Here is a 57,671-nt window from a genome sequence, read left to right on the forward strand (position 1 = left end):
TAATATACAAGAAAAATCAACTCAACTCAATCAAATCCAATCTAAATTATCTTTCCAAACTAAATATGGCACAGCTAAAACAAGAATTCAAAACCAACTCTCTTATAAACTAGGTCAAGCTATGATAGTTAATTCTAAATCTTTCCTAGGTTACTTAATAATGCCTATGGCATTATTAAGTATAATGATTTCACATAAACAAGAACAAAAAGTCTATCAAGAAAAAATAAAAAAAGATCCTTCTTTAAAACTACCTATATTAGAAGATTATCCTGATTACAAAGAAGCTTTAAAATTAAAAAATCATCTTTCTTATAAACTAGGACAAGCTCTTATACAAGCTAATAAAACTTGGTATGGGGGGGGTATGTCAAACTGCTATTTGAAATTAGGAAGTTGAAAAGAAAATTTAAAGAAAAGGTTAATCATGTTTAGTCAGATTAACTTAAAAGATATAACCTCCATAGCTATAAAAGCAGGTGCAAATGTCTTAGAAATTTATAATCAAGATTTTAAAATTTTTTATAAAGATGATAATTCACCTTTAAGTGAAGCAGATATCATCTCAAATGAGATTATTTGCAAAGAGCTTGCTAAATTTAACATTCCTATACTTTCAGAAGAAAATAAAACTATACCTTATGAACAAAGAAAAAATTGGGAATATTTTTGGTGTATAGATCCAATTGATGGTACTAAAGAGTTTATTAACAAAAATGGAGAATTTACTATAAATATAGCTTTGATTTATAAAGATACTCCAGTTTTGGGTGTAGTTTATGCTCCAGCATTGGATTTGCTATATAGTGCTAAAAAGGGTGAAGGCGCTTTTAAAAATGGCATAAAGTTACCTTTACAAAGAAATGACGATTTTTTAAAAATTGTAGCTAGTAAATCACACTTAAATGAGCAAACAAAAAATTTTGTAGATAGTATTCAAACAACCAAGCAAAAAGAGTTTATCTCTATGGGAAGTTCTTTAAAGCTATGCTTGGTAGCTAGTAATGAGGCAGATATTTACCCAAGATTAGCTCCTACTATGGAGTGGGATGTAGCTGCTGCTGATGCTATAGTCAGAGAGGTTGGGAAAATGACCTATGATTTTTATACCAAAAAACCTTTAGTGTATAATAAAGAAAATTTATTAAATCCATATTTTATAGTGGAGTAAAAATGACCCATTTAGAGTATTTAGAATCAGAGTCTATTCATATTATCCGTGAGGTGATAGCCGAGTTTGAAAAACCAGCTATGCTTTATAGTATAGGTAAAGACAGCTCGGTTATGCTTCATCTTTTACAAAAAGCATTTTACCCAAGCTTACCTCCACTTCCTTTGGTGCATGTAGATACCACATGGAAATTTAAAGAGATGATAGAATTTAGAGACAAACGCGCCAAAGAGCTTGGTATGGAGCTTATAGTCTATCAAAATCCTAAAATCAAAGAATTAAATCTTTCTCCATTTACACATGGCTCTTCTATGCATACAGATATTGCTAAAACACAAGGTTTAAAACAAATGCTTGATTTGTATCAATTTGATGCGGTATTTGGTGGTGCAAGAAGAGATGAAGAAAAATCGCGCGCAAAGGAAAGAATTTATTCTTTTCGTGATGAAAATCACTCATGGGATCCAAAAAATCAACGCCCAGAATTATGGGATATTTACAACGGTCGTCATAAAAAAGGTGAATCCATAAGAGTTTTTCCGCTTAGTAATTGGACTGAACTTGATATATGGCAGTATATTTACAAAGAAAATATTCCTTTACCAAGTCTTTATTTTGCTAAAAAACGACCAGTAGTAGAGTACATGGGGGCTAAAATTTTAGTTGATGATGAGCGTATGCCAAAAGAACTTGCTAAAAATGCCAAAGAAGAATTAGTTCGTTTTAGAACTCTAGGTTGCTACCCACTAACTGGAGCTATAAATTCAAATGCCAGCAATGTTTTAGAAATCATCGAAGAGCTTTTACTTTCTAAAACAAGTGAAAGACAAGGTAGGCTTATAGATACCGATGAAGAAGCAAGTATGGAAAAAAAGAAAAAAGAAGGGTATTTTTGATGAAAACAAATGTAGAAAGATACCTAAAAGAACATGAAAATAAAGAGCTTTGTAGATTTATTACTTGTGGTAGTGTAGATGATGGTAAATCAACCCTTATAGGTAGAATGCTTTATGATGCAAAAATGCTTTTTGAAGATCAAATTTTATCTTTAGAAAAAGATAGTAAAAAGCTTGGTAATGCAGGGGAAAAGCTTGATTTTGCACTTTTAGTAGATGGTCTTGCAAGTGAGAGAGAGCAAGGTATAACTATAGATGTAGCATATAGATTTTTCACAAGTGAAAAAAGAAAATTCATCATAGCAGATACCCCAGGCCATGAGCAATACACTAGAAATATGGCAACAGGTGCTAGTACAGCTGATATTGCCATCATACTTGTAGATGCAAGAAAAGGGGTTTTAGCTCAAACTAAAAGACATTCTTATATAGCGAGTTTGCTTGGTATAAAACAATTTATTATTGCTGTGAATAAAATGGATTTGATTGATTATAATCAAGAAATTTTTAATATAATCTGTAAAAATTATCAAGAAATTCTACCATACTTAAAAAATCATGAGTGTATTAAAACCCACTTTGTTCCTATATGTGCATTAGATGGAGACAACATAGCTTCTAAAAGTATTAATATGCCTTGGTATAATGGAAAAACCTTATCTGAGCTTTTAGATACTTTGCCTATTGCTACTAGTTTAAGTGATGAGTTTATCATGAGTGTGCAATATGTCAATCGCCCTCATTTAAATTTTAGAGGTTTTTGTGGAAATATTGCTAGTGGTAGTATAAATATCAAAGATGAAGTTGTGATTTTACCTTCTTTAAAAACAAGTAAAATAAAACAAATCATCACACCTAGTATTAAAAGCCTAAATATACCTGATAAAAATGAAAAGGTTCAAAGTGCTAAAAATGCTAGCTTTCCAAGTGCTATAACTTTAACTTTAGAAGATGAGATAGACATTTCAAGAGGCGATGTAATAGCTTCTAAAAATCATAGCATAGAAATTTCAAATTCTTTTAAAGCTATGGTAATATGGATGAGTGAGGTTAAATTTAATTTAAATGAAAACTATCTTATCAAAATAGCAAATTTAACTGCCAATGTAGTATTTGAAAAAATTGATTTTAAAAAAGACATTAATACTTTCAAAGAATTTCAAAGCGATGAATTAAAACTCAATGATATTGCTAAATGCACCTTAAAGCTTAATAAAAAAACAGCTCTTAAAGCTTATAAGGACAATAAAACTTTAGGAAGTTTTATCATCATAGATAAATACTCTAATGAAACCTTAGCAGCGGGTATGGTAGAAGAAATTTTAGTAAGCGAAGAAAAGAGTAGATTTTACACTCAAGCAGAAATAGAACTTAATGCTTACATTAGAAAAAACTATCCTGAATGGGAATGTAAAAAAATATGAAAATTATTGTCGCATTAAGCATTTTAATCTTGCTTATTTTGCTAATTAGCAATAAAATTAAACCTTTTATTTTATTTGGTAGTGTAGCTGTGCTTTATTATCTTTTAGGGTATTTAAATTTAAACACCTGGCTTAGCTCTTATACGAGCGAATCTTTGATAGTGCTTATTTTGCTTTTGTTAGTTTCGCTAGCTATAGAAAAAAGCGTTGTGATAAGTTGGTGTTCTAAATTCATCATAGGTAAAAATTATCATCTATCACTTTTAAAACTTGGAGTTGTTACAGCTAGTATTTCAGCTTTTTTAAATAATACTGCAGTAGTGGCAAGTTTTATGAGTATTATAAAAAATAACAAATTTCAAGCTCCTTCTAAACTACTCATTCCACTTTCATATTTTTCCATAGTTGGTGGAACGATGACTTTGATAGGCACTTCAACTAACTTGATAGTCAATTCTTTTGTAGTGCAAAATGGCTTGGAAAGTTTAAAGATTTTTGATTTTTTTGCGGTGGGTTTTTGTATAAGTGTTGGTGTGCTTATAGTACTTTTGATTTTTAGTTTTTTATTGCCTGAGTATAAAGAAAAAGAAAATACCATTAATGAGTATTTGATCAATGCTAAAGTGTTGAAAAATAGCTCATTAGTGGGAAAAACTATACAAGAAAATGGCTTAAGAAATTTAGAGTTTTTGTTTTTACTTGAAATTCAAAGAAAAGATGAGCTTATCACCCCTGTTAGTCACAATGAGTTTATTAAAGAAGGAGATGAGTTAATTTTTAGTGGAGATGTTACACATTTAGAAGTTTTGAAAAAATTTAATGGCTTGCAAATTGGCTCACAAGATTTAAAACTAGAAACATTAAATTTAGTAGATGTCGTGATAAATTCTGGGTCAAATTTGATAGGAAAAAGCGTTAAAGAAGCAAACTTTAGAGCTAAATTTGATGCTGGGATTGTAGCCCTAAAAAGGGGCTCAAAAAATATTTCAAAAATTGGTCAAAGTTTATTACAAGCTGGAGATAGGCTTATTTTAAGTGTGGGTAAGGACTTTTACTCAAGAGATAATATCAATAAAAACTTTTACGTTATCTCAAATATCATGCAAAATCAAAAGTTAAGTAATATCCAAAGTTTTATAGTGATTTTTGTGTTTTTAGCTATTATCACTTTATCGGCTTTAGAATTAGTATCTTTGCTTAAAGCGCTGTTAGTGTTTTTAGTTTGCTTGTTTGTATTTAAAATCATAAGTTTTGATGAGGTAAAAAGACGCTTTCCTTTGGAAATTTTTATCATAGTAGGATCTTCTTTAGCCATTACTAAAGTTTTAGTTGATAGTGGTTTGGCTAAAGATTTGGCTGAGTTTATTATAGGAACTTTTGGAGTGTATGGATTATATGGTAGTTTTGTGGGAATTTATCTTCTAACTTTGCTTTTAACTGAAATCATTACCAATAACGCTGCCGCAGCTTTGGCTTTTCCTATTGCTTATAGTACTGCTTTAGCGCTTGAAGTTAATCCAACTCCGTTTATATTAGCGGTTGCTTATGGGGCAAGTTGTGCTTTTTTAATGCCACATGGTTATCAAACTCACTTGATGGTAGGTTCAATTTGTGGGTATAAAACTACTGATTTTATAAAAATAGGATGGATAGTTTCTTTGACTTATTCAGCTATTGTTTTAACTATAACTCCGGTATTTTTTAGTTTTTAAGGAAAAAAATGAGTAAAAATTTAACTTGGTATGTAAGTAGCATTACAAAAACTCAAAGAGCTAAACTTAAAAATCAAAAACCATGTGTTTTGTGGTTTAGTGGGCTTAGTGGCAGTGGTAAATCTACTTTGGCAAATGCGGTTGAAAAAAAACTTTTTGAGCAAGGTTTTCATACTTATCTTTTAGATGGGGATAATGTACGTCATGGACTTAATAAAGATTTGGGTTTTGATGAGGTTTCAAGAGTAGAAAACATAAGACGCATAGGAGAGGTATGTAAGCTTTTTGTAGATGCTGGTATGATAGTACTTTGCGCTTTTATATCACCTTTTGAAAAAGATAGAAAACTTATAAAAGATCTTTTAGATGAGGATGAATATATAGAAATATTTGTTGATACACCTTTGGAAATTTGTGAAAAAAGAGATCCAAAAGGACTTTATAAAAAAGCAAGAAACGGTGAGATTAAAAATTTCACAGGTATAGATAGTCCTTATGAAAAACCTAAAAACCCACATATACGCATAACAAAAGAAGATCTTAATGAGAATGTAGGTATAATTTTAAATAAAATAAAAAGCGATATTATGTAATGATAAATAAAATTAATCTACAAGATATAACCTCCATAGCTATAAAAGCAGGTGCAAATGTCTTAGAAATTTATAATCAAGATTTTAAAATTTTTTATAAAGATGATAATTCACCTTTAAGTGAAGCAGATATCATCTCAAATGAGATTATTTGCAAAGAGCTTGCTAAATTTAACATTCCTATACTTTCAGAAGAAAATAAAACTATACCTTATGAACAAAGAAAAAATTGGGAATATTTTTGGTGTATAGATCCAATTGATGGTACTAAAGAGTTTATTAACAAAAATGGAGAATTTACTATAAATATAGCTTTGATTTATAAAGATACTCCAGTTTTGGGTGTAGTTTATGCTCCAGCATTGGATTTGCTATATAGTGCTAAAAAGGGTGAAGGCGCTTTTAAAAATGGCATAAAGTTACCTTTACAAAGAAATGACGATTTTTTAAAAATTGTAGCTAGTAAATCACACTTAAATGAGCAAACAAAAAATTTTGTAGATAGTATTCAAACAACCAAGCAAAAAGAGTTTATCTCTATGGGAAGTTCTTTAAAGCTATGCTTGGTAGCTAGTAATGAGGCAGATATTTACCCAAGATTAGCTCCTACTATGGAGTGGGATGTAGCTGCTGCTGATGCTATAGTCAGAGAGGTTGGGAAAATGACCTATGATTTTTATACCAAAAAACCTTTAGTGTATAATAAAGAAAATTTATTAAATCCATATTTTATAGTGGAGTAAAAATGACAGTTTACATCCATATAGGCTTGGAAAAAACTGGAAGTACTAGTATACAAGAATTTTTATATATAAATAGAGATATAATTCTGAAAAAATATAATTATATTTTTTTGCAATCCATAGGCATAAAAAATCATTGGGATTTAGCTTTTTTAGGGTATTCTTTAACTAAAAAAGATAGTTATATTTTAAATAATTCTTTGTGGGATCTGCAAGCTATTAAGAAACATAAAAAAAGCATTTTTAATAAAATTAACCATGAAATAAATGTTAACTACATAACGGTTTTTTCTTCTGAGTTATTACAATCAAGATTAACCTGCAAGCGAGAAATTATCAAATTATATAAATTTTTAAAAAAAATAGGATTTACAAATATTCAAGTAGTATGCTATATTCGAGATGTAAACGAAATGCTAAAATCATTATTTTCTGAGGCTATTAAATGGGCAGAAATAGATGATTTTAAATTAGAAATGAAAAATGAAGAATATAGTTCAGGATACAAAAAAAATTTATTTCATTTTCATCACATTTGCAATCATAAACAAACATTACAGTGGTGGGGGGAAATTTTTGGTAAAGAAAATTTAATTGTAAGATTATTTGATAAAAATGAATTTTATCAAGGAGATTTATTAAAAGATTTTATACATAGTATAGGCTTAGAATGGGATGATGAGTTTATTATACCTCCAAAGCAAAATGAGAGTTTAGATTTATTGGGAATAGAGTTGCTTAGAAGAGTTAATAGTATATTACCTCTTTTTGTTAATAATATCAGAAATATATTTAGGGGAGATTTGCATCATTTTGTATTAAAACACTTCACCTCTAAAGACCCTCATCTTAAATTTCAACCTCCAAAAGAAATAATGCAGTCTTATATAGATTATTTCGAGGAATCAAATGAATGGGTAAGAAAGGAATTCTTTCCCCACAAAGAAAGATTGTTTCCTAAGAAAGATTTAAGTAATTATAAAGAAAATTACGAACTTAAGGAAATGAAACCAGAGTATTGGGATAGGATAGCTGAATTTATAGCTTATATTGTGAAAACCAAAAATCAAACTATTGCAGATAAAATCAATATCGTTCAGAATAAAGATAAAATTATTATTGATCAAACTACTCAAATAAAATCCTTACAAGCAACATTAAAAGATAATGAAGCAAAATTGATACAAATAAGCAATCTTAACAATACCATCAAAGAGAAAGATAATATTATAAATTCCAATATAAATCATATCAATCAATTGCAAAGTAATATACAAGAAAAATCAACTCAACTCAATCAAATCCAATCTAAATTATCTTTCCAAACTAAATATGGCACAGCTAAAACAAGAATTCAAAACCAACTCTCTTATAAACTAGGTCAAGCTATGATAGTTAATTCTAAATCTTTCCTAGGTTACTTAATAATGCCTATGGCATTATTAAGTATAATGATTTCACATAAACAAGAACAAAAAGTCTATCAAGAAAAAATAAAAAAAGATCCTTCTTTAAAACTACCTATATTAGAAGATTATCCTGATTACAAAGAAGCTTTAAAATTAAAAAATCATCTTTCTTATAAACTAGGACAAGCTCTTATACAAGCTAATAAAACTTGGTATGGGGGGGGGTATGTCAAACTGCTATTTGAAATTGGGAAGTTGAAGAGGGAATTTAAGAGTAAGAAAATTTGATATAATCTTTCTTTAATTTAAAGAGAGATTTATGAAATTATATACCACATCTAAAAGATTAAAAGAAAATATCGAAAATTTTTACAAAATAAATTTATATCATATTTGCAAAAATACCGGCAAAGAAGATATTTTTGTTGGTTGGGGTAGAAAAAAGTCAGGTTTAAAAGCCATAGCACTAGCTAAAAAGTATAATGTAAAATTTTTGCTTTTAGAAGATGGTTTTTTACGTTCATTAAATTTAGGTGTAGAGAAAAGCCCGAGTTTTTCTATCGTCAAAGATGAAGTGGGAATTTATTATGACGCCACAGCTCCATCTAAGCTTGAAAATATTTTAAATACTTATGAGTTTAGTACCAAAGAACTAGAGCAAGCAAAAAAAGCTATAGAGCTTATAAAAACAGAAAAACTTAGTAAGTATAACAATAATCTTTGCATACCAAAAGATCTTTTTAGCACTAATGAAGAACGTGTATTAATTATTACTCAAGTAGCAAATGATGCTTCATTAAAATTTGGCTTAGCTGATAGTTTTTCAACCCAAGAAATTATAAATGACACCATTAAAGAAAATCCAAATGCTAAAATATATATTAAAATTCATCCTGATGTATTAAGCGGTAAAAAACAAAGTGATTTTAATGCACAAGATTTGCCAAGTAAATGTGTAGTTATAAAGGAAAATTATAATCCCATAGAACTATTAAGTCATTTTAAGAAAGTCTATACTAAGACTTCTGGTATGGGTTTTGAAGCTTTGATGTTGGGATGTGAATGTGTGTGTTATGGTGTGCCATTTTATGCGGGTTGGGGTTTAACCCAAGATAAACAAGCGTGTAAAAGAAGGCTCAAAAAAAGAAGTCTAGAAGAAGTTTTTTATGCTACTTATATTTTATATAGTGAGTATTTTAATCCTTACTTAAATCAAAAAAGCGACATCTTTGATACCATTTATACTTTAGCAAAGTATAAAAAGATAGAACAAGTTAATTCTAATACTTTATATTTTTTGGGTTTTACTTTGTGGAAGCGTTGGTTTATGAAGCCATTTTTTAAAGCCAAGAATAATAAAATCATTTTTTTAAACTCACCGAGTGAACTTTATAAAGCTAAGTTAAATCCTGAAGATAAAATTTTTATCTGGGGTAAAAAATATGATAAAACTTTACTAGCTAAAGATTTTAATAATGAAATTTTCTTAGTAGAAGATGGCTTTTTACGCTCTGTTTTTTTAGGCTCAGATCTTACACGCCCTTTTTCTTTGATAGTAGATAGTAAGGGTTTATATGTTGATTCAAGCAAGCCAAGTGATTTAGAAGATATTTTACAAAATTATGTTTTTGATGAGAGTTTAAAACAAAGAGCTAAAAAGCTCATCTCTACTATCACACAAAATAAATTTTCAAAGTATAATGGTTTAAAACATGAAAAATTAAATTTTAATACCAATAAAAAAATTATTTTAATCCCTGCTCAAGTAGAAGATGATGCTTCTATGATCTTAGGTGGTGCAGGCTTTGATACCTTAAAACTTTTACAAAGTGTAAGAAAGGCTAATGAAAACGCCTTCTTAGTTTTTAAACCTCATCCTGATGTTTTAAGCGGTAACCGTAAAGGCTTAAAAGATAAAAGCATTATTTTAAAATATTGCGATGAGATTATAGAAGATGTCAGCATAGATAGCGCTATAAATGCATGTGATGAAGTGCATACTATAACCTCTACAAGTGGTTTTGACGCTCTTTTGCGTGGTAAAAAAGTAGTAGTTTATGGCAAGCCTTTTTATGCAGGTTGGGGTTTGACAAGCGATTTATATGAAATTCCAAGACGTACAAGAGTGCTTAGTTTAGAAGAGCTTGTTGCGGGGGTTTTGATCCTTTATCCAAGATACATCCATCCAAAAAGTAAAAATTTATGTGAAGTTGAGCTTGCATTGGATATAATGCTAAAAATGCAAAAAGATTATTTTTCTAAATTTTATTTACGTTGGTTTATAGATATAAGAATTTATATATTAAGAAAAATAAGAAGATTAATAGAATTTATTTTGATTAGATGAATTTAAGTAAGAAGTTAAAAAAATTTTCCGGTAAAAATGTTTTGTTACTCCAAGGGCCTGTGGGAGGATTTTTTCGCAAAATTGCTATAAAAATTCCAAAAGCTAATGTTTATAAAGTAAATTTTAATGGAGGAGATTTTTTCTTTTATCCTTTTAAAAGCATTAATTACACTAAAAGTTTAGCCGAGCTTGAAGACTTTTATAAAAAGCTTTTTGAAGAAAAACAAATTCAAGTTATCATTATGTATAATGATTGTAGAAAAGTTCATGAAATAGCCATTAATGTTGCTAAACAAATGGGTATTGAAGTATGGATTTTTGAAGAAGGTTATATAAGACCAAACTTCATTACTTTTGAAAAAGATGGAGTGAATGCAAACTCCACTTTACCAAGAGAAAAAGAATTTTATCTAAGTCAGAAAAAATTTGATAAAGATTTTAAATTTAAAACTTTCTCAAGCACTTTTAAAAATATGGCCTTTGCTTCATTTTTATACTGGCTTTTTGCTTTTTTATTTTCTTGGTATTTTAATAATTCTTTACATCATAGAAGTTTAAAACTATTTGACTTTTTACCTTGGCTTTGCTCAGTATATAGAAAAAACAAATACAAAATCACAGAAAAAAGTTTAAACGAAAAAATTCTTTCCCTAAAGCAAAAGTATTTTTTGGCTATTTTACAAGTGCATAATGATACTCAACTCTCCCATCATTATAAAAAAACTACAGAAAAATTTATAGAAGAGGTGATTATCTCTTTTGCTAATCATGCCAAAGCAAAGTCATACCTAGTTTTTAAACACCATCCTATGGACCGTGGTTATAGGGACTATACCAAACTTATAGAAGATTTGAGTTTAAGATACAATGTTGAGGGTAGAATTTTATATGTACATGACTTACACTTACCTACGCTCTTAATCAATGCAAGGGGTACTATAGTCATAAATAGCACAGTAGGGCTTTCTGCTTTATATCACAATAGCCCTTTAAAAGTTATGGGAAAAGCCTTTTATGATGTTGAAGGTTTGACTTATCAAAAAAGCTTGCATACTTTTTGGAAAGAATGCAGGGCATATAAGCCTGATGCTGTTTTGCACGCTAAATTTAGAAATTATGTGATATATAAAACCCAAGTCAATGGAAATTTTTTCAAAAATACTAGTTTAGATTAAATTTTCTTTTTATAGTTTTTTGCAATTTTTTTTAGTTTAAAGGGTAAGCTTAAATAGCCTATTTTAAAAGGAGTTCTTGAGGCTTGCAAAAGTGCATTACCTAAAAGATAAGGCAAATGTGTTTTGGCTATTTGAGCGTGTTTATAGTCTGCATAAGCTTTTAGTGGCGGTAGGTTTTTTTGATCTTTTTGATTTTTAAAATGCTCTTTTTTGATTTTTCTCAATTCAAAAGGTATTTTAAAATATCCTAGATAACTTTTACTATTTTTCATGATAGCTTCCCCAAGCTTATAGCTTAGTCTTTCTTTTATCCTTAAGCTAGCTCCATAAAGTTTATTGTTTTGGTGGATAAATATCTCATATTCATTTTTTAAGCCTTTATGATTTAAAAAACGCAAAAGATTATGATTTTGACTTTGTAAAAATGTTTGCATATCAAGTTTTTTTAGTTCATGGTATTCTAGCACTAATTCTTTATAAAATGCTATAGGTGGTATCAAAAGCTCATAAGCATTTATAAGTTGAATTTTACATTCAATTTTTTTATCATCATCTTTTTCTAAAAGTAAAATTCCTATTAAGTCCACATAATCAAGTCTTGGTGTTTTTTCATTTGCTATGCTTAAGCCCGAACTTTCCTCGCTTTGCTTGATAATTTGTGTATTAACATACAAAAAGGTTTGCTCATCACAAATTGCTTTTTCATTTTGTATATCTTGAAAAGTATTGATAAGTCCAAAATTTTTTACTAATTTAAAAGATGAGTTTTCAATGCTTATAGATGATATAGCATGATTTGATAAACTGGCGTGATTCCAAGTGTGTATGCCTAAGATTTGATAATTTTTGAACTCTTTTGGAAAAATGATTTTTTCATTAGCTTTAATCTTTGTAGTTTTTTCACAAAAAAATGAGTTTTTATGCTCTATTTTAGTTGAATTTGATGGCGTAAAGATATGAAATTTTCTTTTTGAGCAAATGATATTTTCTTTGGATTTTTTAAAGCTGTGTAAATTTTTAATGATGTTTTTACCAAGCTCTTGCATAGCTAGTGGCATAGGGTGGAATTTATAGTTTTGATCAAAATCATAAAGATTATTTTTTTGGTAGTAAAGATCTACATCGATTAGATTAAAACCATAATGAGCACAATTTTTCCTATGAGCTTCATTGATAGCTTTTGATTTATCATTACAAGCTGGTATGGGGAGCATAAGCACTATAGTAATTTTGTTTGCTTTGTAAAGTTCTTCGTAAAAATAATCAATATTTCTAAGTATAATATTTAAGCTCATAGGGCTTAAATAATCATTGATATTTGATTCGCTGATGAGAAAATCACTGTTGATTATAGTTTTTTTATGGCGTATTAACTCATAAAGATTTTGCAAAGAAGTACTAAGTCCTAAAGCGTAATTATGTAGTGTAATGTTTTTATTTTCAAGGCCTATTCTAAGACCATTTTTAACTACACTATTACTACCACCTAGTAAGATTATATCCATAAGTTCTTTCTTGTTTTTATAATTTTTTATTTATTTTATAAAATATTTTTTAATGAATAATTTCAGAGTAAAAACCCCTCATTTTGCCTTTAAATAAGCATTTGACAAAGATAACAACTTTAGCTATATTTTTAAATTCATTTTGAGTTTATTTGGGATTTGAATGGATAAATTGTGTCAAAAAAGAGATGTTTTTTATATAGCTGGTTATGATCCTAGAGGATATAGGCATTATTATGCTATGTTTAAAAAAAATTTAGCCGAGCAAAATGTTCTTTTAAATTATGATTATACTTTATCAAAAGCTCAAGTTAATATTTATCCTTTTTGGCAAATTCAAACCCCACATACAAGTACTTCTTACACCTTTTTAAGCTGGAATGATATAGTCAAAAAAAACTGGTCAGAGGGTATAAAAGATGCCTTGAGTGATTGTTATAGTTTTTTTAGAATTTATACCATCACAGGGCTTTTTTTAAAATTTGGTAAAGAATCCCCGCACCAACTTATCACAGGTTATTATCCATTTTTTTATGTTCTTTTGAGTTTGATTTTTACTTTAGTTTGTGCTTTTGGAAGTTTATTTTATTTGCAAAATTTTCATATTATTTTAGGAATTTTAGCTTTTGTTTTATCGTTAGTGTTTTTACCAAAAATGCTTTATAAACTAGGCAAGAAATTAGCTGTTTTTTGGATAGCTAGAATTTGTTCTTTTTGTGCAAACTGGGAGAAAAATTCTCAAGGTGAACTTGAGTTAAGAATGGATGATTTTGCTAGAGTTATTTTTGAAAAACTAAAAGAAAATGTAAATGATAAAAATTATGAACTCATATTAAGTGCACATAGCGTGGGAACGGTGCTTTGCATAAATGTTTTAGCAAAAGTGCTTAGAAAATGTGAAAAAGAAAATATATCTTTTGAAAATTTAAAGGTTTTAACTTTGGGTGAATGCATACCTTTAGTAAGCTATCAAAAAAGATCTTTTGAGTTTAGAAAAGACTTAGAGTATTTAGGAAGTAAAAATTTAATATGGTATGATTTTACTTCTATTATTGATGGGGCTTGTTTTGCACAAGTTGATTTTATACGCACAAGCGGAGTGAAAGCACAATTTAGTCCAAAATACCTTTCGGCTAAATTTCATACCTTATATAAAAACAAAGATTATAAAAAAATCAAAAAAGACAAATATAAAGCACATTTTTTATATTTATTTGCCACACAAATTCAAGGAGTATATAACTTTTTTGAATTTATCATAGGTAAAAATAAATTAGAAGAAAAAATCAAATAGGAGAAAACATGGGTCAGTGTCCTTTTCATCCAAAGCCTTATAAAAATAAAGCTTCTACGTTAACTACTTTTTTACTAAAAAGAAGATCTTGGCTTGATGGACTTTATGAGCGAAGTTACAAGATGATGATGGGTAGAGTAAAAATGCCTGGATTTGATCTATATGTGGTAAATGATCCAAAAGAAGTTAGACGCATTATGGTAGATGAGGTTAGAGAATATCCAAAAAGTCAACTTTTGCATGAGCTTTTGGAGCCACTTTTGGGTATAAGTATTTTTACAACTAATGATAGAGTATGGGAAAAGCAAAGAGAACTTTTAAGACCTTCTTTTGAAATGACAAGGATTTCTAAGGTTTTTAATTTGATGAGTGAAGCAGCTTCTGATATGATGGCAAGATTTGCAAGGTATGAAGATAAAGCGATTATAGAAGTAGATGAAGCTATGACTTTTGTGACTGCAGATGTGATTTTTAGAACTATTATGTCATCAAAACTTGATGAGCAAAAAGGTAAACTTGTTTTGGATGCTTTTGTAACTGTGCAAGAAGAAACAGTTAAAACAGCTATGCGAAGAATGTTTCGTTTCCCAACTTGGCTTTCAAATCTTTTAGGTGAGAAAAAAAGACTTAAAGCAGGTGGAGTTATACGCAAGGTTTTATCAGATATTATAAAGCCAAGATATGATAATGCCCTAAATGATCAAGGAAAATATGAAGATATTTTATCATCATTGCTTATGGTGGTAGATGCAGATACTAATGAGAGATTTTCTTTTAATGAAATTTTAGACCAAGTTGCCATGCTTTTCTTAGCAGGCCATGAAACCACTGCAAGTTCACTAACTTGGACACTATATATTTTAAGTATTTCTCCAAATGAGCAACAAAAAGCCTATGAAGAAATCATGCAAGTTGCGGGTGATGAAGAGTTTAAAATAGAACATATTAGAGCAATGAAATATCTTACAAATGTGTTTAAAGAAAGCTTACGACTTTATCCGCCAGTTGGCTTTTTTGCTAGAGAAGCAAGAAATGATAACAAAATGAGAGATAAGCTTATCAAAAAAGGTTCAGGTGTAGTGGTAGCTCCATGGCTCATTCATAGACATGATAGTTTTTGGGAAAATCCACATGAGTTTGATCCAAGTCGCCATGAAGATAAAAGCAAGATTAAAAAAGACACTTATATGCCTTTTGGTATGGGAGAGCGTGTGTGTATAGGGCAGGGTTTTGCTATGCAAGAGGCTGTTTTGATTTTAGCTAATATTTTAAGGACTTATAAGTTAGAATTAGAAGAAAATTTTGTACCTGATATAGTAGGAAGACTTACTATAAGATCGGCAAATGGTATGAATATAAGATTTATAAAAAGGTAAAAATGAAAGAAAAATTAGCAGGAACTATACTACTTTGCGCTATCGTTCCTTTAGCGGTGATTAGTTATCTTTTTATTGTTATAGTGGGTACTTTTGGTAATCCTGCTAGGGTTAGACAAGGTGTGAGAGCGCTTGATCATTTTGTCAATGCTACTTTGTTTAATGGTTATGCTTGGGAGTCTTTATCATCTCATGCTTGGAGAGAGCGTGATAAAAGATGGGCTAAAATAGTTATTAAAATCACAGATTTTTTTGATAAAAATCACTGCCAAAAGGCAAATAAAAGAGAACAGCCTATAGTAGATTTAGTTTTAGAAAGAAAGCTTACCGAGCAAACTGTCGGCAAGCAACTTTAATTTTCTCCAAATAAAGCTTTAAGGTTTTTAAACGCTTCTTCTTGGTTATTAGTTTTATCTTCATTGTTTATTTCATTAAGTTCTATTTCATACCCAAGTAACATGCTAGCTAAGCGTATGTTAATACCGCTTTTTCCTATGGCTTTGCTTTTTTGCTCACTATTTAGCGTTACAATAGCTTTTTTATCTTCAATTTGCACTGAATTTATAATAGCAGGAGCCAAGCTTCTAGTGATTAAAATTGCCATTTCATTAGAATACTCAATACAGTCGATATTTTCATTTTTTAATTCTTTGCTTACAGCATTGATTCTAACTCCTTTTATACCCACGGTTGCTCCTACTGCATCAACGCTTGGGCTATTGGCTTGTAAGATGATTTTTGCTCTCTCGCCTGGAATTCTTGCACTGGCATAAATATTTATAAGACCATCTTTGATTTCAGGAACTTCAGCTTTTAATAAAGCTTCTAAAAATTTAGGGCTAGTTCTACTAAGCTCCATTCTCATACCTGATTTATCAATATATACATGTCTAATAACAGCCTTAATCACATCACCTACTTTAAATTTTTCACCTTTGATACGATTTTTTCTAGGTAAATATGCACGAAACTCATCAATTTCTACATAAGTATTTTCTTCACTATCTACTCTTACTACGCTACCAAAAACCATATGTCCTACCATTTTTTGGTATTTTTCATAGATTTTTTCTTCTAAGAGTTTTTGAATGTTGTATTCTAATTCTTTATGCAAGATATTTACAGCAGTACGACCTAAATTTTCTAAAGAGCATTCATAAGTTAACTCATCGCCAATTTCTACATCTTTAGCTTCCACTCTTGCTTTGCTTAAAGCGATAAAATGTTCATTTTCACTTTCTAATCTTTCATCATCATCACTAACTACAACTATTTTTTGATAAAGTTGCAAATTTTTACCTGAATCAACAAAAAATTCATATTTATCGCCATAAATTTTCTTAGCAGTATTAATAAGTGCTTTTTTAACTCTTTCTCTTACATCTTCTATTTGTAAATTTTTCTCATTAGCAATGGATTCAATTATATCTGTGATTTTTTCCATAATGACAATACAACCTTAATTTTGGATTTTAAAAGTTTGAAGAATAAAATTATATCTTTAATAAGTTTAATTAAAAGTAAAATTTGCTATAATTTCAGATTAAAAAAACTTGAGGATGATGATATGGATTTAAAAATAGCAAGAACCTCTGTTGATGAAAAGCCAAAAAGTATAAGTTTAGAAAGTATTGAAAAGGCTGTGGATAAAGAAGGTCAAAAATTTTTCTATTTTGATAAAGACAATGCACATAAGCAATTAATCGCTTTAGTAGAGCATTTTGAAAAAAAAGGAAAATGTGTTTATCATAGAACAATCAAATATGGTTTAGATGATACAGATTTTATGTATGAGGTACACATTCTTTGAGTAAAAAACTTTTTATACAAACTTTAGGTTGTGCTATGAATGTTAGAGATTCAGAGCACATGATAGCCGAGCTTAAAGAAAAAGAAAATTATGAATTAACTCAAGATGCAAAAGAAGCAGATTTGATTTTAATCAATACTTGCTCGGTGCGTGAAAAGCCTGTACATAAGCTTTTTTCAGAAGTTGGAAGTTTTGAAAAAATCAAAAAAAATGGTGCGAAAATAGGAGTTTGTGGTTGCACTGCTTCTCATTTGGGTGATGAAATTTTTAAGCGTGCTCCTAATGTTGATTTTGTTTTGGGAGCTAGAAATGTTTCTAAAATAACAAAGGCAGTAAATACTCCTAAATTTTTAGGTAATGATATAGATTTTGATGAGAGTAATTATGCTTTTGCTGATTTTAGAAATAGTCTTTATAAAACTTATGTAAATATTTCTATAGGATGTGATAAACATTGCACTTATTGCATAGTGCCACATACTAGAGGAGATGAGATTTCTATACCTTTTGAAATTATCAAAAAAGAAGCGCTAAAAGCAGTTGCTAATGGTGCTAAAGAGATTTTTTTACTAGGACAAAATGTTAACAATTACGGCAAAAGATTTTCTAATGCTCATGAAAAGATTAATTTTTCAGATCTTTTAGAAAAATTAAGCGAAATCGAAGGTTTAGAGCGTATCCGCTTTACAAGCCCACATCCATTGCATATGGATGATAGATTTTTAGAGGTTTTTTCTAAAAATCCAAAAGTATGTAAGTCTATGCATATGCCTTTACAAAGTGGTTCAAGTGAAATTTTAAAGGCTATGAAACGCGGTTATACTAAAGAGTGGTATTTAGATAGGGCCTTAAAACTTCGTTCTATGTGTAAAGATGTGAGTATTTCTACTGATGTGATTGTAGCTTTTCCAGGTGAGAGTGATAAAGACTTTGAAGATACCATGGATGTACTTGAAAAAGTGCGATTTGAGCAAATGTTTTCTTTTAAATATTCTAAAAGACCACTAACTAAAGCTGCAACTATGCCAAATCAAATTCCTGATGATATAGCTTCAAAACGCTTGAGTATTTTACAAGCTAGACATACAGAAATTTTAGATGAGATTGTTGCAAAACAAAAAGATAAAGAATTTGAAGTTTTATTTGAAGAATTAAGAAGTGAAGGCTTTGTAGCAGGTAGAAGTGATAATAATTTTTTAATCCAAGTAAAAGGAAGCGAAGAATTATTAGGACAAATGAAAAAAGTAAAAATCACCAATCCTAGGCGTATGGTGTTAAATGGCGAAATCCTTTAAGATTAATCTTTTAGCTTTTGGAATTTTTTTACTCCAATGGCTGATTTTTTTAACTTGTAGAAAGGTTTATTTAGGGCAAAAGCTTCCAAAAAGATCATGTGTGATACTTTTTTGGCATGGGCGTCTTGCCCTAATGCCTTTTGCCTATCGTAAAATGGGTATTAAAGGTAAAAAGGCTTATGTGATGATTTCACACCATAAAGATGGAGAGATCATTGCTAGAAATATTGCCTTTTTTGGTTTGGATACTTTAAGAGGAAGCACAAGCAAAGGTGCTTTGGCTTTATTAAAACAATCTTTCAAAATCTTAGATCAAGGCGATGATATTATCATTACTCCAGATGGGCCAAGAGGACCTTATCATAGTATTTCAGATGGTTCTGTGATGATAGCAGCGAAAAAAAATGTTCCACTTTTTTTATTAAATTATGAAGCAAGTTCTTTTTGGGAATTTAAAAGTTGGGATAAAATGATCTTACCCAAACCTTTTTCTAAGATTACTTATAGATTAAGTGAAGAAATCAAAATACAAAATTTAAATTTAGAAGAAGCTAAAGTATTGATAAAAGAAAAATTTGATATGATAAGTCAAATAGATAAAGGATAAACACTATGTTATCTTTTTTTAGAAAGTATATTTTACAACTTTTAGTTTGTATTTGCTATGATGAAAAACAATACATTATAAGATGTCATACTTGGAAAAAATCCCAAGCTGTTGATACTTTTGAAAAAAGCTTTGAAGATAAAGAAAAAGCTATAGAATATGTAAAAAATTTAAGTAAAGATTTTCAAATTTATTATTTATGTGCTTTTTTTACTCCTATTGCCCAAGGTGTTGTGCCAAGTTCAAATTTTAAAGATCTTTCCAATTTTGGTGTCGATGCAAGTAGTGTTAGGTGTATTTCTTTTAACAACGGCTTATTGTATGCATCTAATCATTCTTTAAGCTCATATGAGCAAGATTATGAGGCTTTTGGTGGTTTGGATTTGCTTTATTCGCCTTTTTCTTTGCTTTATCATTGCATGGCAAATAGAGGTTTTGAAGAAAAAATCGGCCTTTATGTATATAGATACCATGATTTTGTTGCGATGTTAATTTGTAAAAATGAGGCTATATTATTTGGAAGTTATTTTAATATAGCTAGTCAAAATTATGATGAAGATGATTTTTTTGATGATATTAAAGAAGAATTTGACTTAAAAATTGACGATGAAAATCAAGAAGAAGAAAATGAACAAAATTATGATTTAAAAAGTTTAGAAGAAATGAGTCAAGAGCTTGATAAACTTGAGGAATTAGATGAAGAAAAAGAAGAGCTTCCTGTTGAGTCTTTAGAAAATTTTAGCTCAGATATGAAAATGATAGAATACATTATCTCAAGTGTAAAAGAATTTTATCAAAATCCTTTGTATGATAATAGCTTTTTAGAAGAAATTGTGATTTTTGATGAGGAAAGTTTTAGCCCAACCTCACTTGATTATTTAGAAAATGAACTATTTATAAAGCCTAAAGTAGAGCTTGTAGATACTTTAAATTTGATGAATGAACTTATGGTGAAGGACTTAAAATTATGAGATATAGTCTAATCAAACCTAAGATAAAACCTGTTTTTAATCTTTTTACTAGAATTTGGATTTATTTTACTAGTATTAGTGTTGCTTTGATTTTTGTGGTGTTTATTGTAGTGGTTTTTAAAAGCTATTATGCGTCTGTGCAACTTGATGATAAAAAAGAAGAGTTAGCTCAAATTCTCGCACAAATTAATGCTAATAAGCTTAAATATCAAGAACTAGTAAGACAAAATGATAAAGCAGAGTTGATTTTGGGAGATTTAGGGCAAGAGCAAGAAAATGGTAAAAATAAAGTTTTATTAAAAAGTATTCAAAATCTTTTTACTTTAGTGCCTAAAAACATATCTTTAAATGAGGTTTTAATGGAAGATAGATCACTTATTTTAAGAGGTATTACACCTACTAAAGAAATGTTTGCTTTGTTGTTAGAAGCCCCATTAAGAAGTATTTTTTCAAATTCTCAAACAAGCTATTATCAATTAGAAAATGGGTGGTATCGCTTTGTAAGTGTAAATATCACTATACCAGAGGAAATGTATGAGCAAAAACGATAAGAGCTTAGAAGAAGCTGATGTATTAAAGATACTGATTTATTCTTTTTCATTTGTTGCACTTTGTGCGATTTTGATTTTATTTTTAATCGTGCCTTTTTTGAAAGATTATAAAATCGAGCATTCAAGATTAGCAACCCAGCAAATTCAAAACACTAAAGCATTAAATGAGCTACAAGCTTTAGAAAAAGTTATTGATGAGTTTCAAAAGATGAATGCGAAAAATTTAGCTCAAATTAATGCAGAATTTTCACAAAAAGAATTATTGGAATTTATGAAAAATTACTTTGATGATGTTAAAATCAATCTCATTCCTATTAAAAAAGAGCAAGAGTATCTAAAATATCAATTTGAAGCTAATGTAAAGATGAAAAATCCTCAAGCTTTTTATTCTTTTTTAAATGATTTGCAAAGATATAAAAATTTAATAGAAATTAGCACTCCTGTAGAATTTAAATCCGAAGAAAAACACATTAATCTTAAATTTAAGATCAAAGTGTTTCATGCTTTAGCTATTCAAAAATAATTACTTCATTATTTTGATAAGGAGTAGCTTTTTCTTCTTTTTTATCATCTTCTTTTACATCTTGAACCTCTGAGTTTTCTTGTGTTTTTGGTTCTTCTTTGATTTCTTTTATACTAGTTTTTAAACTAGATGTGATTTCTTTATAAAAAGCAAGAAAAACTTTATCAATTTCTAAAGCACTAGCTGCAAGACTTTCATTAACTTGGGTTGGAACAGCACTATATACCTCTCTAAAGCTTTCTATGCTTGCTTGTCCTTTTATAGGATAATTTAAAATAATAGGATCGTTTAATTTTGCCGAGCTTGCTGTGCTTTGGAAAGTATCTTCTTGGTGTAAATTATTTAAATGACTTTGAGCTTCTAAAATAATCATAAAAGAAGACTCCACACTATCGCCTCCAAGACTTGAATTTCTTGTAACCTTATCTTCATATAAACTAGCATTGATAACTATAGTAAAAGCATAATCAGGATTTTCATTATCTATAATATACCCCTTACTTTGAAGCAATGCTTTGCTATCTTCTAAAAGTTGTTTTTTGAGTAATTCTAAGCTTTTATTGATTCTTTGATTTAGAGTAGATTGCTCAAAATATGAACTATAAAAAGTATTTTTTATAATTTCTACATCATTGATTTTGACTTTAGGACTATTAGCATTTGTGTGGTTGTGTTCTTCAAAAGTGCTTTTAAAATTTGGCATAGAAATATAATAAGTTTTTTGATTACCAGTGCAAGCACTTAAAAATAAAATTATGCTAAAAAATAATAATATTTTTTTCATTTTCTCTCCTTGTTATTTTTATAATTATACAATTTTTTGCTATATTATGTGTTTTATTATAAAGGCTTTTTTATGGAATTTTGGCAAAATATTTATGCAAATTTTGATGTAGTGGCTTTTGAAATTTTTGGTTTAAAAGTGCATTGGTATGGCATTATGTATGTGTTAGCTTTACTTGTTGCTTTAATGGTCGCAAAATACTATGCGATTAAAGATAATATGGGAATTTCTAAAGCTATGCTTGATAGCTATTTTATATGGGTAGAAATAGGGGTGATTTTAGGTGCAAGAATAGGTTATATTTTAATTTATGATGTGCATACTTTATGGTATCTTACTCATCCTTGGCAAATTTTCAATCCTTTTTATAATGGAGAATTTGTAGGGATTAGGGGTATGAGTTATCATGGAGCTGTTGTTGGATTTTTAATAGCAACTTATGCTTTTTGTAAAAAAAATAAGCAAAATTTATGGAAATATTTAGATTTGGTAGCTATTAGTGTGCCATGTGGATATATTTTTGGTCGTATTGGAAATTTTTTAAATCAAGAGCTATTTGGTAGAGCTACGGAAGTGCCTTGGGGTATTTATGTAGATGGGATATTGCGTCATCCATCTCAGCTTTATGAAGCATTTTTAGAAGGTTTTATAGTTTTTATCATTTTATTATTGATAAAAAAATATAAAAAATACAATGGAGAATTGATTGCTTATTATACGATTTTGTATGCTCTAGCGCGTTTTGTATGTGAGTTTTTTAGAGAGCCTGATTTTGGTATAGGCTTTGTTGCTTTTGGTATGAGTATGGGCCAGATATTAAGTTTATTAATGTTTTTATTAGGACTATTTTTATCTTTTTATTTAAGAAATATTAAAAAAAATTTATAAATTTTTATTTATTTTAAGAATAAAAGTTCTATAATTGCTCCGATATTAAAACTTATCAACTTTTAAAAGGAGTAAATATGAGCCAACTCATTGAAGGTTTTTTAGGCAAGAGTGTTGATGGCAAAAAAAGCAAAATGCCAGCAAAACTTGACTATATTCAAAGTGCGACAGGCTTAATTTTAGGCTTGTTTATGTGGGCACATATGTTGTTCGTTTCTACCATTTTGGTTAGTGATGATTTTTTTGATTCAGTAGTTCATTTTTTAGAACTAAAATTTATCATTAATAGCCCTATGATGAGCTACATCACTTCTTTCTTAGCAGCCTGTGTTTTGGTTATTTTCTTTGTGCATGCTGGACTTGCAATGAGAAAATTCCCTATTAATTTCAGACAATACCAACTTTGTAGAACACACTTAAAATATATGAATCATGGTGATTCTTCTTTATGGTGGGTTCAAGCTGCAACTGGTTTTGTAATGTTTTTCTTGGGTTCTGCGCACTTAATTTTTATCATTACTAATGCAGATAAAATCAGTGCTGATATGTCAGGTGATAGAGTAGTGAGCCATTTTATGTGGTTGTTTTACATTGCCTTATTAATTTGTGTTGAGTTGCATGGTAGTATTGGTCTTTATAGATTATGTGTAAAATGGGGTTGGTTCGAAGGTAAAGATGCAAAAGAAAGTCGTAAAAAACTTAAAAAAGCAAAATGGTTTATTAGTATTTTCTTCTTAGTTTTGGGTGTATTAAGCTTAGCTGCTTTTGCAAAAATAGGCTTTAATAATTACCAAAACAACTCTGTAGCGCAAATAGTAAAAACTTATGATGGAGCTAAATATGAACATACAATATAGTGATGCTTTAGTTATTGGTGGTGGTCTTGCAGGTTTAAGAGCTGCTATTGAAGTTGCAAAAAGTGGTCAAAGTGTAACTTTATTAAGTATTTGTCCAGTTAAAAGATCTCACTCAGCTGCTGTACAAGGTGGTATGCAAGCAAGTTTAGGAAATAGCGTTAAAGGTGAGGGAGATAATGAAGATGTGCATTTTGCTGATACAGTAAAAGGGTCTGATTGGGGCTGTGATCAAGAAGTTGCAAGAATGTTTGCACAAACTGCTCCAAAAGCTGTGCGTGAGCTTGCTGCTTGGGGTGTGCCTTGGACTAGGGTTACAAAAGGACCTAGAACTGTTGTGATAAACGCTCAAAAAACTACTATTGAAGAAAAAGAAGAAGCACATGGTCTTATAAATGCAAGGGATTTTGGTGGTACTAAAAAATGGAGAACATGTTATATCGCTGATGCAACAGGACACTGTATGCTATATGGTGTGGCAAATGAAGCGATTAAACATCAAGTTAAAATCATCGATAGAATGGAAGCAGTAAGAATTATCCATGATGGTAAAAAATGTCTAGGGGCTATTGCTAGAGATTTAACTAATGGGGAATTAATCGCTTATGTTGCTAGAGGAACTATGATAGCAACTGGTGGTTATGGTAGAATTTATAAACAAACTACAAATGCTGTTATTTGTGAAGGTACAGGAGCTGCTATCGCGCTTGAAACTGGACTTTGCAGACTTTCAAATATGGAAGCAGTGCAATTTCATCCAACTCCAATCGTACCAAGTGGTATCTTACTAACCGAAGGTTGTAGAGGTGATGGTGGTATCTTAAGAGATGTTGATGGTTACCGCTTTATGCCTGATTATGAGCCTGAGAAAAAAGAACTTGCAAGCAGGGATGTTGTAAGTCGTAGAATGATGGAGCATATTAGAAAAGGTAAAGGTGTAAAAAGCCCTTATGGAGATCATTTGTGGCTTGATATTTCTATCCTTGGCCGTGCTCATGTTGAAAAAAATCTTCGTGATGTTCAAGATATTTGTAAGACATTTAATGGCATTGATCCTGCTGATGAGGGTCCAAAAGGCTGGGCACCAGTTTTACCTATGCAACATTACTCAATGGGTGGTATTAGAACAAAACCAACCGGTGAAAGTCAATGGCTAAATGGTCTTTTTGCATGTGGTGAAGCAGCTTGTTGGGATATGCACGGATTTAACCGTTTAGGTGGAAATTCATGTTCAGAAACTGTTGTTGCAGGTATGATCGTAGGGGATTATTTTGCACAATATTGTAAAGAAAATGGTAATGATATTGATACAAATATCGTTAAATCTTTCCTTTCTAAAGAGTATGATTACTTAAAATCTCTTGTTAGTAAAGAAGGAAAACATGATGTATTTGAAATCAAAAACAGAATGAAAGACATTATGTGGGAAAAAGTAGCTATCTTTAGAACAGGCCAAGGTCTTGAAGAAGCGGTTAAAGAGCTTGAAGAATTGTATCAAAAATCACTTGATCTAAAAGTACATGATAAAGAATTAAAATGTGCAAACCCAGAGCTTGAAGAAGCTTATAGAGTTCCAAGAATGCTAAAAATTGCTTTATGTGTTGCTTATGGTGCGCTTTTAAGAACTGAAAGCCGTGGGGCTCATTATAGAGAAGATTATCCAAAAAGAGATGATTTAAATTGGATGAAAAGAACCAATACTTACTGGGTAGAAGGTGAAAGTATGCCTAGAGTTGAGTATGAAGATCTTGACATTATGAAAATGGAAATCCCACCTGCATTTAGAGGTTATGGTGCTAAAGGAAATATCATTGAAAATCCATTAAGTGAAAAACGCCAAGCTGAAGTTGATGCGATCCGCGAAAAAATGGAATCAGAAGGCAAAGGTAGGTATGAAATTCAACATGCTTTAATGCCTTATGAATTACAAGCTAAATTTAAAGCACCAAATCAAAGAATAGGAGTTGATTATGAGTAGAAAATTAACAATAAGAGCATTTAAATATAATCCATTAAGTAAAATTTCTAAGCCTCATTTTGTTACTTATGAGCTTGAAGAAACTCCATTTATGACGATTTTTGTGTGCTTAACTCAAATTAGAGAAAAAATGGATGCGGATTTGAGTTTTGACTTTGTATGTAGAGCAGGGATTTGTGGAAGCTGTGCTATGATGATTAATGGTAAGCCAAAGCTTGCTTGTAAAACATTAACAAAAGACTATCCAGATGGCGTTATAGAGCTTATGCCTTTGCCTGCTTTTAGACACATTAAAGATTTAAGTGTTAATACAGGTGAGTGGTTTGATAGTATGTGCAAACGCGTTGAAAGCTGGGTGCATAATGAAAAAGAAACAGATATTTCTAAACTTGAAGAGCGTATAGAACCAGAAGTTGCTGATGAGACTTTTGAACTTGATCGTTGTATAGAGTGTGGAATTTGTGTTGCTTCTTGTGCGACTAAGTTAATGAGACCTGATTTTATCGCTGCTACTGGACTTTTAAGAACAGCTAGATACTTACAAGATCCACACGATCATAGAACTATAGAAGATTTTTATGAATTAGTAGGCGATGATGATGGAGTATTTGGGTGTATGTCTTTACTTGCGTGTGAAGATAATTGTCCAAAAGAACTACCTTTACAAAGTAAAATTGCCTATATGAGAAGACAACTTGTCGCTCAAAGAAACAAATAATCCTAGCCCCCAAGAAGATGGGGGCATTAAAGTCTTACTAAAACAAATTTGGAAAAATCATAGCGTTTATCTTGATGTAAATACTCTTTTTGATGAGAGCTTAATTAATACTCAAAAAGCAGCAATTATCTTAAGCACTAATCTTGATAATTATGAAAGATTTAGCGCTTTAAATGAATTCAAAAGTTTGATGAAAAGTTTAAATTTACGTTTAGATCTTTATAGCATACAATATGCGCAAGTTTGTTTTATTAATGCTTTAAATTTTGGAATTTTAGATAAAAATGAGCTTTTAAAAGCTTTAGAAAAACTTCAAAAAATCACTGATAATGCCCTGATATATGCTTTTGTATCTAAGCAAAAAATTATTCAAAAAGATTACAAACAAGAATTTAAAAACTCTCATCAAACACTAGATCTTATTAACGAAAAATTACAAGAGCTTTGCGAGGATGAAAAAGCTCAAAAACTCTTACAAGAAGCTTTAGTTAAATTTAGTAATATTGATTTTTCTATCGCGGTGACTGGTGTTGTAAATGCTGGAAAATCAAGCATGCTAAATGCACTTTTAAAAAAAGAGTTTTTAGGAGTATCAAATGTGCCTGAAACTGCAAATTTAAGTATTTTAAAATACGGTAAAGAGCAAAAAGCTAAGATATATTTTTGGAATGAAGAAGAATGGCAAGATATTTTAAAAAGTTCTAATGATAATCAAGACATGCAAGAGCTTATAAAGCAATTAGAGCAAAATTTTAATTTAAATGAATACATCAAAAAAGAAAGCAAAAACATACAAATAAATTTTGATGAATTAAAAAACTATACTAGTGCAAAAAACAAAATCTCAGCACTTATTAAAAAAATAGAACTTTTTTCATCGCTTGATTTTTTAAAAGATAATGTTTGTATAGTTGATACCCCTGGGCTTGATGATGTGATTATCCAAAGAGAGCTTTTGACAAAAGCTTATATAAGCAAGGCTGATTTTTTAATCCACCTTATGAATGCTTCTCAAAGTCTTAGTCAAAAAGATTGTGATTTTATTATAGAGTGTTTATTAACTTCAAGAGTAAGCAAGCTTTTAATTGTGCTTACAAAGGCTGATTTATTAAGCGAAAAAGACTTGCAAGAAGTAATTAACTATACTAAAAATAAGCTCAAAGAAAATTTAATGCAAAAGCATTTAAATCAAGAATTATTAAATAATTTAGATTTTGTATGTATTTCTTCAAAATTAGCTAATGATTTTTACCAAAAAAGAGGTGGAAATTTAGAACAAAGCAATATTTTAACGCTAGAAGAACTCATAGTTAAAAGTTTATATGATAAAAACAAAATTGCTCTAAGTGCTTATAAAAAAGAATTGTTATTGCATTTAGAAAAAATAGAAGAAAAAATTAAATTTTCTAATAAAATACTAAATTATGAAAATATCAAGCTTGATAAGCAAAATCAAGCTGTTATCAATGATTTTAAAGCAAAAAAAGAAAAATTAATGCAAATAAAAGCAGAATTAAGTGCTATTTTTAACGCAAAAGATGAAAATACTCAAGAAATTTTAACGCTTTTGCATTTGCTAGCTAAAAAATTAAAAGAAAAACTTATAGATGAGCTAAAATATAATCAAAATAATAAAATCAAAAACAGCACTCAAAGACTAAACACCATCATCGATACGACTTTAAAAGATGGAATTTTTGATCTTTTAAGAGAGTTAAAACAGCAAAGTGAGCAAAAGATTAATGAGCTTAAAAACACACTAAGCATAAAGTATGATTTTTTAAAAACTATATTAGAGCAAAGTTGTGATGATTTTAAAAGCAAGGTTGAAGCAAAAATAGAAGGTATTTTTAGCGATGATCTTTTTATAACATTAAAAACTGAACTTTTAAAAAATTTAGAATCAACTCAAGATATTTATAAACTAGAAAGCTCTTTAGAAAATCAAATTTTAAAAAAATTACAAACATTTAATATAGAAAAAATCGCCAAAGATTTAAAAAATAATCAAGAATTTTTTACTAATTTAGAGCTTAGTTTAAATTTATACGAAAAAGAGCAAGAAGAACAAATTAAAGATTTAAAAGATTTAATTTTACAAATAGAACAAAATGAGCAAAATTCTAAAGAGCTTTTAGAAAAAAACAATACAAAATTACAAAATTTAAAGACTTTAAAAACGGAGCTTTTAAATGCAAAATGATTTGATTAATGATTTTTTAAAAGCTTATGAAAATGCTTATTGTAAAAGCTTTGATGATAGTTTTGAAGGAAAGATTTTAGCAATCAAAAATGCATTTTTAGAGCCAAGTTTGCATTTAAATGATGTTTTTTTAAAAGATCTTGAGATGATCATAGCTAGCTATAAAAGAGCCATTAATGTGGCCATTATAGGGCAATTTTCCAGTGGTAAATCTACGCTTTTAAATTTGATTTTGCAAAAAGAATGCTTACCAACAGGTGTGGTGCCAGTGACTTTTAAGCCTACTTTTTTACGCTATGCTAGGGAGTATTTTTTAAGAGTTGAATATGAAGATGGCAGTGATGAGATTGTTGATATAAATGAGCTTGCTAAATTTAGCGATCAAAGAAATAAGCTAAAAGAAACCAAAAGTTTGCACCTTTTTGCACCTATTGAGCTTTTAAAAGATATCACGCTTATAGATACCCCGGGTCTAAATGCAAATACAACCGATACGCTAACTACTTTTCAAGAGCTTTCTTTTATGCATAGTGCTATTTGGCTTAGTTTGATTGATAATGCAGGTAAAAAAAGTGAAGAAGATGCTATAAGAGCAAATGCCAAGCTTTTAGAGCGTGGTGGGATTTGCGTGCTAAATCAAAAAGATAAATTAAACCAAGATGAGTTAGAAAATGTTTTAAATTATGCGCATTTGGTTTTTGATAAATATTTTGAAAAAATTATCGCAATTTCGTGCAAAGAAGCAAAGTATGATTTACAAAAATCAAATTTGCCTTTACTTTATGAGTATTTAAAAGGGCTTGATTATGAAAAAATTAAAAAAGATTTTATTAAAGAAAAACTGAATGATTTATGTGAGCTTTTGTTAAATCAATACATTTTTTTGCAAGATATTTTAGAGCAATTAGAGCTTAAATTTAATGCTATTTTACACTCTTTTAAAGCAAATGTGTTAGAGCAAAAAATCAAAATTTTAAATCATAATTGTTTAGATAAATTAAAACTTGTTGGAGAAAAAATATCTCAAGAGATTTTAAAATTTATCAAAGAAAAAGATAGTAATTATTATAAAGAAGCTAAAGGCTTATTTAAGAAAAATCTTTATGAAAAAATCACCTATAAAGCACCTTATCTTTCAAGTGATGATGCATTTTTGGCTATGTTTTATAATTCTGAAACAATGAATAAAGAATTTAAAAAATTAAAAAGTGAAATTGCTTTAGAATTTAATCAAATCAAAAATGATTTTTCTTCTTTTTTTACTAATTTAGAAGAGCAAATTTTGCTTTTTAAAGCCAAATTTTCAAATTTACAAAAAGAAAATGATTTAGAAAGTGATGAAGAATTTGCAAATTTTAGAAGCTTTGCTAGTGCTAGCGAAGAGCTTTTTTTGAAAGATTTTAAAGAGTTGTTATTTAAAAGCAAACTTGAGCTTGATTTGTTTTTAGAAAAATTAAATTTAAAAGCTTTGGCAAATTATGAAAGTGCTACTAAACTTACTTTAGGATTTTTTAGTACAAAAATGAGCGTGAGTAAAGAATTTTATGAGCTTGATAGCACTGAGTTTAGTTTGTATTATCCAAAAGCAAGTGAAGTGTATCAAAGGGTATTAACAGAGCTTAATGTGTATGAATTTGAAGATTTACTCATCAATAAACCAACGATAATGAAAATTTTTAAAGACTATATGCAAAGCTTAGAAAATTTAATCCAAGAAAAAAAAGTTTATATAAAAAATTTAATCATAGAATTTGAAAACAAAAAAACGATGATTGAAAAGATTAAAAGTCAAATTTCTAAGCTTTGATATTAACTTGTTTGTTTTTTCCATACAAAAAAATAATAAATTCCTATAAGTAAAAATATAAAAGTATTTAAAAGTTGTGCTATGTTTTCTTGGTTTTGCTCAAAAAGTAAAAACCAAATGATCAATGAAGCAATATTAGCTAGAGTAACTATAAAATAACTTTCCATATATCTTTTAACTTGCATATAAAATGCGATTAATTGTCCCATGATAGCAAAAGAATTTAGGTAAATAAAACTAGCGTTCATATTTTTTAAAATATAAGCATAAATTAAACTTGCAAATATTAAAAAAATTCCATAATAAATTCTTTTAATATTGTCTAATTTTCTTATGATAATTCTTGTTTTTTCTTTGTTTTGATTATTTTTCCAATGATAAATTCCATAAATATTAATAGGCAAATAAAAAAGATTTAACATCACATCACCATATAATTTCAACTCATAAGCAATGTATGCATAAGATAAAGAATACAATATCCCAAAAATAAAACAAACCACCTTCCCAGCGCCAGCAAAAAACACATATAAAACAGCATTTATAGCACTAAAAAGACTTAAAAAAGAACCATCATAAGTATAAGTTAAAAAAGTAATTATGCATATACTTATAAAAAGTGCGATATAAAATTTCAAAGAAATGTTAAATTGTGATAGCATAAAATATCCAAATATATTTTTGAATTGTTGTTACTTAGGATTATTAGAAAATTTATGAGAAATTTTTCCTTTTGCATGCGTTATTATTTGAGCTTTTATATCATAAGCTTGTCCAAAACCTTTTACAAATCTTCCTTCTTTGAAATTTAATTTTATAAGATGAAAATCTTGCATATTTTTTATCATTTTTATACTTTCATCGTTGTTATTTTGCGATAAAAACTCATCATAAATTTCATCAAATTTTTCATCTTTTTGCATAAAAATAGCTTCGCATTTATATCTTAATCTTTTTCTTAAAATAGCAGATACAGCTTTGCACTCATCTTCTAAAAACATTATTTCTATATTGTTTGGATTATTTTTTATATTTGAAAAATGTTCTGATATTTCACTTATGTATATAAAAAATCCATATTTACTTTTTATAAGTGGTGCATAAGAGCACATTACTTCATTATCTTTGCTTAAACTAGCTATGCAAACAGAGTTAAACTCATTTATAAAATCATTAATTTCTTTTTTTAAATTTTCCATTTTTTATCCAAATATATTTTTAAATGTTGCTCATAATCTTTGATAAATTTATCAACTTGAGGATTTTTACAAACATCATTTACTATAAAAGTCGGTAAAGCACTCATCCCCATATATTCATGAGCTTTATGTAAATGTAAATATACCATATCAACACCAACACCATCAAAAAATTCATTTTTTAAAGTAAAAGCTTCAATAGGCGCATTCCAAGTAAGAGAAAACATGTATTTTTTATCTTTTAACAAGCCACCTGTTCCATAATTTATGCTAGGATTAGCACTGCTTCTTCCATCGTTTATAAAAAATTTATCCTTACCTTGTATATAAATTTCATCCATGTATTTTTTAACTATCCAAGGCTCTCCCATCCACCAAGCAGGCATTTGATACACCCAAACATCAGCCCACATAAGCTTTTGCACCTCTTCTTCTATATCATAAGCATTGTCTATAATGGTTTCTTTTATGTTGTAGTTTAATGATTTTAAAGTATTTTTTGCTATTTCTTGTAGGGTATGATTTAACTTTCCTTTTGAAAATTTTAATTCCTTAGCGCCATTTAACAATAAAATATTTTTCATTATTTATCCTTGTTTTTAAATTTTTAAAATTATAATTTAACTATAATCTTATTTCAATACAGAAATTTATGTAAGATACTATACTAAAGGAAAGTTAAAATGCAACAAAAATGCGATTTTACAGAGTGTGGGTTTAACTATACTTTATCACTTATTTCGGGTAAATATAAAATGAGTGTTTTGTATTGTTTGTTTCGCTATGAGGTGGTAAGATACAATGAGCTTAAAAGATATCTTGGTAATATTTCTTTTAAGACTTTAACGCATACTTTAAGAGAACTTGAAAATGATGATTTAATCACACGCAAAGAATATCCACAAATTCCACCAAAAGTAGAGTATAAACTCTCTAAAAAAGGTCAAAGTTTAATACCTATTTTACAAGCAATGTGCGAGTGGGGCGAGGAAAATCAAAAGGAAGAAAAATGATAGAATTGTTAGATGGTATAAATTTAGAAAAATACATGGGTACATGGCTAGAAATGGCTAGAAAACCTGCTTTTTTTCAAAAAACCTGTAAAAGTGCTAAAGCAGAATACGAGCTAGAGTATGAAGGCTCTATGCCTATAATAAAAGTTAAAAATATATGCACCAAAGAAAATGGTGAAATTTCACAAGCAAATGGCAAAGCAAGAGTAAAATCTCCAAGAGCTTTAGCGGTTAAGTTTAGTATTTTTATGAATATTTTTAACAAGCCAAATTATGAGATTGTTTATATTGATACAAATTATCAAGTTTCTATTGTAGGTAGTCCTGATAAAAAATACTTATGGATTTTATCAAGAGAGATTTTAGTAAAAGAGCAAATAAACTCTTTGCTTGAAATAGCCAAGCAAAGAGGTTTTGACACTAGCGATGTGATTTTTGATGAGTATTAATCCTGCTCGCTCATATCGATTACATAGCGAAATTTGGCTTTTCCTGAGGTGAGATTTTCATAAGCTTTGTCAATCTCGCTTGGTTTGATGAGTTCAATTTCAGGATAAATTCCATGCTCTAAAGAAAAATCAAGCATTTCTTGAGTTTCTTTAATGCCCCCAATAAGCGAGCCATATACTTTTTTACCTGCCTTATGTACAAGATGAATGATGTTAATGCTAGGGCTTACTTCATGTGGAGGTAATCCTACTATAGCCATCTCACCACCAAATTTTAATAAATCCATATAAGCTAGCGGATTATAAGGGGTTGGTATGGTAGAGATGATGAGATCAAATCTTTCTTTTACTACGCTTTTATCTGTACTAGTATAAAAATTATTTACACCCATAGCTAGAGCTTGTGCTTTTTTGTTTTCATTTCTTGCAAAAACACTTACTTTTGCCCCCATTTTTACAGCATATTTTACTGCCATCATACCAAGTCCACCAAATCCAGCTACGGCTACACTTGAACCTTCTTTTATATTTGAAAATTTAAGCGGTGAATAGGTAGTAATGCCTGCACAAAGTAAAGGCGCTACTTTGTCAAGCGGAGCATTTTTTGGTACATTGATAGCAAATTTTTCACTTACTACGATGTTGTTTGAGTAGCCTCCATAGGTGTTTTCATTATCATGAAATACATCTTTGCAGTTATAAGTGTAGATGGTTTTACCATTTTCGCAAAATTGCTCTTGAGATTTTTTGCATGCTTCGCACTCTCCGCATGAGTTTACCATGCACCCAACCCCAGCAAAATCACCTACTTTAAATTTACTCACATTTTCACCCACTGCGATAACTTCTCCTGCTATTTCATGGCCAGGTACGCAAGGGTAGGTTGCCTCGCCCCATTCGCTTCTTGCGGTGTGTATGTCACTATGACAAATTCCTGCGTATTTGATAGCGATTAAGATGTCGTTTTTGCCTACTTTATGGCGTGTAAATTCAAAAGGTGTGAATTTAGAATCCTTGCTAAGCATAGCATAACCTTTGCTTTTAACACGACCATTTTCTAAAAAGATTTTTGAGTCCATTTTCTCTCCTTTAGTGGTTTTTGAAATTATATTAAAGCTAGGTTTTTATTGCAATAGGGAAAATAAAGTAAGATACTATACTCAAGGTGCGTTTGTGGGTTTTGATTTGATTTTTATGATATAATCATTTAAAATTTTAAATATTAAGGAAGCTATGGAACTTAAGCATTTTTCAGAAGATGATACTAGAGTAAAACTCATAGATATTAAACTTCAAGCAAGCTCTTGGAGCGAAGAAAATATCACAAGAAATTATTATTTTACAGATGGACGTAAGCTTATAGGTGGTAAAAGAGCACAAAGAAAATTTGCAGATTATTTGTTGAAATTTCAAAACAATAATCTTGCTATCATAGAAGCTAAAAAACAAAGCAAAGATCCTTTAGATGGCTTGTCTCAAGGCATAGAATATGCCAGAATTTTAAACGTAGCATTTGTATATAGCACTAATGGCGATAAAATTTATGAATACAACTTAAAAACTTCAAGCGGTGAGTACATAGAAAATTTTCCAACCCCAAGTGAGCTTTTTGCTAGGATTTATGGAAATTTAAAAGAATGGCAACACAAGCTTTTATCGCAGCGAGAATTATACATACCCCAAAAAGAATTAAGATATTATCAAAAGATCGCAGTTGATAAAGTCATAGAAGCTTTGATCAACGGTAAAAATAGAATTTTACTCACTCTTGCTACAGGTACAGGTAAAACCACCATAGCTTTTGCTTTGTGTTATCGTTTACTTGAAGCTAGGTGGAATAAAACAAATCAAGACAAAAAACCTAAGATATTATTTTTATGTGATAGGGTGAGTTTAAGAGATCAAGCTTTAGGAGAGTTTAATCCTATAGAGGGCGATTGCGTGGCAGTGAGTGCGCAAGAGTTGAGAAAAAATAATGGCAGAGTGCCTACAAGTGCAAATGTGTTTTTTGGAATTTATCAAAGTCTAGCTTCAAATTCAAAAGAACAAGAAAATGCTAATGAAGAACAAGAAAGCAAATTCTACTTACAATACCCCAAAGACTTTTTTGATCTTATCATCATCGATGAATGCCACAGAGGTGGAGCGAATGAAGAAGGTAGTTGGGCAGGGGTGCTAGAGTACTTTTCATCGGCTACGCATTTAGGGCTTACTGCTACACCTAAAAAAAGCGATAATGTAGATACTTATAGGTATTTTGGTGAGAGTATATATGAGTATAGTCTTAAAGATGGCATAGAAGATGGCTTTTTAACTCCTTATAAAGTTAAGCGTGTTACGACTACGCTTAGTGAAGGCTATGTGTATAACCCTGATGATATCATAGAAGGTGAGTTAGAAAAAGGCTTTTATAAGATCAATGAATTTGAAAGAAATATTCACTTACCTCAATACAACGATTTTCTAGCTAAAGAAATTTTAAAGCTCATCAACCCTATGGATAAAACCATCATCTTTTGTGCTAACCAAGCCCATGCAAGTGAAGTAAAAAGAGCCATTGATAAATTTAAAAGTGTAAAAAGAGATGACTACTGCGTGAGGGTTACAAGTGATGAGGGTAAAATAGGGCTTGAGTACTTAAAGCAGTTTCAAGATAATGACAAAAGCTACCCTGTGATACTCACTAGTTCTAAAATGCTAACCACAGGAGTAGATGCTAGAAATGTCCGCAACATAGTGCTTTTGGCAAATATAGGTTCTATCATAGAATTTAAGCAAATCATCGGAAGAGGCACTAGGGTATATGAGGGAAAAGACTTTTTTACTATACTAGATTTTACCGGAGTAACAAGACTTTTTTATGATCCTAAATGGGATGGCGAGCAGATCAAAGATGAAGAAAAAACCGAGGTAAAAACTATACAAAACAAAAGAGAGCAAAGCAACCCTAAAGAAACAACCAAGCAAAAAGAAGTCACTGTGCATTTAAAAGGCACAAAACTAAAAGTGCTTGATATAACGACAAGCTACATAGGAGATAGCGACAAGCCACTTAGCACAAAAGAATTTTTGGAATTTTTAGTAGGAAAGCTAGCAGAATTTTATGATGATGAAGCAAGGTTACGCGAGATTTGGAGTAACCAAGCAAGCAGGAAAGAATTTTTACAAAAACTTGAAAAAGACCGCATAAGCGAGCAGGTTTTGGAAGAATTGACAGTGATTTTTGAGCAAAAAGACTGCGATGTGTATGATGTGCTAGCACATTTAAGCTTTAACAGCGAGATCAAAACACGCCATGAACGCGTGCTAAATGTAAAAAATAGTACATTTTTAAAACGCTTCCAAAAAGAAAAAGCCTTAAAGCTTGTGGAGTTTTTACTAGATAGGTATCAAGAGTATGGTATAAAAGACTTTGATAGTGGGTTAAAAACACTTATAGATCTTAGCTCTTTAGGTAGCGTAAAAGAGCTAGTGAGTGAATTTGAAGGTATGGAGAATTTAAAACAATGCATTGATGATTTACAAAGGGAGATTTATGCAGGATAAAGAAATAGAAAATACAACGGCAATAAACACCTATGTGAAAAATAAAAATGATGTTACTTTTGAGATTTGCCTTGATTCTGTAATGGATGACTCGTGTAGTAGATTTTTATTATCATTAATTAACGACTTTGAGGAAGGTGAGTGGAGATTTGAGAAATTTAATCAATATATAATGAATGCATTGGCTGAAACTGCCTTATCGAAAACAGAAAGAGAAGCTTTAGCTTCAAAAGAAGAGTATTATTCCATAATACAACGATCTGTTGCAAATCTAAATAAAAAAGAAGGAGAGATAGGAGAAATTTTTCTTTATGGTATTATGAAAAAATACTATAATGCCTTGCCTATTGTGCCTAAGATTTTTTATAAACAAAATGCCAATGATAATGCAAAAGGCGCAGATAGCGTTCATTTAACTATAGAGAATAAAGAATGTCATTTGTGGCTAGGGGAATCTAAATTTTATACAGATATAACCAATGCAATTAGTGAAGCTATAAAATCCATTAAAGACCTTTTAGTAAAAGACAAGCTAAATAAAGAAAAGTCTATTATTATGGATATAAATGATGTTGAATCTTTTATCAAAGATAAAATCTCTGAAGAAAGTATAGATAAAATAAAAAGAGTTTTAAAACAAGATACTTCCATAGATGAACTAAAGAATATCTTGCATATTCCAATATCAATCATTTATCAATGCGAGACAACTAAAACATATAGCGAGTTATCAGAAGAATATAAACAAAAAATAGTAAATTTTCATCAAGAGAAAGCAAAACAAGCTATTGTAAAAATTACCAATGAGCTACACAATGTGCACAAGATAGAAAAAATAAAATTTCATATCATTTTATTTCCTGTACCAGATAAAGAAAAAATCAAACGCGACTTTGCCAAAAAACTAGAGGTAGCCAAATGACCAGTGAGCAAATTTTTAATGAATGTGTAAAGATATATGAAAATCTAAATGATAACAACAAAGAAACAGAAGCTAAAGAAAAGCTTTTTTATTTGCTTGATAAAATTCAAGATAAAGCTTTATATCCGCCTATATTAAATCATCTAATCAGACAATTTGGGTTATATCCTTATATGAATCAAGATACTTCAATTTTAGAAGACAAATTCTTACTAGAATGTTTTAAAGCAAATATCGGAGAAGACGAACCAAAAGTTTTGCATAGAGAACAATCAAGAGTTTTAAAAAGACTTTTAGATAATAACAATGAAAGTCTTATTCTTTCTGCTCCAACAAGTTTTGGCAAAAGCTTTATTATTGATGCTCTAATAGCTATGAAAAAACCAAAAAATATATTAATCATTGTTCCTACAATTTCTTTATTAGATGAAACTAGAAGAAGACTTGTAAGGAAATTTACACCTAACTACAACCTAATTACAACATCGGGTGCTACTCCAAAAGAAAATAATATATTCATATTAACCCAAGAAAGAGTTTTGGAATATTTAGACTTTATAAAAGCCAATAGAATTGATTTATTTATCGTAGATGAGTTTTATAAAATTGTCGGGGATACAAGGTCAGATATTTTACAAAATGCAATAAAGCAAGTAAGTTCTTATTCCAAACAATCATACTATCTGTGTCCAAATATCAAACAATTTGACGAAAAATCATCGAAATATCAATTTTTAAAAAATATAGAAAAAGTCCTAATTGATTTTAATACTGTAGCATTAAAAACACATGATTTAAGCCACAAAAAAGAAAAGAAAGAACATATATTAAAGAACATATTAAATGAAAATAAAAATCAAAAAACAATGATTTATATAAAAAGCAAATCAGAATCAAAAAAGGTTTGCAAAAATATAAAAAACTATATTAATGCAACAGATAATCAATTAAAAAGTTTTTCAAATTGGTTAAAAAAACATTATTGGCAAGATTGGGATTTTGCTGAATGTTTGGCAAATGGGATAGGACAACACAATGCCGCTATGCATAGATTTATCCAACAACTTCAGGTTAAACTATTTTCAGAAAATGAACATATGAATATTATGGCAACTACCACTTCTTTAATAGAAGGTGTAAATACTGCAACAAAAAATATAGTTATATGGAATGATTCTGTTGCGAGGGATAAAGATAAATTAACAAGTATGCAATATAAAAATATTATAGGTAGATGCGGGAGAATGTTTAAATATTTTGTTGGTAATGTGTATTTATTAGAAAGTAACAAAGAAACATTAAAAAATGAGCAAGAAACTATGGAAATAATTCCTCAAGAAGAATTTTTATATAGAAACGACTTGGAAACTTTTAATACAAAAACAAAAATAGAAGAGAACTTAAAAAACGTACTTAATGATAAAAATAAATTTTATCAAATTATGTCAAAAATGAAAAATTATTCTATTTTAATGGATTTGGACAATATTTTAACAATTGTTGAAAATGCCGAACTTTTTGAAAAAAGTATTGAATATTTAAATAGTGATGTTCCAGATGAGTGGGGATTTATCAAAAAGAAAGAAATACGAGAAATTGTTTTCAAAATATTGAATGAGAAATCTAGAAATGCTTATTTTAAAATAATTGATTATGGCAAACACAATTACGATGGCGTAAAGCAAACTATTAATAATATAAGTAAACAAGAGAGATATAAAATTAATATTAGCCAGTATTTTGACATTGAAAAAGCAATCAGTTTTGATATCGCTAGTTTTTTTAATGATTTGAATCAAATTATGCAAATACTCTATCCTGAAAAAGAGATAGATATTTCAAGTTTTGTTACAAAACTTTCAAATGCTTTTTTACCATCAGTGGTATATACTCTTGAAGAATTTGGACTACCTAGAATCATTTCTAAAAAACTTCATCAATGTGGATTTATTGATTTTGAAAATAATGATTTAACAATAGAGCAAGCGTTAAGCAAATTTAAAGAACATACAGCTGATGATATAATCAATATATTAAAAGAAAAAAATCTTTACGATAATTTTGAAGATTATATATTAAATTATTTTTATGAAGGTTTGGGATAATAAAATGACAAATTTACCACAAGGTTGGGAGAAATTTAATTTCGATAATATTTTTTACAGCCCAAGTTCTAAAAATTATCAATTAAATACTAAGGATTATTTAGGCAAAGGTTGCATACCTATAATAGATCAATCTAAAAAATTTATTATTGGATATTCAAATAATTATGAAAAAATATTTAAAATAAATAATTGCAATAACTCATGTATAATTTTTGGCGATCACACCAGGGTTTTAAAATTTATAGATTTTGATTTTATTGTTGGTGCAGATGGGGTAAAAATATTACTAAATAAAGACATAGAAAGATTTAATACAAAATTTTTATTTTTTCAACTATTATACAAAGATATTCCATTATTAGGATATCGAAGGCATTTTAGCGTGCTTAAACAAAATACTTTCATTATTCCACCACTCAAAGAGCAAGAAAGGATAGTGGAAATTTTAGATGAGAGTTTTACAAAGATAGATGAGAGTATAAAAATTTTAGAGCAAGATTTGCTAAATTTAGATGAGTTAATGCAAAGTGCCTTGCAAAAAGCTTTTAACCCTTTAAAGGATAATACTAAGGAAAACTACAAACTCCCACAAGATTGGGAATGGAAAAGCTTAGGGGAAATATGTTTTATTACAGATGGAACACACAAAACACCTAGCTATATAAAAACAGGGATTCCTTTTTTATCTGTTAAAAATATTTCTAAAGGTTTTTTTGATTTAAGTGATATCAAATACATTTCACTAGAAGAGCATAACAAACTTATAAAAAGAGCTAAGCCTGAATTTGGAGATATTTTAATTTGTCGTATTGGAACTTTGGGAAAAGCTATAAAAATTTCTTTAGAATTTGAATTTAGTATTTTCGTTAGCTTAGGGCTTTTAAAACCAAAAGTTAAAATTATAAGTGATTATTTGGTTTATTTTTTGAATTCTTATTTTATTGAAGGGTGGATTGATAATAATAAAGTTGGTGGTGGAACACATGCTGCAAAATTAAATTTAAATATTTTAGAAAAATGTCCTATTGCGCTACCCCCACTCAAAGAGCAAGAGCAAATCGCTTCGCATTTAGATGAGCTTTCTTCTCATGTAAAAAATTTAAAGCAAAACTATCAAATGCAGATAAAAGACTTACAAGAGCTTAAAAAGTCCTTGCTAGATAAAGCTTTTCAGGGAAGATTATAAATGTTAAAATTTTTATCAAATTTTAACATATGGTCTAGATATGTTAAAAATTTTTGATTTTTTTAACATATTTTTTTATAATGTTAAAAATTTTAAAAAATTTTAACATATGGAAAAATTATGAAAGAATTCATACCACCAAAACTTCCTTTAGATATAGAATTAAATGCAAATATTTATGGTCTCATCATTAGGGCTTCGAGAAAATTAGCGGAGTTAAATGGACTTAGCAAAAGCATGCCTAATCCAAATATATTAATCAATGCTTTGATCTTGCAAGAAGCTAAAGATTCTAGCGAGATAGAAAATATTATTACCACTCACGATGAGCTTTTTTTATCTCAAATCGATGAAAGTAAACTTACAAGAGCGGCAAAAGAAGTGAAAGACTATGAAAATGCTTTAAAAAAAGGATATGAGCTTTTAAAAAAAGAGCAATTATTAAGAAATGCACATATTTTAGAAATTCAAAAAAGACTAGAAAGAAATAATGCAGGTTTTAGAAAACAAAGCGGAACTACGCTGATAAACCCTGCCACAGGAGAAATCAAACACACACCCCCGCAAAATCCTAGTGATATACAAGAACTTATGGGAAATTTGGAGCGATACATCAACGATGATACTTTAGATGAACTTGATTTTTTGGTAAAAATGGCAATCATTCATTATCAGTTTGAAAGCATACATCCATTTTACGATGGTAATGGTAGAACAGGTAGGATTATCAATATACTTTATTTAGTTTATAAAGGCTTGCTTGATTTGCCTATCTTGTATTTAAGCGCTTATATAGTAAATAACAAAGAAGAGTATTACAATCTTTTACAAAAAGTACGTGATGAAGGTGCAATTTTAGAATGGATAGAATACATACTCAAAGGTGTAGAGCAAACTGCTATAAAAACGATAAAAACCATTACTATAATAGAAAAAATGATGTCTGATGTAGGTGAAATTTTGCAAAATAAAACGAACTTTTACAGCAAAGACTTTGTGGAGCTTTTGTTTTCTCATCCTTATACAAAGATAGACTTTTTGATAAATAAATTAGATATTTCTAGGCAAAGTGCCTCAAAATACCTTAAAATTTGTGAAAAATTAGGGGTGCTAGAGTGCATTAAAATGGGTAGAAATAATTATTATATTAATATAGAACTTTTAAGACTTTTTAGAAAGGGAATTTTTTAAATGCAAGGTAAAATCGATAAAATCACAGATATTCTAAGAAGAGATGATGGCATAAGCGGTGCTATGCATTATAGTGAGCAGATTAGTTGGGTGCTTTTTTTGAAATTTTTAGATGATTATGAAGAAGAGTTAAAGCTAGAAGCTGAGTTAGATGAAAAGCCTTATAAGGCTATTTTGCAAGAAAAATTCAGTTGGAGAGCTTGGGCAGCACCTAAAACAAGCGAAGGAAAGCTTGATGTAAAAAATGCTTTAAGTGGAAGTGATTTGCTAAGCTTTGTGAATGATGAGCTTTTTCCATATCTAAAAAGTTTTAAAGATAATGAAAATTTCAAAAGCATAGAGTATAAGATAGGCGGAATTTTTGAATTTATAGACAACCGCATAGCTAATGGCCATACTTTAAGAGAAGTTATAAATTTAGTCGATGAGCTAAGTTTTAGCAAAGAAAGTGATGTATTTGCTTTAGGTGAGGTTTATGAAAAGCTTTTAAAAGACATGGGAAGCGATGGGGGAAATAGTGGGGAGTTTTATACCCCAAGACCTTTGGTTAGAGCCATGGTGGAGGTGCTAGACCCTAAAGCAAAAGAGAGAATTTATGATCCTGCGTGTGGGAGTTGTGGGTTTTTAGTAGAGAGTTTTTTGCATATTCTTTATGAAGATAGGGCAAAAAAGAAAAAAGCAAATTTGAGTGTGGAAGAACTTGAATTTTTGCAAAATGATGCCTTGTTTGGTAAAGAAAAAACTCCGCTAAGTTATGCAATGGGTGTGATGAATATGATCTTACATGAGGTTAAGTCCCCAAATATCATCAAAACCAATACTCTAAATAAAAAAATCACAGACATAACTGAAAATGAAAAATACGAAGTGATTTTAGCAAATCCTCCTTTTGGTGGTAAAGAAAAAGATCAAAATCAAAATAACTTTCCTGTAAAATCAAATGCCACCGAGCTTTTGTTTTTACAGCATATTTTAAAGTCTTTGAAAAACAATGGAAGATGTGCCATAGTAGTGCCTGAAGGAGTGCTTTTTCAAAATTCAAATGCCTTTGTGAGTGTAAAAAAAGACTTGCTAGAAAATTTTAATCTTGAATGTGTTTTAAGCTTGCCAAGTGGGGTGTTTTTGCCTTATAGTGCGGTAAAAACTAATGTGCTTTTTTTCTCTAAAGGACAAAGAAGCATTTGTGGTGAAAATGATGAAAGTGTATATTACTATGAGCTTGTACCTCCTTTTAAATTGACTAAAAACAAACCTTTAGAATACACGCATTTGCAAGAATTTTTAAAATGTTATAAAGAAAGAAAAATCACGGCTAATTCTTATTTGGTAAGTAAAAAAGAACTTGAAGAAAGAAATTATGATTTAAGTGCTAAAAACCCAAACGTAAAAGAAGAAAAAACCTTGCGTGAAGTAGAGGAAATTTTAAGCGAGTTAGAGCAAAATCAAAAACAAGCAAAAATGCTTTTTGAAAAAATTCAAAAAGCACTTGTTTAAGGCATAAAAATTATATCAACTAAATCATTTTCTTTTATATCATCGTTTGCTATCATAAGTGCAGCTTTGTTATTTAAGTTGTTTATGATAGCACTTGAACCTTCTTTTTTACCCTTTAAATTTGCATAAATTTTTCCATCTTTAAATTCTACATTACACGCTACAAATTCCAAATGCGGACTTTTTTTCTTATAGTCAGTATTTGCAAATGCCTTAAATACATAGTCTTTTTCTTGTAAAAACCAAGCATTTAAAAGTTCTCTTACATATAAATTAAACATCACCATAGCCGAGTACGGAAAACCCGGTAGTGCAAAGATGAATTTGTCTTCAAATTTGGCTATTTTGATGTGTTTGCCAGGCTTTACATCGACTTTATCTAAGATGACTTCATACTCTTTAACAGCTTGTTTTAAAAAGTCAAAATCCCCCATGGAAACTCCACCGGTAGTAACTAAAATATCACACGCATTAAGTGCTTGTTTTAAAACATTTGGGGTTTTTTGCATATCATCTTTTAAAAGTGGGAAAATTCTAGCTTCAGCACCAAGTTTTTTTGCCATATTAGCTATAGCTACATGGTTTGATGAGCGAATTTGTGCAGAGTGCTCTAAGCTTTCGCCTAAGTCTTTGATCTCACTTCCACTGCTTAAAACTCCTATTATAGGTTTTATAAAAACACTTATGTGAAAATATCCAAGCTCGGCTAAAAGCGCTATTTCACTATAGCTTATTTTCGTGCCTTTTTTTAGTAAAATTTCACCTTTTTTATAGCTTTCGCCTATTTTTCTTACAGCAAAATTTTTGCTAACTTTTTCTTTTATGATTAAAATATCATTTTCTACTTGCACTTTTTCTATAGGCACTAAAGTATCGCTACCTTCGCTCATTAACGAACCTGTAAAGGTTTTAACACATTCTTTGGTATTTAGTTTAAAATTAGGAAATTTTCCTGCAGGAACTTCTCCTATGATTTTTAAATTTTCATCCTGATCATCAAATTTTATAGCATATCCATCCATAGCTGAGGTTGGAAATTGCGGATGATCATTTAAGGCTATGATATCTATGGCTAAAATTCTATCTAAGCACTCTGTTAGCGCTATTTTTTCTATCTTTTCATAAGAATTTATAGCTTGTTTTAAACTTTTTAAACTATCTTCATAAGATTGCATTTTAATCCTTTAAAATTCCTGCGCCTTTAAGTTTTAAAGAACGCTCTTTTGCATAAATTTTTTCTCCATTTATTACATCATATTTCCAAATAGGAGCACTAGCTTTAAAATCTTCTACAAAATCATTTATAAGTTTTAAGCCTAATTTTCTTTGTTTGCTTAAAATCCCTGCAAAATAAGAACTCTCATGCACTCTAACTTCGCCAATAGAATGAGCAAACATTAAAGTTATATTATCATTTTTTACTTTTTCGCACCATTTTTCAAACCAATTTTTAAGCAAAGGCTCATATATATCAAAGCTTAAAGCTTCTATACCATCTTCAGCTCTTACTATACCACAAAAAGTTATCAAAGCTCCGCAATTTTTATCTCTGGAAAAATCATACCATTTTGTATAAATTTTATTAATATCTAAAGAACCATTGTATAATTCAAACATTTATCAACCCCCACAAACTGGTGGAAGTAAGCAAATTTTATCTCCATCTTTAAAAGAAGCATTTTCATCAAAAAGCATTTCATCATTTAAAGATATTGCACAAAGTTCTAACCATTCTTTTAAGCTTTCATCTTGCCCTAAAATCACTTTTAATTCTTTTAAGCTTTTTACTTCTAGTTCTAAACTTTCTTTGTTGATTGGTCCTAGAAATTCAACTTTTACCATTTTTTTTACCTTTATTCTTTGATTTTTAAAATTCCCATCATTCCAAGATCTTCGTGTTCTAAAATGTGGCAGTGAAACATTCTAATTCCGGTGAAATTTTGGCTCATTCTTAGTCTTAGTTCTTCACCAGGTCTTACATTGATCGTATCTTGCAATGCTCTGAATTTTGCTTTTGTTATTTTACCTTTAAATTGAGAAGAAATGAGTTCAAATTGTGTTCCATGTATATGAAAAGGATGATCCATGTGCGAAGAGTTTTTTACCACCCATTCTTCTACCTCGTTTAATTTTGAAGTCAAATCCGTTCTATTCATATCAAATGTTTTACCATTGATCAAAAACATAGAGGCAAGGCTTTGTTTGATTTCTTCTTCGCTTTTATTGCTAATGCCGTGCATTTGCATATGGTCTTCACTCATGATTACTTCTTTAAAGCTTGTAGCTTCTTTTAAAGGTGGAAATTCTCGTAGCTTTTCAGGTATGTTTTCTATAGTTTTTTCTACTTTAAGATCAGCTAACATAAGAGTGTAAGGTTCTTCTTTAACAAGCATTTTATCGCGGTCATAATAAGTACTTTCAAGTTTAAATTCACCCTTACTTGCTTTGATTAGCACTTCTACTCTTGAAGCAGGACTTAAAAACAACTCATCTAATTCAATACCTTTTTCTATAAGTCCCCCATCAGTTCCCACTAAAATAAATTCAGCACCTTGAATGCGTAAATTTAAATGCCTTGCCGCACATAGATTGTATATGCGAATTCTTTGTGTTTCATTAATTGTGATTTTTGGTTTTAATTGTCCATTGATTAAGACTAAATTTCCTTCTCTACCATTTAACCAATCAAATAAATTATTATCAGGAATTTGTGCGTTTTCATCTAAACGCAAATCACTAATCACCCAATCTTGTTCTTGTAAATGCGACAATGCATCTTTTCTAGCTTTTACTACAAATACCCCTGCTAAGCCTTTATAAACTTGCTTTGCTGTGATGTAGTGTGGGTGTGGATGATACCAGTAGGTTCCTGCTGAATTTTCTCCAAGTTTAAAGCGATAAATTCTTTCTCTACCAGGCATGATAGGATCGTGTGGGTTGCCATCTTGCTCAGGTGGTATATCAAGTCCATGCCAGTGGATAGTAGTTGGCTCTTTTAAACTATTTTTTACCAAAATTTCTACAGTATCACCTTCATAAACTTCTATTTTAGGTCCAGGTATAGAGCCATTGTAAGTAAAGCATTTTGTTTTTTTACCTTTAACAAGCTCTATTTGACTTTCTTTGATTTCTATACTTGATCTAAAGAAATTTTTCTTTGTACTTGTGTTTTTTAGAAGTTTTAAATTTGCTAATGTTTGTCCGCTAGGAAAGTCTTTTTCATCAAGTAATTTAATGTTTGGATTTTCTAGTTTGATAAAAGAAGTATCGATTTTTTTTATATCTTTTTGTGCGTGCTTTGAATGCATATTATGATGAGAATGATCTCCCATTGCATAAGCGCTACTAATACTTGCTAAACTTAGTGCATTAAATTTTAAAAATGATCTTCTATTCATTAAATATTTCTCCTTAAATATAATAATTATTCTTATTATTGTAAATATTATTTGGTAAATATCTTTAAATTCTTAGAAAAAACAAGTTATAATTGTGACAAAATGAAAATATAATCAAGGAAAATAATGCAAATTAAAAATTATTTAGATAATGATTTTACAACGCCAGCTTATGTAGTAGAAGAAAATAAACTTAGAAAAAATTGCGAGCTTTTAGCAAAAGTGGGCGAGCAAAGCGGAGCCAAAATTTTACTTGCCTTAAAGGGTTTTGCTTTTTCAGGTGCTATGGATATAGTGGGTGAGTATTTATCAGGTTGTACTTGTAGTGGGCTTTGGGAAGCAAAATATGCAAAAGAATACATGGATAAAGAAATTCATACTTTCTCACCTGCTTTTAAAGAGGATGAAATAGATGAAATTATCAAGCTTTCAAATCATTTAGTATTTAATTCTTTTAATCAATTTAAAAAATACAAAGAAAAAGCAAAGATTAAAAGCATTGGATTGCGTGTAAATCCTGAATTTTCAGTAGCTCCAAAAGAAATTTATAATCCTTGTGGCAGGTTTTCAAGACTTGGAATTCGTGCTGTTGATTTTGAAAATGAAGATATAAGCGATGTTAATGGGCTTCATTTTCATGCTTTGTGTGAAGAAAGTGCGCATTCTTTAGAACTTGTTTTAAATGCTTTTGAAGCTAAATTTGCAAAATTTATTAAAAATATGAAATGGGTAAATTTTGGTGGTGGTCATCATATCACAAAAGAAGGTTATGACACGCAAAAACTGATTGATCTTTGTAAAAAATTTGCTGATAAATACGGAGTTCAAGTATATCTTGAGCCAGGTGAGGCTGTGGGTTGGCAATGTGGAACTTTGGTAGCTAGCGTGGTTGATATAATAGAAAATGAGAAAAAAATAGCTATTTTGGATACTTCAAGTGAAGCTCATATGCCAGATACTATCATCATGCCTTATACAAGTGAAGTTTTAAATGCAAGAATTTTAGCAAGTCGTGATGGGCAAAATTATAGCGAACTAAAAGAAAATGAATTTGCTTATTTGCTTGGTGGAAATACTTGTTTAGCAGGCGATATAATGGGTGAGTATGCTTTTAATCAAGAGTTAAAAATAGGGCAAAAAATAGTATTTTTAGATCAAGCGCATTATTCTATAGTAAAAAATACTACTTTTAATGGAGTAAAACTTCCAAATTTAATGTTCTTAGATAAAAATGGAAATTTATCTATGGTAAGAGAATTTAGCTATGAAAATTATTCAAAAAGAAACTAAAAATTAAGTTTTTTTGTAGTTTTTTGTAAATTTATGTTTTTTAAATAAAACTTTTTTTAAAATAAAAACGGAAACTGAAAATTAACAAAACTACAATGCTAAGCTTTAGCTAGCGTGTAATGTTTAGGAGTAATTTATGCATAGGGTTATACTAGCTCTTTTAGCCTGTTTTAACTTTCTATTTGCTCAAGAAAATTTTGAAGTTAAAAATACTCAAATTTGGGATGTGCAAAGAGTAATGAATATAGAAAGTTATCAAAATTTTGGTGCTTTGTGGACTAAGCTGCAAGGTGAGTATATTGCAAGCGCTGTTTTGATTATACTTATAGTAGTGATTTCAGCTTTTGCTTTGCACTATATGGTAATAGGTCCAAAGAAATTTTCTCATGATGGTAAGAAAATTTATGCCTTTTCAGTATTTGAAAGATTGTTTCATTTTGTAGCAGCGATCTCTTGGATTATCCTTGTACCGACCGGACTTATTATGATTTTTGGATCGTACTTTGGTGGTGGATTTTTTGTAAGAATGTGCAAAAACTTACATGGCATTGCGACCATTTTATTTATTATTTCTATCATTCCTATGCTTTTGTGTTGGATTAAAAGAATGCTTCCGGCAAGTTATGATCTAAGATGGATGATGATGGTTGGTGGATATCTAAGCAAAGAGAAAAAACCTGTGCCTGCGGGTAAGTTTAATTTTGGTCAAAAGTCATGGTATTACATAGCTGTATTTGGTGGATTTATGATGATAATCACTGGTGCGTTTATGTTTTTCCTTGATTTTAATTCTACTTCTTTACAGTCTATTTTTGGAATTTCTCATATAGATATTTTAAGAGCTTCAGCTATCATCCATAATATTTTAGGTATTTTATGTGCAGTATTTTTTGCTATTCATATTTATATGGCTGTATTTGCTATTAAAGGAAGTATCCACTCTATGATTAGTGGTTATAAAGAAGAAGAAGAAGTTTATATTTTGCATTCTTATTGGTATAAAGAATTAAGCGATAAAAAACAAATCAATCCATCATTTACTTACGATTCTAAAACAAAATTTTAAAATCTCACTTGATTTTTTTAAATTTTCCTTGTTATAATCAAATAAAAATAACAAGGAAAATTAATGATACAAGATATTGATCTTTCGCGTAAATATTTTTATGAATTTTTTTCAAAAGCTTTTAATTTTATCGATGAAAATGAATTTAAAATTTGGCATGAACAAGTTTTAGTTTTAGCTCAAAGTCCTTTAGATGATAGTTTAAAATCTGATTTTGAAAAACTTAGTGCATGTGATTTTGCAAGTTTTAAAGAAGAGCAAAATGGTGTATTTTTTGATTTTTCTTATGTGAATGTGCCAATTAGTGCTTCATTTTATGATGAGGGCAGAGATGATGGTAAAATGAAGCTCCAAGCCTGTGAAATCATTAGAAAAACTAAATTTAGAAAAAAAGAAGATTGCAGACAAAGTGAAGATGAATTTGGCTTTTTATTTGCTTTTATGGCAAGTATAATTGAGTATGATTTAAAAGTTGCACAGCAATTATTTCGTTTCGTGATAAATCCTGTAATAGATGAGTTTATAGAAAAATTACAAATTCATAAAAATTCAAATTATTACATAGCTATTGCTAATATTATGAAAGTTTTTTTTGTAAGTGAAAGAGCGTATTTAGAAGTACAAGCACCTGCTAAAAAAGAGGGTAAAACCATAGCAGATGAAGCCTTGCAAAGACTTCCTTATGAACCAAGACTTCCTACTAAATTTAGTAAAACAAATATAGAAGAACTTAGTAAATTATAAAAATAAATATGTATTTTGTTACCAAAATACATATTATCAAAATCATCTTTTTATGAAAATAGAAATTAAATAAAATCTTAAGTGAAAATATGCAAAAGTTATAATGTTTAAGTGTATAAATACTTTGAGAATAAGTATTTATAGTTATTCTTTACTTTTATTTCAAAGGAGAGAGCATGGAGGCCAATCAAAGAAGGGATTTTTTAAAAAAATCTTTGAAAATTGGTGCTTTAGGGGTAGTAGCTGGAGCGAGCGTTAATGCTTTGGCTAAGGATGATTACCAAGAGCAAAATACTGTAGTTTTGGGAAAAAGTACTAAAAAAGAAGTGCTTTATAAAAAAACTATGCATTGGGAAAAATACTACAAAATAGCTTATTAATTAAGAAAGGAAGAAGATGGCATTAGCAAGAAGAAATTTTCTTAAGCTTGCTGGTATTGCTGGTCTTGGAAGCGCGGCTTTTGGTAGTGAAAACAAAGCCATTAGAGCTGCAAGCGAACAAGAAGTAGTAAATCCTTATCCAGATTCTAAGATTGTTAGAACAATCTGTAGTATCTGTAGTGCAGGCTGTGGAATTAAAGCAGAAGTGCAAGATGGAGTTTGGGTGCGTCAAGAAAACGCTATAGAACATCCTATTTCTCAAGGATCACACTGCTGTAAAGGAATAGATCAAATCGATCTTACTAAATCAAAACAGCGTATTAAATATCCTATGAAAAAAGAAAACGGCAAATGGGTGCGTTTAACTTGGGAGCAAGCTATCAATGAAATTGGTGATAAAATGCTTGAAATCCGTAAAGAAAATGGACCTGATAGCGTTATGTTTTTGGGTTCTGCTAAATTTAATAACCAACAAGCTTATTATTTTAGAAAATTTGCAGCATTTTGGGGTACTAACAATATAGACCACGTTGCTAGAATTTGACACAGCGCAACAGTCGCCGGTGTGGCGAATACATGGGGTTATGGCGCTATGACAAATCATTTTGGTGATGTGACTAAACATTCAAAAATGATGATTATTTTTGGTGCAAATACTGCTGTGGCAAATCCTATCGGATTTAAACACTTATTACAAGCAAAAGATCGTAATAATGCTAAATTAGTAGTTGTAGATCCTGTATTTACAAAAACTGCAGTACATGCTGATGAATATGTAAGAATTCGTCCAGGAACTGATATAGCTTTAGTTTATGGTATGCTTCATTTGATCTTCAAAAACGGTTGGGAAGATAAAGAAATCATCAAAACTAGAACTTATGGGGTTGAAGAAATAAAAGCAGAGGCTGCTAAATGGACTCCTGAGGTTGTAGAAGATGTAACAGGTGTTCCAGCAGCTCAACTTGAAAAAATCACAAGAATGCTAGCTACAATCAAACCTGCTACGCTATTTTGGGCTTTAGGTATTACTCAACACTCAGTAGGTAGTTCTAATACAAGAATTTTAGCTATCTTGCAACTTGTATTAGGAAATATAGGCAAACCAGGCGCAGGAACAAATATCATCAGAGGTCATGATAATGTTCAAGGAGCTACTGATATGGGTTGTTTGGCTGATACTTTACCGGCTTATTATGGGCTTGATGATAATGCATGGAATCATTTTGCTAATTTTTGGAATGTAGATAGAGAGTATTTAAACTCAAGATTTTATTCTAAAGAATGGATGCATGAAAAAGGTTTTTCGCTAGCAAAATGGTGGCAAGGCGTTTTACATGAAGAAAAAACTTACTCTAACTCACCTATCCGCGTACTTTGGGTGCAAGGAACAGGTATTACTTCTATGGCACATACGGTTAAAATTCAAGAAGCACTTAAAAAGCTTGATATGATAGTAATTGCTGAACCTTTTGTAAATGAAGTAGCAGTTTTGGCTGATCGTCCAGATGGAATTTATATCATTCCTGCTTGTACTCAATTTGAAACAGAAGGTTATGTAACAGCGACTAACCGTGCTATGCAGTGGCGTTCTCAAGTAGTAAAACCAATTTATGAAAGTAAAGAAGATCAAGAGATTATGTTTGCTTTTGCTAAAAAATTTGGTTTTTATAAAGAATATACTCGTGGCATGAAAATGGAATTAAAAGATCACAAACTTGTACAAACAAGAGATGATAATGATGATAATTTCATATGGCCTGATGATGCTACAAGAGAAATGAGTAATGGTCTTTTGAGTATAGGTTTAAGAGGTATTTCAGCTGAGCGTCTAAGAAAACACCAGCAAAATTGGGAGCATTTTGATCCTGATACCCAAAGAGGTTTAGGTGGTGAAGTTAAAGGTGAATATTACGGATTGCCTTGGCCTTGCTGGGATAAACAACACCCAGGTACTTCTATCATGTGGAATACTGATATTCCTTATGAAGAAGGTGGTATGGGCTTTAGAAACCGCTTTGGTTTAGAGCATGATGGACATTCTCAATTAGCAGATGAGGCCTTTACTCCAAAAGGATGTAAAGTTAAAGGTGGCTACCCACAAATCACTAAAGAAAATATCGAAAAAGTGTTTAATATCAAACTAAGCGATAAAGAAAAAGAATTAATGGGTGCTAGCTGGAGTACAGATATTTCAGGTATTATCTTAGAAAAATGTAGAGAAAAAAGTGCTTGTTGTTTGGGTAATGCAAGAGCTAGAATGAAAGTTTGGGAATTTGCTGATCCTATTCCACTACATAGAGAGCCTATTCACTCGCCTCGTTGGGATTTGGTTAAAAAATATCCTACTTGGGGTGATCAAGAGAAAAACTTTAGGGTTGAGAGTAAATTTATTAGCGAACAACAAAAAACAGATTGGAGCAAAGAGTTTCCAACTATCATTTCAAGTATGCGCTTAGTAAATTTAAGTGGAGCTGGTATGCTTGAGAGAACTAGTAAATATCTTGCTGCAATCACACCTGAAATGTTTGCTAATGTGCACCCAGAACTTGCTTTAAAATACGGCATCAATGATGGTGATATGATGTGGATTCACTCACCACAAGGTACTAAGATCAAAGTAAAATGTGTGCATAATCATTCAGTTACACCAGATAGAATTTGCTTGCCTTATAACTTTGCAGGTATTATGCAAGGTGTGGATTTAAGCTATAATTATCCTGAAGGCACTAAACCTTATACTATAGGGGAAAGTTCTAACACGGTTACTAACTATGGTTTTGATATAAATACGCAAATTTCTGAGTTTAATGCAGGACTTTGCAGACTTGAAAAGGCTTAAGGGGTAAGTTATGGCTAGAATGAAATTTTATGTAGATAATAATCGCTGTATTTCTTGCTTTGCTTGTCAAGTAGCTTGCTCAAGTGCGCATGAAGTGCCAGTGGGAATTAATAGAAGAAAAGTAATCACTCTAAATGAAGGTATAGAAGGCAAAGAGTTTTCAACAACTCTTGCTTGCCAACACTGTACAGACGCTCCATGTGAGCAAGTTTGTCCTGTAAAATGCTTTTATATAAGAGCTGATGGTATAGTTTTACATGATAAAAAAACTTGTATAGGTTGTGGATATTGTCTTTATGCATGTCCTTTTGGCGCTCCACAATTTCCAAGAGATGGTGCTTTTGGCATTAAGGGTGAAATGGATAAATGTACTATGTGTGCAGGTGGTCCTGAGCCTACTAACTCTCATGAAGAAAGAGAACTTTATGGGCAAAATCGTATCGCAGAAGGTAAAGTGCCTATGTGTGCTGCGGTTTGTTCTACTAATGCGCTTTTAGTTGGTGATGCAGCTGAAGTAAGTGCAATGTATAGAAAAAGAGTAATGCTAAAGGGTCAAAATTTAGGACTTGATGCAAAATAATTCAAAGGGTGTTTACAAACACCCTTTTTACTACTTATAATCCAAGGTTAATTTATGGAAGAGCTAATTTTACAAATTCAAAAAAATCTTGATGAAAATAATAAACTTACTTGTAAAAAAGCATTAGAACTTTTAAAACAATACTCTAAAGAAGATTTTCAAGCTGCTATAAAAGAATTAGGTGTAAAAATTTCAGATTGTGAGCTAGGCCAATTTGGCAAGTTAAATAAAAATATAGCAAAAAGTGAAATTTTAGAAAAATTAGAAACAAAATTAGATTCTAAGCGTCGCATAACATGTAAAGATGCTTTAGAATGTGCTAAAAACTTTAATATGGCTGATATGAGAGCTACACTTAAAACTTATAAAATTGATGTTAAACACTGCGAGCTTGGTTGTTTTGAAGAAAAAAAAGGTAAAAAATTTCATGTTAAAAGCAAAATTTGGATAGAAAATTCTGATGGAGAATTGCTTTTTGGTAAAGGTAAAACAGATATTTTAGAATTAGTAGGAGAATGTGGAAGTATCTCCCAAGCAGCTAAACAACTAGGGATTAATTATAAAAAAGCATGGCTTTATATACAAGATTTAGAAAAAAATATGAAAGAAAAATTACTTATTGCTAAAAAAGGAAGAGGAAGTGAATCAGGTAGCAAGCTTACTCCAAGAGCTTATGAGTTAATTCAAAATTTTAAAATTTTACAACAAGATGTAGAAGAATACACTAATAAACGCTTTAAAGAATTATTTTTCAAGAAAAATCAAGAAAAAGATAAAACTTAATTTGAATACAAGTTATAACAATATATCATTAAATAAAAAGGCAAAAGATGAAAATTGATTGTAGAGATTTAGCTTGTCCACGTCCTGTAATAGAAACAAAAAAAGCTTTAGAAGAACTAAAAGAAAATGAAAATTTAGAAATTCTTTTAAATTCTCAAGCTTCTAAAGAAAATGTAATGAGATTTTTAAAATCTTTAAATTTGAAATTTAGTGTTAAAGATTTAGATGATGAGAGTGTTATTAGCATTGTAAAAGATGGCAATATAGCTCATAATCAAGAACAAAATTTACAAGAATACAATGTGTTATTTTTAAAAAGTGATAGAGTAGGCGAGGGAGAACTTGGAAAAAATTTAATGTTAGGTTTTTTAAAAACTTTAAAAGATTTACCTAATAAACCTGTAAAAATCCTTTGTGTTAATGATAGTGTTTTGATGAATACTGATTGCTCTCATATGGCATTTGAGGCTATGAAAGAACTTGAAAATTTAGGAGTTGAAATTTATAGTTGCGGGGCATGTTTGGAATTTTTTGGCAAAAGTAAAGAGCTTAAAATAGGTAAAATAGGCAATGCTTATGAAATTTTAAATGAACTTTTTGGAAAGGCAAAGATTATTTCTTTATGATATATAAAGATCAAAAACTAACCCAATATGTAAAAGCTGCGGGTTGAGCTGCCAAATTAGACTCGGTGGGTCTTGACAAAATACTTGGCATTTTAAAACCGCATGAAAATATTTTAAGTGGCATTGGCAATAACGAAGATGCAAGTGTTTATAAGCTAAATGAAGATTTGGCTCTAGTGCAAACTCTTGATTTTATCACACCTGTGGTTGATAGCGCGTATCATTTTGGCGCTATAGCTGCTGCAAATGCCTTAAGCGATGTATTTGCTATGGGTGCTGAGGTGATTAATGCTTTAAATATTGTAGGCTTTGATACTTGTCATTTTAATAATGAAATTTTACTTGAAGTTTTAGAAGGTGCTAGAGTTAAGGTTGAAGAAGCAGGGGCTGTGCTAGTAGGTGGACATACTATAGAAAATGACGAATTTATTTTTGGTCTTAGTGTAACAGGTGTAGTTCACCCTAAGAAATTTATAGCTAATAATAGTGCAAAAGATAATGATGTAATTTTGCTTACTAAACCTATAGGTAGTGGTATTATTAGCACTGCTATTAAGGCTAGTTTGCTAGAAAAAGAAAAGATTTTAAAAGCAGTAGAACAAATGAGCTTTTTAAATTTATATGCAAGTCGCATTTTGAGAGAATTTAAAAGTCTTAGTGCTTTAAGTGATGTGACAGGTTTTGGTCTTTTGGGGCATTTAAAAGAAATGTTAAATAAAGAAATTATGATAGAAGTATATAAAAATGAAATTCCTTTAATGGATGGAGTTTTATCAATGGCTAATATGGGGATAATCCCCGCAGGAGCTTATAAAAATAAAGATAGCCTAAAAATTTGGGTTGAAAATTTAAATGAAAAAGATGAGGATATAATGTATTTTGATCCTCAAACTTCAGGTGGACTTTTAGCTAGTATGAGTGAAAATGAAGCAGTTGAAGCTTTAAAAATCTTGAAGGATCACAATATAGAGGCAAAGATTATTGCTAGATGTGTAAGAAATACTCATAATTATTTATTATTGTGCTAATATTTTATTTATAATCAAAAATATATGTTTATATTTGTTACTTTTTTACATAAAAAAATAAATTATAAATAAATATATGTTGATTTTCGTTGCAATTTTTGTATCATAAATACATATTAACTATTAAAGTGGAGGAAAAAATGATACAAAAAGCTTTGCAATTAGCTGAAGAATTACAAAGAAAGATAGAAAGTAATATCTCTCAAAGCGAAAAAGAATTTCATGCCAAAATGCAAAAACTTTTAAACAATCCTAAAAATAAAGTAATGTTGATCGAACTTTTAGATCGCTCTTTTAGATGTAAAGATAAAAGTGCTAGTTTTGAGCTTATAGAACATACTTTAAACAAATACGGTATAGCTGATTTTTTTAGTGCTTTTGAAAAATTTTTACTTTTTTCATTTTTAAATTTTGGAAAATTTGCACCAACTCTTAGTGTGCCATTTTTCATTAAGCATTTAAGAGAAGATACTAAGGCCATGGTTTTAGATGCAAATCCTAGTGTTTTAGAGCCTCATATGCGTAAAAGAAAAGATGAGGATAAAATCACTTTAAATGTAAATTTAATCGGGGAAGAGGTCTTGGGTGAAGCTGAGAGTGCTTATAGAATGAAAAAATACGAAGAAGCACTAAAAACAAGCTATATTACTTATATTTCTATTAAAATTACTACCATTTTTTCCCAAATCAATATCATTGATTTTGAATACTCTAAAGATGAGGTAGTAAAAAGATTGGATAAATTATATGCTCTTGCTTTAGAGGAAGAAAAAAAGCAAGGTGTGTCTAAATTTATCAATCTTGACATGGAAGAATTTAGGGATTTAGAATTAACCGTTGAAGCTTTTATGGAGAGTGTTGCAAAGTATGATATTAAAGCAGGTATTGTTTTGCAAGCTTATCTACCTGATTCTTATGAGTATTTGAAAAAACTTTTTGCTTTTTCTAAAGAAAGAGTTTTAAAAGGTATGAAGCCTATAAAAATTCGCTTTGTTAAAGGAGCGAATATGGAAAGTGAAGAAACTATAGCTTCGCAAAGAGGTTGGGCTCTACCTACTTTTTATAAAAAAATTGACACAGATAGTAACTATAAAAAAATGCTTGATTTTGTCTTAGAAGGAGATAATCATAAATATATTAATATAGGTATTGCAAGTCATAATTTATTTGAAATTGCTTATGCTTATACTAGAAT

53 protein-coding genes and 1 pseudogene (2 of these 54 only partly in view) are annotated in these 57,671 nt (G+C 29.9%); 43 read left to right on the forward strand and 11 right to left on the reverse strand.

Annotated features, from left to right (window positions below; genetic code table 11):
- The 10 genes in view from CLLT_RS01570 to kpsS are tightly spaced (at most 31 nt apart) and all read left to right on the forward strand, a layout consistent with a single transcriptional unit that may run on beyond the window.
- On the forward strand, window positions 1–400 hold the 3' portion of the coding sequence (locus CLLT_RS01570; RefSeq protein ID WP_176316450.1) for a DUF8374 domain-containing protein. 1,166 nt of this gene lie to the left of the window's left edge; only the last 400 of its 1,566 coding nucleotides appear in the window; its start codon lies beyond the left edge, outside the window; it ends in the stop codon at window positions 398–400.
- A gap of 27 nt (window positions 401–427) precedes the next feature.
- The gene (cysQ, locus tag CLLT_RS01575; protein ID WP_115613978.1) at window positions 428–1,171 is read left to right on the forward strand and encodes a 3'(2'),5'-bisphosphate nucleotidase CysQ; all 744 of its coding nucleotides are present in this window, start codon (window positions 428–430) and stop codon (window positions 1,169–1,171) included.
- Window positions 1,172–1,173: 2 nt separating this feature from the next.
- Window positions 1,174–2,067, forward strand: a complete 894-nt coding sequence (gene cysD, locus CLLT_RS01580) for a sulfate adenylyltransferase subunit CysD (protein ID WP_074693120.1) — start codon at window positions 1,174–1,176, stop codon at window positions 2,065–2,067.
- On the forward strand, window positions 2,067–3,491 hold the full coding sequence (gene cysN / locus CLLT_RS01585; RefSeq protein WP_074693118.1) for a sulfate adenylyltransferase subunit CysN: 1,425 nt from the start codon (window positions 2,067–2,069) through the stop codon (window positions 3,489–3,491). The genes cysD and cysN overlap by 1 nt, the downstream gene beginning before the upstream one ends.
- Window positions 3,488–5,203, forward strand: coding sequence for an SLC13 family permease (locus CLLT_RS01590; protein ID WP_074693116.1), 1,716 nt, complete (start codon window positions 3,488–3,490; stop codon window positions 5,201–5,203). Before cysN ends, CLLT_RS01590 begins: the two co-directional genes overlap by 4 nt.
- Window positions 5,204–5,211: 8 nt before the next feature.
- Window positions 5,212–5,796 (forward strand): adenylyl-sulfate kinase, encoded by a 585-nt coding sequence (gene cysC / locus CLLT_RS01595; protein ID WP_074693115.1) that lies wholly within the window; start codon window positions 5,212–5,214, stop codon window positions 5,794–5,796.
- Window positions 5,796–6,539: a 3'(2'),5'-bisphosphate nucleotidase CysQ gene (gene cysQ, locus CLLT_RS01600; protein ID WP_115613979.1), complete on the forward strand. Its 744-nt coding sequence runs from the start codon at window positions 5,796–5,798 to the stop codon at window positions 6,537–6,539. Before cysC ends, cysQ (CLLT_RS01600) begins: the two co-directional genes overlap by 1 nt.
- Before the next feature lie 2 nt (window positions 6,540–6,541).
- On the forward strand, window positions 6,542–8,236 hold the full coding sequence (locus tag CLLT_RS07900; protein WP_236585207.1) for a DUF8374 domain-containing protein: 1,695 nt from the start codon (window positions 6,542–6,544) through the stop codon (window positions 8,234–8,236).
- Between the two features lie 31 nt (window positions 8,237–8,267).
- Window positions 8,268–10,295 (forward strand): capsule polysaccharide biogenesis protein, encoded by a 2,028-nt coding sequence (locus CLLT_RS01610; RefSeq protein ID WP_074692654.1) that lies wholly within the window; start codon window positions 8,268–8,270, stop codon window positions 10,293–10,295.
- Window positions 10,292–11,470, forward strand: coding sequence for a capsule polysaccharide modification protein KpsS (gene kpsS / locus CLLT_RS01615; RefSeq protein WP_074692653.1), 1,179 nt, complete (start codon window positions 10,292–10,294; stop codon window positions 11,468–11,470). Before CLLT_RS01610 ends, kpsS begins: the two co-directional genes overlap by 4 nt.
- Here kpsS and CLLT_RS01620 read toward each other — a convergent pair.
- Window positions 11,467–12,975 (reverse strand): DUF8374 domain-containing protein, encoded by a 1,509-nt coding sequence (locus CLLT_RS01620; RefSeq protein WP_074692652.1) that lies wholly within the window; start codon window positions 12,973–12,975, stop codon window positions 11,467–11,469. The two genes, kpsS and CLLT_RS01620, sit on opposite strands and share 4 nt — an antisense overlap.
- 163 nt (window positions 12,976–13,138) lie before the next feature.
- Between CLLT_RS01620 and CLLT_RS01625 the strand changes: the two genes are divergently transcribed.
- Genes CLLT_RS01625 through CLLT_RS01635 form a run of 3 tightly spaced genes read left to right on the forward strand, consistent with a single transcriptional unit; the run spans window position 13,139 to window position 16,001 of the window.
- Window positions 13,139–14,269 carry a DUF829 domain-containing protein gene (locus tag CLLT_RS01625; RefSeq protein ID WP_074692651.1) on the forward strand — a complete coding sequence of 377 codons (1,131 nt, stop codon included), beginning with the start codon at window positions 13,139–13,141 and terminating at the stop codon, window positions 14,267–14,269.
- 8 nt (window positions 14,270–14,277) lie between these two features.
- Window positions 14,278–15,645, forward strand: coding sequence for a cytochrome P450 (locus CLLT_RS01630; protein ID WP_074692650.1), 1,368 nt, complete (start codon window positions 14,278–14,280; stop codon window positions 15,643–15,645).
- Window positions 15,646–15,647: 2 nt separating this feature from the next.
- Complete coding sequence (locus CLLT_RS01635; RefSeq protein WP_039627957.1) at window positions 15,648–16,001, forward strand: M14 family metallopeptidase; 354 nt, start codon at window positions 15,648–15,650, stop codon at window positions 15,999–16,001.
- Here CLLT_RS01635 and nusA read toward each other — a convergent pair.
- Complete coding sequence (gene nusA, locus CLLT_RS01640) at window positions 15,998–17,089, reverse strand: transcription termination factor NusA (RefSeq protein ID WP_074692649.1); 1,092 nt, start codon at window positions 17,087–17,089, stop codon at window positions 15,998–16,000. The two genes, CLLT_RS01635 and nusA, sit on opposite strands and share 4 nt — an antisense overlap.
- Before the next feature lie 123 nt (window positions 17,090–17,212).
- Between nusA and CLLT_RS01645 the strand changes: the two genes are divergently transcribed.
- Genes CLLT_RS01645 through CLLT_RS01670 form a run of 6 tightly spaced genes read left to right on the forward strand, consistent with a single transcriptional unit; the run spans window position 17,213 to window position 21,402 of the window.
- Window positions 17,213–17,455, forward strand: coding sequence for an HP0268 family nuclease (locus CLLT_RS01645; RefSeq protein ID WP_039617566.1), 243 nt, complete (start codon window positions 17,213–17,215; stop codon window positions 17,453–17,455).
- Window positions 17,452–18,750: a tRNA (N6-isopentenyl adenosine(37)-C2)-methylthiotransferase MiaB gene (gene miaB / locus CLLT_RS01650; protein WP_074692648.1), complete on the forward strand. Its 1,299-nt coding sequence runs from the start codon at window positions 17,452–17,454 to the stop codon at window positions 18,748–18,750. The genes CLLT_RS01645 and miaB overlap by 4 nt, the downstream gene beginning before the upstream one ends.
- Window positions 18,734–19,357 (forward strand): lysophospholipid acyltransferase family protein, encoded by a 624-nt coding sequence (locus CLLT_RS01655; RefSeq protein WP_012661070.1) that lies wholly within the window; start codon window positions 18,734–18,736, stop codon window positions 19,355–19,357. Before miaB ends, CLLT_RS01655 begins: the two co-directional genes overlap by 17 nt.
- A gap of 5 nt (window positions 19,358–19,362) precedes the next feature.
- Window positions 19,363–20,328, forward strand: a complete 966-nt coding sequence (locus CLLT_RS01660) for a DUF8341 domain-containing protein (RefSeq protein ID WP_074692647.1) — start codon at window positions 19,363–19,365, stop codon at window positions 20,326–20,328.
- Window positions 20,325–20,879, forward strand: a complete 555-nt coding sequence (locus tag CLLT_RS01665; RefSeq protein WP_074692645.1) for a hypothetical protein — start codon at window positions 20,325–20,327, stop codon at window positions 20,877–20,879. Before CLLT_RS01660 ends, CLLT_RS01665 begins: the two co-directional genes overlap by 4 nt.
- On the forward strand, window positions 20,863–21,402 hold the full coding sequence (locus tag CLLT_RS01670; RefSeq protein WP_074692644.1) for a hypothetical protein: 540 nt from the start codon (window positions 20,863–20,865) through the stop codon (window positions 21,400–21,402). Before CLLT_RS01665 ends, CLLT_RS01670 begins: the two co-directional genes overlap by 17 nt.
- Here the strand turns inward: CLLT_RS01670 and CLLT_RS01675 are convergent.
- Window positions 21,389–22,186: a membrane lipoprotein lipid attachment site-containing protein gene (locus CLLT_RS01675; protein ID WP_074692642.1), complete on the reverse strand. Its 798-nt coding sequence runs from the start codon at window positions 22,184–22,186 to the stop codon at window positions 21,389–21,391. The genes CLLT_RS01670 and CLLT_RS01675 overlap by 14 nt on opposite strands.
- Before the next feature lie 72 nt (window positions 22,187–22,258).
- Here CLLT_RS01675 and lgt point away from each other — a divergent pair, with 72 nt between their 5' ends.
- From lgt to CLLT_RS01705, 6 genes are all read left to right on the forward strand, one after another.
- Window positions 22,259–23,074 (forward strand): prolipoprotein diacylglyceryl transferase, encoded by an 816-nt coding sequence (gene lgt, locus CLLT_RS01680; protein WP_074692641.1) that lies wholly within the window; start codon window positions 22,259–22,261, stop codon window positions 23,072–23,074.
- Window positions 23,075–23,151: 77 nt separating this feature from the next.
- The gene (locus CLLT_RS01685; RefSeq protein WP_074692639.1) at window positions 23,152–23,931 is read left to right on the forward strand and encodes a fumarate reductase cytochrome b subunit; all 780 of its coding nucleotides are present in this window, start codon (window positions 23,152–23,154) and stop codon (window positions 23,929–23,931) included.
- Window positions 23,915–25,906, forward strand: coding sequence for a fumarate reductase flavoprotein subunit (locus tag CLLT_RS01690; RefSeq protein ID WP_041570261.1), 1,992 nt, complete (start codon window positions 23,915–23,917; stop codon window positions 25,904–25,906). The genes CLLT_RS01685 and CLLT_RS01690 overlap by 17 nt, the downstream gene beginning before the upstream one ends.
- Window positions 25,899–26,624: a fumarate reductase iron-sulfur subunit gene (locus CLLT_RS01695; protein WP_039662875.1), complete on the forward strand. Its 726-nt coding sequence runs from the start codon at window positions 25,899–25,901 to the stop codon at window positions 26,622–26,624. Before CLLT_RS01690 ends, CLLT_RS01695 begins: the two co-directional genes overlap by 8 nt.
- Window positions 26,602–28,827, forward strand: a complete 2,226-nt coding sequence (locus tag CLLT_RS01700; protein WP_081352030.1) for a dynamin family protein — start codon at window positions 26,602–26,604, stop codon at window positions 28,825–28,827. Before CLLT_RS01695 ends, CLLT_RS01700 begins: the two co-directional genes overlap by 23 nt.
- Entirely contained in the window at window positions 28,817–30,634 is a 1,818-nt protein-coding gene (locus CLLT_RS01705) for a dynamin family protein (RefSeq protein WP_074692636.1), read from the forward strand. Before CLLT_RS01700 ends, CLLT_RS01705 begins: the two co-directional genes overlap by 11 nt.
- A gap of 2 nt (window positions 30,635–30,636) precedes the next feature.
- On the opposite strand, the gene pnuC is transcribed toward CLLT_RS01705, so the two are convergent.
- The 3 genes and pseudogenes from pnuC to CLLT_RS01720 all read right to left on the reverse strand — a co-directional run bounded on the left by pnuC (window position 30,637) and on the right by CLLT_RS01720 (window position 32,417).
- Window positions 30,637–31,296, reverse strand: a complete 660-nt coding sequence (pnuC, locus tag CLLT_RS01710; protein WP_070255921.1) for a nicotinamide riboside transporter PnuC — start codon at window positions 31,294–31,296, stop codon at window positions 30,637–30,639.
- Window positions 31,297–31,326: 30 nt separating this feature from the next.
- Window positions 31,327–31,824 (reverse strand): annotated as a pseudogene (locus CLLT_RS01715) (pyridoxamine 5'-phosphate oxidase family protein); the annotation flags it as partial.
- Window positions 31,821–32,417 (reverse strand): NAD(P)H-dependent oxidoreductase, encoded by a 597-nt coding sequence (locus CLLT_RS01720; protein WP_074692634.1) that lies wholly within the window; start codon window positions 32,415–32,417, stop codon window positions 31,821–31,823. The pseudogene CLLT_RS01715 and the gene CLLT_RS01720, both read right to left, overlap by 4 nt.
- Before the next feature lie 99 nt (window positions 32,418–32,516).
- On the opposite strand from CLLT_RS01720, the gene rrpA reads away from it, so the two are divergent.
- A complete protein-coding gene (rrpA, locus tag CLLT_RS01725) occupies window positions 32,517–32,846 on the forward strand; it encodes a MarR family transcription factor RrpA (RefSeq protein WP_074692633.1) in 330 nt (109 codons plus the stop codon).
- Entirely contained in the window at window positions 32,843–33,295 is a 453-nt protein-coding gene (locus tag CLLT_RS01730) for a lipocalin family protein (RefSeq protein WP_070255934.1), read from the forward strand. The genes rrpA and CLLT_RS01730 overlap by 4 nt, the downstream gene beginning before the upstream one ends.
- Here the strand turns inward: CLLT_RS01730 and CLLT_RS01735 are convergent.
- Window positions 33,292–34,374, reverse strand: coding sequence for an NAD(P)-dependent alcohol dehydrogenase (locus CLLT_RS01735; protein ID WP_074692631.1), 1,083 nt, complete (start codon window positions 34,372–34,374; stop codon window positions 33,292–33,294). The two genes, CLLT_RS01730 and CLLT_RS01735, sit on opposite strands and share 4 nt — an antisense overlap.
- A gap of 154 nt (window positions 34,375–34,528) precedes the next feature.
- On the opposite strand from CLLT_RS01735, the gene hsdR reads away from it, so the two are divergent.
- The 6 genes from hsdR to CLLT_RS01765 all read left to right on the forward strand — a co-directional run bounded on the left by hsdR (window position 34,529) and on the right by CLLT_RS01765 (window position 43,742).
- Complete coding sequence (gene hsdR / locus CLLT_RS01740; RefSeq protein ID WP_074692630.1) at window positions 34,529–36,841, forward strand: EcoAI/FtnUII family type I restriction enzme subunit R; 2,313 nt, start codon at window positions 34,529–34,531, stop codon at window positions 36,839–36,841.
- Entirely contained in the window at window positions 36,831–37,763 is a 933-nt protein-coding gene (locus CLLT_RS01745; protein WP_074692628.1) for a HamA C-terminal domain-containing protein, read from the forward strand. Before hsdR ends, CLLT_RS01745 begins: the two co-directional genes overlap by 11 nt.
- Window positions 37,760–39,868: a DEAD/DEAH box helicase gene (locus CLLT_RS01750; protein ID WP_074692627.1), complete on the forward strand. Its 2,109-nt coding sequence runs from the start codon at window positions 37,760–37,762 to the stop codon at window positions 39,866–39,868. The genes CLLT_RS01745 and CLLT_RS01750 overlap by 4 nt, the downstream gene beginning before the upstream one ends.
- Before the next feature lie 4 nt (window positions 39,869–39,872).
- Entirely contained in the window at window positions 39,873–41,057 is a 1,185-nt protein-coding gene (locus tag CLLT_RS01755; RefSeq protein WP_081352028.1) for a restriction endonuclease subunit S, read from the forward strand.
- Between the two features lie 120 nt (window positions 41,058–41,177).
- A complete protein-coding gene (locus tag CLLT_RS01760; protein ID WP_074692624.1) occupies window positions 41,178–42,248 on the forward strand; it encodes a Fic family protein in 1,071 nt (356 codons plus the stop codon).
- On the forward strand, window positions 42,249–43,742 hold the full coding sequence (locus tag CLLT_RS01765; protein WP_074692622.1) for a class I SAM-dependent DNA methyltransferase: 1,494 nt from the start codon (window positions 42,249–42,251) through the stop codon (window positions 43,740–43,742).
- Here the strand turns inward: CLLT_RS01765 and CLLT_RS01770 are convergent.
- From CLLT_RS01770 to CLLT_RS01785, 4 genes are read right to left on the reverse strand one after another with little or no spacing between them, the layout of a single operon-like run.
- Complete coding sequence (locus CLLT_RS01770; RefSeq protein WP_074692621.1) at window positions 43,739–44,917, reverse strand: molybdopterin molybdotransferase MoeA; 1,179 nt, start codon at window positions 44,915–44,917, stop codon at window positions 43,739–43,741. The genes CLLT_RS01765 and CLLT_RS01770 overlap by 4 nt on opposite strands.
- 1 nt (window position 44,918) lies before the next feature.
- Window positions 44,919–45,359 carry a molybdopterin synthase catalytic subunit gene (locus CLLT_RS01775; protein WP_012661093.1) on the reverse strand — a complete coding sequence of 147 codons (441 nt, stop codon included), beginning with the start codon at window positions 45,357–45,359 and terminating at the stop codon, window positions 44,919–44,921.
- Between the two features lie 3 nt (window positions 45,360–45,362).
- A complete protein-coding gene (locus CLLT_RS01780; RefSeq protein ID WP_012661094.1) occupies window positions 45,363–45,584 on the reverse strand; it encodes a MoaD/ThiS family protein in 222 nt (73 codons plus the stop codon).
- Between the two features lie 11 nt (window positions 45,585–45,595).
- Entirely contained in the window at window positions 45,596–47,140 is a 1,545-nt protein-coding gene (locus CLLT_RS01785) for a multicopper oxidase family protein (protein WP_070255952.1), read from the reverse strand.
- A 126-nt stretch (window positions 47,141–47,266) separates the two neighbouring features.
- Here CLLT_RS01785 and nspC point away from each other — a divergent pair, with 126 nt between their 5' ends.
- From nspC to CLLT_RS01840, 10 genes are all read left to right on the forward strand, one after another.
- Entirely contained in the window at window positions 47,267–48,430 is a 1,164-nt protein-coding gene (gene nspC / locus CLLT_RS01790; RefSeq protein ID WP_070255955.1) for a carboxynorspermidine decarboxylase, read from the forward strand.
- Window positions 48,431–48,566: 136 nt separating this feature from the next.
- Window positions 48,567–49,496 carry a formate dehydrogenase subunit gamma gene (locus CLLT_RS01795; RefSeq protein WP_012661097.1) on the forward strand — a complete coding sequence of 310 codons (930 nt, stop codon included), beginning with the start codon at window positions 48,567–48,569 and terminating at the stop codon, window positions 49,494–49,496.
- A gap of 63 nt (window positions 49,497–49,559) precedes the next feature.
- Window positions 49,560–50,240 (forward strand): TorD/DmsD family molecular chaperone, encoded by a 681-nt coding sequence (locus tag CLLT_RS01800; protein ID WP_081336330.1) that lies wholly within the window; start codon window positions 49,560–49,562, stop codon window positions 50,238–50,240.
- 176 nt (window positions 50,241–50,416) lie between these two features.
- Window positions 50,417–50,620, forward strand: coding sequence for a twin-arginine translocation signal domain-containing protein (locus CLLT_RS01805; protein ID WP_012661099.1), 204 nt, complete (start codon window positions 50,417–50,419; stop codon window positions 50,618–50,620).
- Window positions 50,621–50,636: 16 nt separating this feature from the next.
- Window positions 50,637–53,459, forward strand: a complete 2,823-nt coding sequence (locus CLLT_RS01815) for a formate dehydrogenase subunit alpha (protein ID WP_081352027.1) — start codon at window positions 50,637–50,639, stop codon at window positions 53,457–53,459.
- A gap of 10 nt (window positions 53,460–53,469) precedes the next feature.
- On the forward strand, window positions 53,470–54,039 hold the full coding sequence (fdh3B, locus tag CLLT_RS01820) for a formate dehydrogenase FDH3 subunit beta (RefSeq protein WP_012661101.1): 570 nt from the start codon (window positions 53,470–53,472) through the stop codon (window positions 54,037–54,039).
- 54 nt (window positions 54,040–54,093) lie between these two features.
- Entirely contained in the window at window positions 54,094–54,822 is a 729-nt protein-coding gene (locus tag CLLT_RS01825) for a winged helix-turn-helix domain-containing protein (RefSeq protein WP_070255958.1), read from the forward strand.
- A gap of 47 nt (window positions 54,823–54,869) precedes the next feature.
- On the forward strand, window positions 54,870–55,448 hold the full coding sequence (yedF, locus tag CLLT_RS01830; RefSeq protein WP_012661103.1) for a sulfurtransferase-like selenium metabolism protein YedF: 579 nt from the start codon (window positions 54,870–54,872) through the stop codon (window positions 55,446–55,448).
- Window positions 55,445–56,476: a selenide, water dikinase SelD gene (gene selD, locus CLLT_RS01835; protein ID WP_081352020.1), complete on the forward strand. Its 1,032-nt coding sequence runs from the start codon at window positions 55,445–55,447 to the stop codon at window positions 56,474–56,476. Before yedF ends, selD begins: the two co-directional genes overlap by 4 nt.
- Window positions 56,477–56,616: 140 nt before the next feature.
- Window positions 56,617–57,671 carry the beginning of a bifunctional proline dehydrogenase/L-glutamate gamma-semialdehyde dehydrogenase gene (locus CLLT_RS01840; protein ID WP_074692616.1) on the forward strand. It continues 2,443 nt past the right edge of the window, so only the first 1,055 of its 3,498 coding nucleotides appear in the window; the start codon lies at window positions 56,617–56,619; its stop codon lies beyond the right edge, outside the window.

This window comes from Campylobacter lari subsp. lari, from assembly GCF_013372185.1.
In the GTDB taxonomy this organism is placed as follows: Bacteria; Campylobacterota; Campylobacteria; order Campylobacterales; family Campylobacteraceae; genus Campylobacter_D; species Campylobacter_D lari.

Coding starts and splice junctions, on each gene's coding strand:
- kpsS (WP_074692653.1), top strand. CDS start 10,292: ATGAATTTAAGTAAGAAGTTAAAAAAATTTTCCGGTAAAAATGTTTTG.
- CLLT_RS01675 (WP_074692642.1), bottom strand. CDS start 22,186: ATGAAAAAAATATTATTATTTTTTAGCATAATTTTATTTTTAAGTGCT.
- cysQ (WP_115613979.1), top strand. CDS start 5,796: ATGATAAATAAAATTAATCTACAAGATATAACCTCCATAGCTATAAAA.
- lgt (WP_074692641.1), top strand. CDS start 22,259: ATGGAATTTTGGCAAAATATTTATGCAAATTTTGATGTAGTGGCTTTT.
- cysD (WP_074693120.1), top strand. CDS start 1,174: ATGACCCATTTAGAGTATTTAGAATCAGAGTCTATTCATATTATCCGT.
- CLLT_RS01705 (WP_074692636.1), top strand. CDS start 28,817: ATGCAAAATGATTTGATTAATGATTTTTTAAAAGCTTATGAAAATGCT.
- CLLT_RS01775 (WP_012661093.1), bottom strand. CDS start 45,359: ATGTTTGAATTATACAATGGTTCTTTAGATATTAATAAAATTTATACA.
- CLLT_RS01730 (WP_070255934.1), top strand. CDS start 32,843: ATGATAGAATTGTTAGATGGTATAAATTTAGAAAAATACATGGGTACA.
- CLLT_RS01610 (WP_074692654.1), top strand. CDS start 8,268: ATGAAATTATATACCACATCTAAAAGATTAAAAGAAAATATCGAAAAT.
- CLLT_RS01735 (WP_074692631.1), bottom strand. CDS start 34,374: ATGGACTCAAAAATCTTTTTAGAAAATGGTCGTGTTAAAAGCAAAGGT.
- rrpA (WP_074692633.1), top strand. CDS start 32,517: ATGCAACAAAAATGCGATTTTACAGAGTGTGGGTTTAACTATACTTTA.
- CLLT_RS01625 (WP_074692651.1), top strand. CDS start 13,139: ATGGATAAATTGTGTCAAAAAAGAGATGTTTTTTATATAGCTGGTTAT.
- cysC (WP_074693115.1), top strand. CDS start 5,212: ATGAGTAAAAATTTAACTTGGTATGTAAGTAGCATTACAAAAACTCAA.
- yedF (WP_012661103.1), top strand. CDS start 54,870: ATGAAAATTGATTGTAGAGATTTAGCTTGTCCACGTCCTGTAATAGAA.
- CLLT_RS01590 (WP_074693116.1), top strand. CDS start 3,488: ATGAAAATTATTGTCGCATTAAGCATTTTAATCTTGCTTATTTTGCTA.
- cysQ (WP_115613978.1), top strand. CDS start 428: ATGTTTAGTCAGATTAACTTAAAAGATATAACCTCCATAGCTATAAAA.
- CLLT_RS01630 (WP_074692650.1), top strand. CDS start 14,278: ATGGGTCAGTGTCCTTTTCATCCAAAGCCTTATAAAAATAAAGCTTCT.
- CLLT_RS01825 (WP_070255958.1), top strand. CDS start 54,094: ATGGAAGAGCTAATTTTACAAATTCAAAAAAATCTTGATGAAAATAAT.
- CLLT_RS01785 (WP_070255952.1), bottom strand. CDS start 47,140: ATGAATAGAAGATCATTTTTAAAATTTAATGCACTAAGTTTAGCAAGT.
- hsdR (WP_074692630.1), top strand. CDS start 34,529: ATGGAACTTAAGCATTTTTCAGAAGATGATACTAGAGTAAAACTCATA.
- nspC (WP_070255955.1), top strand. CDS start 47,267: ATGCAAATTAAAAATTATTTAGATAATGATTTTACAACGCCAGCTTAT.
- CLLT_RS07900 (WP_236585207.1), top strand. CDS start 6,542: ATGACAGTTTACATCCATATAGGCTTGGAAAAAACTGGAAGTACTAGT.
- nusA (WP_074692649.1), bottom strand. CDS start 17,089: ATGGAAAAAATCACAGATATAATTGAATCCATTGCTAATGAGAAAAAT.
- CLLT_RS01795 (WP_012661097.1), top strand. CDS start 48,567: ATGCATAGGGTTATACTAGCTCTTTTAGCCTGTTTTAACTTTCTATTT.
- CLLT_RS01750 (WP_074692627.1), top strand. CDS start 37,760: ATGACCAGTGAGCAAATTTTTAATGAATGTGTAAAGATATATGAAAAT.
- CLLT_RS01760 (WP_074692624.1), top strand. CDS start 41,178: ATGAAAGAATTCATACCACCAAAACTTCCTTTAGATATAGAATTAAAT.
- CLLT_RS01745 (WP_074692628.1), top strand. CDS start 36,831: ATGCAGGATAAAGAAATAGAAAATACAACGGCAATAAACACCTATGTG.
- CLLT_RS01635 (WP_039627957.1), top strand. CDS start 15,648: ATGAAAGAAAAATTAGCAGGAACTATACTACTTTGCGCTATCGTTCCT.
- CLLT_RS01720 (WP_074692634.1), bottom strand. CDS start 32,417: ATGAAAAATATTTTATTGTTAAATGGCGCTAAGGAATTAAAATTTTCA.
- CLLT_RS01770 (WP_074692621.1), bottom strand. CDS start 44,917: ATGCAATCTTATGAAGATAGTTTAAAAAGTTTAAAACAAGCTATAAAT.
- pnuC (WP_070255921.1), bottom strand. CDS start 31,296: ATGCTATCACAATTTAACATTTCTTTGAAATTTTATATCGCACTTTTT.
- CLLT_RS01655 (WP_012661070.1), top strand. CDS start 18,734: ATGGCGAAATCCTTTAAGATTAATCTTTTAGCTTTTGGAATTTTTTTA.
- CLLT_RS01665 (WP_074692645.1), top strand. CDS start 20,325: ATGAGATATAGTCTAATCAAACCTAAGATAAAACCTGTTTTTAATCTT.
- CLLT_RS01670 (WP_074692644.1), top strand. CDS start 20,863: ATGAGCAAAAACGATAAGAGCTTAGAAGAAGCTGATGTATTAAAGATA.
- CLLT_RS01805 (WP_012661099.1), top strand. CDS start 50,417: ATGGAGGCCAATCAAAGAAGGGATTTTTTAAAAAAATCTTTGAAAATT.
- CLLT_RS01780 (WP_012661094.1), bottom strand. CDS start 45,584: ATGGTAAAAGTTGAATTTCTAGGACCAATCAACAAAGAAAGTTTAGAA.
- CLLT_RS01645 (WP_039617566.1), top strand. CDS start 17,213: ATGGATTTAAAAATAGCAAGAACCTCTGTTGATGAAAAGCCAAAAAGT.
- CLLT_RS01685 (WP_074692639.1), top strand. CDS start 23,152: ATGAGCCAACTCATTGAAGGTTTTTTAGGCAAGAGTGTTGATGGCAAA.
- CLLT_RS01755 (WP_081352028.1), top strand. CDS start 39,873: ATGACAAATTTACCACAAGGTTGGGAGAAATTTAATTTCGATAATATT.
- CLLT_RS01695 (WP_039662875.1), top strand. CDS start 25,899: ATGAGTAGAAAATTAACAATAAGAGCATTTAAATATAATCCATTAAGT.
- CLLT_RS01765 (WP_074692622.1), top strand. CDS start 42,249: ATGCAAGGTAAAATCGATAAAATCACAGATATTCTAAGAAGAGATGAT.
- cysN (WP_074693118.1), top strand. CDS start 2,067: ATGAAAACAAATGTAGAAAGATACCTAAAAGAACATGAAAATAAAGAG.
- CLLT_RS01620 (WP_074692652.1), bottom strand. CDS start 12,975: ATGGATATAATCTTACTAGGTGGTAGTAATAGTGTAGTTAAAAATGGT.
- CLLT_RS01660 (WP_074692647.1), top strand. CDS start 19,363: ATGTTATCTTTTTTTAGAAAGTATATTTTACAACTTTTAGTTTGTATT.
- CLLT_RS01800 (WP_081336330.1), top strand. CDS start 49,560: ATGATACAAGATATTGATCTTTCGCGTAAATATTTTTATGAATTTTTT.
- CLLT_RS01690 (WP_041570261.1), top strand. CDS start 23,915: ATGAACATACAATATAGTGATGCTTTAGTTATTGGTGGTGGTCTTGCA.
- fdh3B (WP_012661101.1), top strand. CDS start 53,470: ATGGCTAGAATGAAATTTTATGTAGATAATAATCGCTGTATTTCTTGC.